Source organism: Mesorhizobium sp. CCNWLY176 (assembly GCF_037153935.1).
Lineage (GTDB): Bacteria > Pseudomonadota > Alphaproteobacteria > Rhizobiales > Rhizobiaceae > Mesorhizobium_M > Mesorhizobium_M zhangyense.
The window spans coordinates 1-42,646 of sequence record NZ_JBBBDZ010000027.1; the positions used below are offsets into that span (position 1 = coordinate 1).

Annotated in this window: 37 protein-coding genes; 18 read left to right on the plus strand and 19 right to left on the minus strand. The window is 60.0% G+C overall.

The window, feature by feature from the left end:
* The 5 genes from WBQ96_RS27330 to WBQ96_RS27350 form a co-directional block, all read left to right on the plus strand.
* Window positions 1-310: hypothetical protein (locus WBQ96_RS27330; protein WP_337035954.1), on the plus strand; the 310-nt coding region annotated here is incomplete at its 5' end.
* 286 nt (window positions 311-596) lie between these two features.
* Window positions 597-1,388: a cyclase family protein gene (locus tag WBQ96_RS27335; protein ID WP_165121114.1), complete on the plus strand. Its 792-nt coding sequence runs from the start codon at window positions 597-599 to the stop codon at window positions 1,386-1,388.
* A 36-nt stretch (window positions 1,389-1,424) separates the two neighbouring features.
* Complete coding sequence (locus WBQ96_RS27340) at window positions 1,425-1,907, plus strand: MarR family winged helix-turn-helix transcriptional regulator (protein ID WP_336556174.1); 483 nt, start codon at window positions 1,425-1,427, stop codon at window positions 1,905-1,907.
* 57 nt (window positions 1,908-1,964) lie between these two features.
* Entirely contained in the window at window positions 1,965-4,118 is a 2,154-nt protein-coding gene (locus tag WBQ96_RS27345) for an indolepyruvate ferredoxin oxidoreductase subunit alpha (protein WP_336556172.1), read from the plus strand.
* Between the two features lies 1 nt (window position 4,119).
* Window positions 4,120-5,670: an indolepyruvate oxidoreductase subunit beta family protein gene (locus tag WBQ96_RS27350; RefSeq protein WP_336556170.1), complete on the plus strand. Its 1,551-nt coding sequence runs from the start codon at window positions 4,120-4,122 to the stop codon at window positions 5,668-5,670.
* Window positions 5,671-6,096: 426 nt separating this feature from the next.
* On the opposite strand, the gene WBQ96_RS27355 is transcribed toward WBQ96_RS27350, so the two are convergent.
* From WBQ96_RS27355 to WBQ96_RS27410, 12 genes are all read right to left on the minus strand, one after another.
* Window positions 6,097-7,377, minus strand: coding sequence for a cysteine desulfurase-like protein (locus WBQ96_RS27355; protein ID WP_336556169.1), 1,281 nt, complete (start codon window positions 7,375-7,377; stop codon window positions 6,097-6,099).
* Window positions 7,378-7,423: 46 nt separating this feature from the next.
* Window positions 7,424-8,101 (minus strand): amino acid ABC transporter permease, encoded by a 678-nt coding sequence (locus WBQ96_RS27360; RefSeq protein ID WP_165121096.1) that lies wholly within the window; start codon window positions 8,099-8,101, stop codon window positions 7,424-7,426.
* 95 nt (window positions 8,102-8,196) lie between these two features.
* Window positions 8,197-8,988, minus strand: coding sequence for an ABC transporter substrate-binding protein (locus WBQ96_RS27365; RefSeq protein WP_165121095.1), 792 nt, complete (start codon window positions 8,986-8,988; stop codon window positions 8,197-8,199).
* A gap of 88 nt (window positions 8,989-9,076) precedes the next feature.
* On the minus strand, window positions 9,077-10,216 hold the full coding sequence (locus WBQ96_RS27370; RefSeq protein WP_336556166.1) for an aminotransferase class V-fold PLP-dependent enzyme: 1,140 nt from the start codon (window positions 10,214-10,216) through the stop codon (window positions 9,077-9,079).
* Window positions 10,217-10,386: 170 nt separating this feature from the next.
* On the minus strand, window positions 10,387-11,112 hold the full coding sequence (locus WBQ96_RS27375) for a GntR family transcriptional regulator (RefSeq protein ID WP_336556163.1): 726 nt from the start codon (window positions 11,110-11,112) through the stop codon (window positions 10,387-10,389).
* A 389-nt stretch (window positions 11,113-11,501) separates the two neighbouring features.
* The gene (locus WBQ96_RS27380) at window positions 11,502-12,905 is read right to left on the minus strand and encodes a M20 family metallopeptidase (RefSeq protein ID WP_376767762.1); all 1,404 of its coding nucleotides are present in this window, start codon (window positions 12,903-12,905) and stop codon (window positions 11,502-11,504) included.
* 31 nt (window positions 12,906-12,936) lie between these two features.
* A complete protein-coding gene (locus WBQ96_RS27385) occupies window positions 12,937-13,953 on the minus strand; it encodes an ABC transporter ATP-binding protein (protein ID WP_336556162.1) in 1,017 nt (338 codons plus the stop codon).
* A complete protein-coding gene (locus tag WBQ96_RS27390; RefSeq protein ID WP_336556160.1) occupies window positions 13,950-14,933 on the minus strand; it encodes an ABC transporter ATP-binding protein in 984 nt (327 codons plus the stop codon). The genes WBQ96_RS27385 and WBQ96_RS27390 overlap by 4 nt, the downstream gene beginning before the upstream one ends.
* On the minus strand, window positions 14,930-15,868 hold the full coding sequence (locus WBQ96_RS27395; protein WP_165121090.1) for an ABC transporter permease: 939 nt from the start codon (window positions 15,866-15,868) through the stop codon (window positions 14,930-14,932). Before WBQ96_RS27395 ends, WBQ96_RS27390 begins: the two co-directional genes overlap by 4 nt.
* Window positions 15,868-16,836, minus strand: coding sequence for an ABC transporter permease (locus WBQ96_RS27400; protein WP_165121089.1), 969 nt, complete (start codon window positions 16,834-16,836; stop codon window positions 15,868-15,870). The genes WBQ96_RS27395 and WBQ96_RS27400 overlap by 1 nt, the downstream gene beginning before the upstream one ends.
* A 9-nt stretch (window positions 16,837-16,845) precedes the next feature.
* Entirely contained in the window at window positions 16,846-18,000 is a 1,155-nt protein-coding gene (gene argE, locus WBQ96_RS27405; RefSeq protein WP_165121088.1) for an acetylornithine deacetylase, read from the minus strand.
* Window positions 17,997-19,679, minus strand: coding sequence for an ABC transporter substrate-binding protein (locus WBQ96_RS27410; protein WP_336556155.1), 1,683 nt, complete (start codon window positions 19,677-19,679; stop codon window positions 17,997-17,999). The genes argE and WBQ96_RS27410 overlap by 4 nt, the downstream gene beginning before the upstream one ends.
* 374 nt (window positions 19,680-20,053) lie before the next feature.
* On the opposite strand from WBQ96_RS27410, the gene WBQ96_RS27415 reads away from it, so the two are divergent.
* Entirely contained in the window at window positions 20,054-20,758 is a 705-nt protein-coding gene (locus tag WBQ96_RS27415) for a GntR family transcriptional regulator (protein WP_165121086.1), read from the plus strand.
* 557 nt (window positions 20,759-21,315) lie between these two features.
* Here WBQ96_RS27415 and WBQ96_RS27420 read toward each other — a convergent pair.
* A complete protein-coding gene (locus WBQ96_RS27420) occupies window positions 21,316-21,498 on the minus strand; it encodes a hypothetical protein (protein WP_336556153.1) in 183 nt (60 codons plus the stop codon).
* A 443-nt stretch (window positions 21,499-21,941) separates the two neighbouring features.
* Here WBQ96_RS27420 and WBQ96_RS27425 point away from each other — a divergent pair, with 443 nt between their 5' ends.
* Together WBQ96_RS27425 and WBQ96_RS27430 are read left to right on the plus strand one after the other, a co-directional pair.
* The gene (locus WBQ96_RS27425) at window positions 21,942-22,682 is read left to right on the plus strand and encodes a sulfite exporter TauE/SafE family protein (protein WP_336556151.1); all 741 of its coding nucleotides are present in this window, start codon (window positions 21,942-21,944) and stop codon (window positions 22,680-22,682) included.
* Window positions 22,679-22,849, plus strand: a complete 171-nt coding sequence (locus WBQ96_RS27430) for a cytochrome b (RefSeq protein WP_336556149.1) — start codon at window positions 22,679-22,681, stop codon at window positions 22,847-22,849. The genes WBQ96_RS27425 and WBQ96_RS27430 overlap by 4 nt, the downstream gene beginning before the upstream one ends.
* Window positions 22,850-24,182: 1,333 nt before the next feature.
* Here WBQ96_RS27430 and WBQ96_RS27435 read toward each other — a convergent pair.
* The 4 genes from WBQ96_RS27435 to WBQ96_RS27450 form a co-directional block, all read right to left on the minus strand.
* Complete coding sequence (locus tag WBQ96_RS27435) at window positions 24,183-24,815, minus strand: class I SAM-dependent methyltransferase (RefSeq protein ID WP_336556148.1); 633 nt, start codon at window positions 24,813-24,815, stop codon at window positions 24,183-24,185.
* Window positions 24,816-25,069: 254 nt separating this feature from the next.
* Window positions 25,070-25,669, minus strand: a complete 600-nt coding sequence (locus WBQ96_RS27440) for an NADPH-dependent F420 reductase (protein WP_336556146.1) — start codon at window positions 25,667-25,669, stop codon at window positions 25,070-25,072.
* A 92-nt stretch (window positions 25,670-25,761) separates the two neighbouring features.
* A complete protein-coding gene (locus tag WBQ96_RS27445) occupies window positions 25,762-26,514 on the minus strand; it encodes an SDR family NAD(P)-dependent oxidoreductase (protein ID WP_336556144.1) in 753 nt (250 codons plus the stop codon).
* 68 nt (window positions 26,515-26,582) lie between these two features.
* Entirely contained in the window at window positions 26,583-27,317 is a 735-nt protein-coding gene (locus tag WBQ96_RS27450) for an SDR family NAD(P)-dependent oxidoreductase (protein WP_336556143.1), read from the minus strand.
* 228 nt (window positions 27,318-27,545) lie between these two features.
* Here WBQ96_RS27450 and WBQ96_RS27455 point away from each other — a divergent pair, with 228 nt between their 5' ends.
* A complete protein-coding gene (locus WBQ96_RS27455) occupies window positions 27,546-28,469 on the plus strand; it encodes a LysR family transcriptional regulator (RefSeq protein WP_336556141.1) in 924 nt (307 codons plus the stop codon).
* Between the two features lie 815 nt (window positions 28,470-29,284).
* Here the strand turns inward: WBQ96_RS27455 and WBQ96_RS27460 are convergent.
* Together WBQ96_RS27460 and WBQ96_RS27465 are read right to left on the minus strand one after the other, a co-directional pair.
* Window positions 29,285-31,129 (minus strand): ABC transporter ATP-binding protein, encoded by a 1,845-nt coding sequence (locus tag WBQ96_RS27460; protein ID WP_336556138.1) that lies wholly within the window; start codon window positions 31,127-31,129, stop codon window positions 29,285-29,287.
* A gap of 18 nt (window positions 31,130-31,147) precedes the next feature.
* Window positions 31,148-32,035, minus strand: a complete 888-nt coding sequence (locus WBQ96_RS27465) for a LysR family transcriptional regulator (protein WP_165121409.1) — start codon at window positions 32,033-32,035, stop codon at window positions 31,148-31,150.
* Between the two features lie 258 nt (window positions 32,036-32,293).
* Here WBQ96_RS27465 and WBQ96_RS27470 point away from each other — a divergent pair, with 258 nt between their 5' ends.
* From WBQ96_RS27470 to WBQ96_RS27510, 9 genes are all read left to right on the plus strand, one after another.
* Entirely contained in the window at window positions 32,294-33,775 is a 1,482-nt protein-coding gene (locus tag WBQ96_RS27470) for an amidohydrolase family protein (RefSeq protein ID WP_165121408.1), read from the plus strand.
* The gene (locus WBQ96_RS27475) at window positions 33,766-35,832 is read left to right on the plus strand and encodes an alpha-amylase family protein (protein WP_336556135.1); all 2,067 of its coding nucleotides are present in this window, start codon (window positions 33,766-33,768) and stop codon (window positions 35,830-35,832) included. Before WBQ96_RS27470 ends, WBQ96_RS27475 begins: the two co-directional genes overlap by 10 nt.
* 87 nt (window positions 35,833-35,919) lie before the next feature.
* Entirely contained in the window at window positions 35,920-37,440 is a 1,521-nt protein-coding gene (locus WBQ96_RS27480) for an ABC transporter substrate-binding protein (RefSeq protein WP_165121406.1), read from the plus strand.
* Between the two features lie 74 nt (window positions 37,441-37,514).
* Window positions 37,515-38,435 (plus strand): ABC transporter permease, encoded by a 921-nt coding sequence (locus WBQ96_RS27485; protein ID WP_336556133.1) that lies wholly within the window; start codon window positions 37,515-37,517, stop codon window positions 38,433-38,435.
* A complete protein-coding gene (locus WBQ96_RS27490; RefSeq protein WP_336556131.1) occupies window positions 38,432-39,286 on the plus strand; it encodes an ABC transporter permease in 855 nt (284 codons plus the stop codon). The genes WBQ96_RS27485 and WBQ96_RS27490 overlap by 4 nt, the downstream gene beginning before the upstream one ends.
* The gene (locus WBQ96_RS27495; RefSeq protein WP_165121403.1) at window positions 39,286-40,002 is read left to right on the plus strand and encodes an MBL fold metallo-hydrolase; all 717 of its coding nucleotides are present in this window, start codon (window positions 39,286-39,288) and stop codon (window positions 40,000-40,002) included. The genes WBQ96_RS27490 and WBQ96_RS27495 overlap by 1 nt, the downstream gene beginning before the upstream one ends.
* A 1-nt stretch (window position 40,003) precedes the next feature.
* Window positions 40,004-41,329, plus strand: coding sequence for an amidohydrolase family protein (locus WBQ96_RS27500; protein ID WP_336556129.1), 1,326 nt, complete (start codon window positions 40,004-40,006; stop codon window positions 41,327-41,329).
* Complete coding sequence (locus WBQ96_RS27505; protein ID WP_165121401.1) at window positions 41,322-42,158, plus strand: MTAP family purine nucleoside phosphorylase; 837 nt, start codon at window positions 41,322-41,324, stop codon at window positions 42,156-42,158. Before WBQ96_RS27500 ends, WBQ96_RS27505 begins: the two co-directional genes overlap by 8 nt.
* Before the next feature lie 233 nt (window positions 42,159-42,391).
* On the plus strand, window positions 42,392-42,646 hold a 255-nt coding region (locus tag WBQ96_RS27510; RefSeq protein WP_442920913.1), incomplete at its 3' end, for a winged helix-turn-helix transcriptional regulator.

Sequence of the window (42,646 nt, forward strand, 5' to 3'; positions counted from 1 at the left end):
GATCGAACTGGCGGCCCTTGAACATTCAATCCTCCAAAATGTCAGAAGCTCTCCTTGCCACAGTGCCGGAATTCAAAACGTTGCAGCAGAACCCCCGGACTTCCTTGTAGGGAAACGTCGGGCTGAACCTTTTTGCACGATTACCGTCCGCCGAGGCAGCGCAAGGACTCCCGGGCGCGATGCGAGCACACCGAACCTCGGCTGCCCCTTATGCCCCGGAAACAACAATCCCAACGTTAATTCATTTGCATATTTCTTGGAGAATCCGGAACCGACAAACAAGCTCAACTCCATCGCGCCAAGATCATGACGGAAAGCGGCTCGGTGAACTCCAGTGTCTTCACTGCGCCGCCGGGCAGATCTTTTCACTCAGATCGGGCTGTGTTCCAGCTTTTCGAAGCAAGATTGGTGGGGCATGCAGAGCGTGTGGCCCGTTCCGATAATGATCGCATCAAACTCGCGCGCCGCCTTGCGCAAGCTCCCATTAAACATTTTCTTTAGGCCTAAGATAATTGCATTTGCATATGTTTTCGTCTAATACAATATTAATGGCCGAAACGAGCCATATGGATGGAACAGGAAATGGGAGAATGACGATGGGTACGAGTGCCGTTCTCGGCGAGTTGGCCGAGCTGCTTCTTTCAGGCAATGTCGAGGTGGTGGACCTGGCCGCAGTGCTCGGCCCCGAAACGCCTTTGTTGAAGCTACCGCCCGAACTGGCGGTCGACACGCCTAAGATCGAAATCCACGAAATCTCCGCCTATGACAAGAACGGCCCCTGGTGGGCCTGGAACTGGCTGAAGGTCGGCGAACATTCGGGCACGCATTTCGATGCGCCCAAGCACTGGATCACCGGCAAGGATTTTGCCGACGGTGCGACCGACACCATTCCCGCCAAAAATTTCGTCGCACCCGTCAATGTCATCGACTGTTCGAAGGAAGTGGCCGAAAACCACGACTTCCTGCTGACGGCCGAACTTGTGAAAGCCTGGGAGGCCAAGCACGGCGCGATCCGCCCCGGCGAATGGGTTGTAATGCGCACCGACTGGTACAAGCGCAACGGCTCCGAAGCCGATTTTCTCAACGCCAACGAGACCGGCCCGCACACGCCCGGACCGACAGCCGAAGCGATCGAATACATCATCTCGACCGGCGCGATCGGCTGGGGCAGCGAGACGATCGGCACGGATGCAGGCCAGGCCGGTGGGATGGAACCGCCATTCCCGGCGCACAGCCTGATGCACAAGGCCAATCGCTACGGCCTCGCCAGCCTGTGCAATCTCGACCGCCTGCCGCCCAAGGGCGCGATCCTGATCGCCGCTCCCCTGAAGATCAAGAGCGGCACCGGCAGCCCGACGCGCGTTCTCGCCCTTGTCCCCAAGGCCTGAGCGAGGGGCCGCTGCATGGCAGGCGGAGATCGGCTGATGGACCAGAAAGCTGCGGAAAAGAAACCGCGCATATCGACACTGGGCCAGATCGGCCTGCAGCAATTCGCGCCCTATCTGATGAACCGCATCATGGGCCGCTACAACGCCACCTTGCGCGACGATTTGCGCAAGCAGCAGTTGACGGTGGCGCAGGTGCGGGCACTGGCTGTGCTGTCGGTCACCGACGGCGTTACCGTCAACGACCTCGCGGTTTACACTGTGATCGAGCAGTCGACGATGAGCCGGACGCTCGACGCGCTGGAGGCGCAGGGGCTGGTGCGGCGCGAAGCGCCCGAAAACGACAGCCGTGTGCGAAAAGTGTTCCTGACCGATGATGGCCGCGGCGAGTTCAACCGCGCTTGGCCGGCGATGCACGACGCTTTCGAAGCAATGTTCGACGGCATCGACGATGCCGAATACGCGGCTCTGATCGCCACGCTTCAGAAGATGCTGGGCAACATCCGCCTGCACGACATCTGACCTGACCAACCCATGCGTCCGTGATTGCGGGCGCATTTCAAGTGAAGGAGGCTTCCGATGGCTGAACGGTCCTTTGTCAAGGAAGTCGAAAAACTGCGCCTCGGCGCCGGAGAAGAGTTTTCCGGCGAAGGCATCCTCGCCATCACCAAGGCGCTGCTGCAGTGCGGCGTCGGCTATGTCGGCGGCTATCAGGGCGCGCCGATCAGCCATCTGATGGACGTGCTGGCCGATGCGCAGGAAATCCTTGGCGAGCTTGGCGTGCATTTCGAGGCGAGTGCTTCGGAAGCGACCGCGACCGCCATGCTGGCGGCCTCCGTGCATTATCCGATCCGGGGTGCTGCGACCTTCAAATCCACGGTCGGCACCAATGTCGCGGCAGATGCGCTGGCCAACCTCGCCTCGGGTGGCGTGACCGGCGGCGCGCTGATCATCGTCGGCGAGGATTACGGCGAAGGCTCCTCCATCATGCAGGAGCGCAGCCATGCCTTTGCAATGAAGAGCCAGGTCTGGCTGCTCGATCCGCGCCCTAATCTGCCCTCGATCGTCAAGGCGGTGGAGGACGGCTTCGAACTGTCGGAAGTGTCGAACACGCCGGTCATGCTTCTGGTGCGCATTCGCTCATGCCATGTCCACGGCCAGTTCGTCACCAAGGACAACAAGCGCCCGGCCATGACGGTGGCCGAGGCGCTGGACGCGCCACGCCGCGACACAAACCGCATCGTGCTGCCCCCGGCATCCTTCAACCACGAGAAGGAAAAGATCGCGAAACGTTGGCCGGCTGCCGTCGATTTTATCCGGTCGCGCAAGATTAACGAGTTCTTTGGGCCGGACGAGGCGAAGGTCGGCATCGTCTTGCAGGGTGGCATGTACAATGCCGTCATCCGCGCGCTGCAGCGCATGGGACTTGCCGACAATTACGGCGAGACGGAAGTGCCGCTCTATGTTCTGAACGCCGTCTACCCGCTGGTCGACGACGAATTCCTGCGCTTCTGCGAGGGCAAGGAAAGCGTCCTCGTCATTGAGGAGGGTCAACCCAATTATATCGAGCAGGCCTTTGGCAACATGCTGCACAAGGCCGGGCGTGGCACCAGGATCGTCGGCAAGGAATTCTTGCCAATGGCCGGTGAATACACCGGCCAGGTGATGTTCGATGGCATCAGCGCGTTCCTGCGCGATGGCGCGCCGCACATGCTGCCGGTGCAGATCCGTGCGCCGAACAAGGTTGACAACGCCGACGAGATTTCCGATCTGGCGGCGATCGTGCCGGGCCGTCCGCCGGGCTTCTGCACCGGTTGCCCGGAACGGCCGATCTTTGCGGCGACCAAGCTCATCGAGCAGGAGCTGGGGCAGCACCACATCGCGTCGGACATCGGCTGCCACCTGTTCTCGATCATGCCGCCCTTCGAACTTGGCGCGACGACGATGGGTTATGGTTTAGGCCCGGCCTCGGCCTCGGCCTTCAATTCGCCCGATGCCAAGCGGCGCTCGATCTCCTTCGTCGGCGACGGCGGTTTCTGGCACAATGGCCTGACCTCCTCGATCGGCAATGCCGTGTTCAACAAGAATGACGGCGTCATTGTCATCGTCGACAATTTCTATTCGGCAGCGACAGGCGGGCAGGACATTCTGTCGTCGCGCGCCAGCAACCGGTCGAAATCGACGAAACATCCAATCACCGAAGCGGTGAAGGGCATGGGCGTGAAATGGGTGCGCCATATCGAGCGTACCTACGATGTCAACAAGATGCGCGACACGCTGCGCGAGGCGCTGACGACGGAGGAGACCGGGCCAAAGGTCATCGTCGCCTCGTCGGAATGCATGCTCAACCGGCAACGCCGCGAAAAGCCGCTGGTCGCCAAGGCGATCAAGGACGGCGAGCGCATAGTGAAGCCGAAATTCGGCGTCGACGAGGACATCTGCACCGGCGACCATGCCTGCATGCGGCTTTCCGGCTGTCCTTCGCTGTCGGTGAAGTCGCTGGACGATCCGCTGCGCGACGATCCCGTCGCCCATATCGACCAGAGTTGCGTCGGCTGCGGAAATTGCGGCGAGGTCGCGGATGCGGCCGTGCTGTGCCCGTCCTTCTACCGCGCTGATGTCGTCCACAATCCCGGCAGATGGGACCGCTTCATGGAGACGATGCGGCGCAGGCTCATCGGATTCATGCAGAACCGTCGCGAAAGCCGGCGCCTGACATTTGCGGACATTTGAGATGACAGCTCTTTCCTCGATCAAAGCAGCAGCACCGGAGGACGACGGCATCATAAAGCTCGCCGTGCTCGCCGTCGGCGGACAGGGCGGCGGTGTGCTGGCCGACTGGATTACCGACGTTGCCGAGCGCAATGGCTATCTCGCCCAGTCGACCTCGGTTGCCGGCGTCGCGCAGCGCACCGGTGCCACGATCTACTACGTCGAAATGTGCCACGATGCGGGCCGCCGGCCGGTCTTTGCACTGTCCCCGGCGCAGGGCGACGTCGACATATTGATTGCTGCCGAACTCATGGAGGCCGGCCGCGCCATCATGCGTGGCTTCGTCACGCCGGACCGCACGACGCTGATTGCTTCCTCGCATCGCATCGCGGCGGTGTCGGAAAAGATCGAACCGGGCGACGGCCGCGCCTCGTCGGAAAAAGTGCGGGCGACCGCAGGGAACGCGTCGAAACGCTTCATCGCCTTCGACATGGAGAAAGTGGCCGCCGATGCCGGCTCGATGATCTCGGCCAGCCTGTTCGGCGCGCTGGCCGGCTCGGGTGCGCTGCCTTTTCCACGCGAAAGCTACGAGGAAACGATCAGCACTTCTGGCCGCGGCGTGAAGGCCAGCCTCGCGGCATTCGCCGGCGGCTATGAGGGCGCGCGAGGCCATGCGAGAGACGTTGGTGCGAAGGCCGAGCCCAGCGGCGCGACACCGGTTTCGCGCAGCGTCAGAGGTCCCGACCGTCTGATGAGGGACTGGCAGGCTTTGCGCGCACGCGTCGAAGCCTATCCCGAAACCGTCCGCGACATGGCCGGGCGCGGCCTGCAAAAGGTGGTCGACTATCAGGATATCGCCTATGGCCGCGAATATCTCGACCGGCTCGACAAGGCAGTGGCCCTGGACAGCGCCGCGCACGAATACGCGCTGGCGGTCGCGGGGGCGAAGCACCTCGCCAACGCCATGTGCTATGATGACATGATCCGCGTCTCCGATCTGAAGACGCGCTCGACGCGCGATGCCCGCGTGCGCCGCGAGGTCGAGGTCAAGAACGGCACCATCCTGCAGGTGACCGAATATTTTCATCCACGCATCGAGGAATTCTGCGGCACCATGCCGGCCAGGCTCGGCCACTACATTGAAAGCCGGCCGAAGCTTGCGGGTTTCCTCGATCGCCGCATCAATCGTGGCCGGCGCATCCGCACCGACAGTTTTACGGGCTTTGCCGCGCTCTGGTTCATCGGCGGCCTGCGCCGCTGGCGCCGCGGCCTGCTGCGCCACAAGGTCGAGATGGAGCATCTGGAGCGCTGGTACAGGCTGGCGCTCGATCATGTTTCCGCCGACTATGCGCTTGCCGTCGAAATCCTCAACTGTCGCCGTCTGATCAAGGGCTACAGTGATACGCATGTTCGCGCCCAGTCGAAATTCGACCGCGTGCTTTCCGGGCTTGATCTGGTGAAGGGACGCGACGATGCCTCCGACTGGATCAGGCGTCTGCGCGAAGCAGCGCTCAAGGACGAGAAAGGCACAATGCTTGATGGCGCGTTGAAAACGGTCGCGTCGTTGCGCTAGACAAGATCATAGCTCAAAATCAATATGCTAGAGCGAGATAGCGATTCAACAAGAAATCATCTCGCTGTGGCAGGCTTGTTGACCGTCCCACGTCAGAGACTTGGCTAAAGGCGCGCCACGCGCCGGTCGAAGTATCCGCCTGCACGAGAAGGCAGAGCCGGCCTCAACGGTCGACGTTGGGCTCCATGCACGCCTTCATCGAAGGCCGATGCATGCCGTCCGTGGTAGCAGCCATGATGCCGGCTATGGCACGGACGGCTTCCTCGATCGCGCCGGCTGAGGTCAGTTTATCCTTGAGGCCAGCGAGAACCCGATCACGATCACGATTTTAGCCTCAACGAGTAGAGAGCCGTATTTCGCATTATTGTGACATCCCCTCCCCGCTGAATAGCGCGGGAGGCTTCTCGCTGCCCTGGGTCGTTTCGATCATCCCTCGGCGGCGATGATCTCACGCAAAACTTCGCCGAAGCGCCGCACCTCGTCCAGCGTGTTGTAATGCACCAGCGAAGCGCGGATGGCGCCGCTGTCCATGGACAGGTTCAGGCGCTTCATCAGGCGCGGCGCATACATGTGGCCGTCGCGGATGCCGATCTGGCGTTCCGACATCTGCTCGACGACCATCTGCGGCGACAGGTTGGGAATGTTGAAGCAGAAGGTCGGCACGCGCTCGTTGATGCGGGCTTCGTCTGAAACACCGTAGATGATGGCGCCGCAATCCTTCAACTCCTTCAGCATGGCGCGAGCCAGGTCGAGTTCATAGACGCGGATCGCCGCCATTCCGGAGACGATGTTTTCGCGGCGCGAGCGGTTGTTGGCAGGCGCCAGATTGCGGCCGACGAGTTCCAGATACTGCACCGCGGCGTCCATGCCGGCGACGTTCTCGTAAATGAAGGTGCCTGCCTCAACTTTGTGCGGCGGCTCGTTGGGGATGAAATCTTCCTTGAAGGTGGGCAGCCGCTTCAGTGTCTCGAAACGGCCCCACAGGAAGCCCATATGCGGCGAAAAATTCTTGTAGCCGGAGCAGACAAGATAGTCGCAATCCCAGGCCTGCACGTCGATCAGGCTGTGTGGGCCGTAATGCACGCAGTCGAGGAACACCTCGGCGCCTACTGCATGGGCAATCTTCGCCACCGAGGCGACATCGACGATGGAGCCGATCGAATGCGCCGTCACCGTGCAGGCGACGAGGCGCGTGTTCTCCGACACCAACGGCTTCAGATCGTCGGTGTGCAGATTGCCGTCCTCGCGCATGCGCCACCATTTGAAGGTGGCGCCGAGGGGTTCCAGCGCCAGCCAGGTGGCGATGTTGGCGTCGTGGTCCATGTCGGTGATGATGATCTCGTTGCGTTCCGAGAGCATCTGGCCGACGCCGAGGCTGACCAGGCGGATGAAGGACGTGGCGTTCATGCCGAAGCAGATCTCGGCCGGATCGTAGGCGTTGACCAGCAGTGCCACGCTTTCACGCGCGTCGGCGACGGTCTTGTCGACGGTGACGCTACGGCCATAGCGGCCGCCGCGCTGGACATTGTGGCTGACCAGATGGTTGGTGACGGCGTCGAGCACGCTTTGCGGGATCTGCGCGCCAGCGGCATTATCCAGGAAGATGAAGTCGCCGGCCTGCTGCAGCGCCGGGAACATCGCGCGGATGCTTTCGACTGGAAATTTTTCGGCGGCGCCTTCCACCTTCGGGGTCAGATGCTGGTTCACGGTCGTCTCCTTCGTTTCATCTAGTTCGTGTGGGTTTTATGGCGCGTCAGTGCGCGCCGAGTTGTCTCTTGCTGCGCTCTTCGAGGTAAGCGACCAGCCGCACCAGCGGCCAAAGGATGGCAAGGTAGATGATGGCAGCGCCGATCAGCGGCGTCGGATTGGCCATCAGGGCCTGCGCGTCGGTCGCCTGTTTCAGCAAATCCGGCATGGCCACGACGGAGGCCAGCGCGGTGTCCTTGAACACCGACACGCAATTGCTGGTCAGCGGCGGAATGACGACGCGGATCGCCTGCGGCAGGATCACCTTGCGCAGTGCGGTCCAGAACGGCAGGCCGAGCGCCTCCGCCGCCTCGAACTGGCCTTTCGGGATATTCTCGATGCCGGCGCGACAGACTTCAGCCGTAAACGCGGCGAGTACCATGGACAGCGCCAGCGCCGCCGAAGTGAAAGACGACAATCTGATGCCGACGAATGGTAGCGCATAATAGATCAGGATCAGCACGACCAGAATCGGCAGCGCGCGGAAAATGTCGATATAGGCGGTGGCGAGACGCCGAAGCGGCTTCGGCGCGTAGAGGCGCATCAGGCAGATCGCCAGTCCGGCCAACATGCCGAAGGCAATGGCCGCACAGCCGAGCATGATGGTGTTGCCAAGCCCGCGCAGCAGGATCGGAAACGACCGCACAAGCACTTGCCAGTTGAAGAACGTATCGATCAGTTCCATGGGCGAGGCCTTGTTGGAGCCGGTCTGTGGCCACTATGGGAAGGTGTGGAGGCGAGGTGCCGGACCGCGATGGACAGGCCCGGCACCGCTTGTGTTTATTGAGCTTGCGGGATTTCACTCGGCTTGACCGTCGACGTCCCGGCTTCCGGATTGACGCCGAACCACTTCTTGTGGATTACGGCAAGCGTACCGTCCGTCTTCATCTCGGTGATGGCGCTGTTGACCTTTTCCAGCATCGGATGGCCCTTTTTCGTCATCATGGCGAAGCGTTCGCCGGTCGGAATGCGGACGAGGACTTTCAGCGCCGGCATCTTCTGGATGGCGAACTGGAAGCCGGCCAACTCGCCGGCGCCGCCATCGATGCGGCCGTTCTGGACTTCGAGCAACAGATCCTGCTGGGCGTTGTAGCTCTTCACTTCGGCAACGCCGAGCTTTTCAGCATTTTCCTTCATGTAGGCGTCGCCGGTCGAGCCGGCGATCACGCCAATGGTCTTGCCCTTGAGGTCGTCGAGCGAGGTGAGCGTGGAGTCGGCCTTGCCGACGATGGTGCCGTCGCTGTCGTAATAGGGTTGCGTGAAGGCCTGGTTCTGCAGGCGTTCATTGGTGATCGAGATCGACGATACGGCGAAGTCGATGCGGCCCGAAGCGGTCGCCGCAAACAACGCCTGGAAGCCGAGATCCTGGAACTCGACATCCGCGCCGATGCGCTTGGCGACATCGGCGGCAACATCGATTTCGAAGCCCTCGAAACTGCCGGAATCGGTCTTGTATTCCCATGGCGGGTTCGCCGGATAGGCCCCCACCACGATCTTGTCGGCAAAGGCAGGCGCGGCGAAGCCGACACTTGCGGCGATCATGATGCTAATCAGTCCCAGACGTTTCAACATGCTCTCTCCCTTTGGTTCAGTTTTCGTTGCGGGCCTTTTTGTCTTCATCCCCTCGCTCCCACGGCTGAAGGCGAGGCGATACCTGCCGTCACGAAGCGCGGCGCTCCTCCCGGCCGATAAGGTTTTGCAGCTTGGCGATCAGCGCATCGATGGACGCGTCGTCGGTGACCGGACCCGGCGACAGCCTGAGCGTGGAACCGCGCGCGTCGCAGTAGAGTTGCTCGGCGCGCAGCCTCGCCACCACCGCGACAGGGTCAATGCCGGCCGGCAAGATTAGCATGACGCTGCCACCGCGTTGCGTGGCGTCGAGCGGCGAGCGGACAGCCCACCTGTTTTCCAGCGCGTGGCCGATGATTTTCTCGCTCATGGCGACATTGCGGGCGGCAACGGTGTCGATGCCGGTTTGCATGACCCAGTCGAGTCCAGGCTGGGAAGCGACGCTGGCCAGAATGGCCGGCGTGCCATGATCAAAACGGCGCGCATCGGAAGCAAAGGCGAAGCGGTCGAGGCCCCACGAAAACGGATTTTCCTGGCTGAACCAGCCGCGCAGTTCCGGCTGGCAAGCTTTCAGTAGGTCGGGCGCGACTTGCAGAATGCCGGCACCCGATGCACCGCACAGCCATTTCAGAGAACTCGAGACGACAAAATCAACGGGTGTTGCGGAAACGGAAAAGGGCGCCACCCCGACGCCTTGGGTGATATCGACTCCGACCAGCGAGCCCATCTTTCGGCCATGGGCGGCAAGCCGCGCCACATCGCAGCGATGCGAAGCGGTGGAGGTGACGAAGGTCAGCAATGCGAGGCCTACATCGTCCTGCCAGTGGGCCAGGAAATCCTCGTCGCGGACCCAGCTTTCGCCGGGGCGAAGCGGCACGGTGTCGAGGGTGTAGCCGAAGCGGTCAGCGAGACCGGCAAGCAGGAAATGCAAGCTCGGAAAGCAATCGCCGGCCACCAGCAGGCGCTTTCCGGCCAGCCGCTCGCGCGGCAAGCCGCCGATCAGGCTGTAAAGCGCCGCCGTCACATTTTCGGCTGCGGTAAGAGAATTCTTCGGCGCGTCGATCAACCGGCTCCAGGCGTCGATGAAGCGTTGACGCGCAGCGAGTGCCGCCGGCCACTGGCCATCGTCTTCAGCCGACCATATCGCGGAAAATTCGGACAGTGCCGAAGCCATGCGCTTGGCCTTGCCCGGAAATGTTCCGATCGAATGATAGAGAAAATAACCTGACATTCCATGTTCCCGGTTTTGTGATCATATGATCACAAAACTCCGCAGGGATCAACTGGGATGGGTAAGAATAGGCAGGAGTTTTGCAGGAAAGCGGTTGCCATAGCGCAACCTTCGGAATGGCCTGGAAAAGCTTTTGCGCTTAGAGCTCGCCGTTTGCCTGCGAGGGCGTGTCAGCTCTTGCCGAATGTGGCAAAATTGACCTGCCTGGCCTCGGGAACATCCGGGCAGAGCGTGCGCAGCGTCTCCTGCGTGGTCTTTATGTCGGCAACCACTTCGTCGCGTGCGCGTGCGAAATCGCGATCCTTCAGCGCCGCGATGATGACGGTGTGCCGCCCCGACGGCTCCATCGTGCCGGCACGCATGGAAGGTGCGACATGGTTGGAAAGCAGGCGCATATAGGGTCCGAAACGCAGCCACAGCGTCTCGATCAACTGGAACAGCACCTCGGAGCCGGAGGCGCGGTAAATGATGAAATGGAACTGCTGGTTCTTGGAAATCAGCTCATAGATACTGTCGTTGCGCCCGATCGCCTGCTGCTCGGCAGTGATCTGCTGCAGGGCGGCAATGTCAGTGGCACTCAGCCGCGGCGCGCCGAGTTCCGCTGCCAGCCCTTCGACGGCGACACGAGCCCGACACAGATCGTCGAGCCGCGCGCGGGTGACTTTAGGCACGCAGGCTGACCCATTCTGCGAAATCTCCAGCGCGTTTTCGGCGGCAAGCCGGCGCAGAGCCTCGCGCACCGGCATGTTCGAGGTTCCGAAGGCCTCGGCCAGCGACGCGATGGTGAGCGTCTGCGCGGGATCGAAACTGCCTATCATCAAGGCGTGGCGAAGCTGGTGATAAACGCCGTCCTGGACGGTGGTGCGGCCTGAAACCGGTTCAAATCCCAAACTCAAAATCGGCCTCGCTTCCCTCGCCGCTCCGAATATGAGAAATCGAAGCATATTGCTCCGCCAACCGAGACGGTGTGATCACCTGATCACAAATCGGAACAATCGCCAAGCCATTGTTTGAGCGGTTGTTTTTGTCGATGGAGGCGCTTCAGCACCCTCGCCTGCGACGACACCTTCTCCCACAACGGGGGCGGTTGGGCAATGGTTTTGGCGTTGCGTAGGAATGGCTTTGCCGATGTCACTTTAACCGCTGTCCGAGCGTGCGGAGGGGTTCTGCCTTGCCAATTGATTTCAGGCCGATGCGTTGCCAGCTCAGCGGGCGATACGTCATTAAAGCAAGTCGCCAGGATACTCCGCCCGTCATGGCGCAGTCGACAGAGGAAATTGCCTCCTCACGAACGCCCCTCCTCTCCAAGATCGAAGTAAAGGCCCGCCATCATGACAAGTCCTTCGCGCACGATCGCGACAGGCAGATGCTCGTTGGCGGCGTGCTGCAGGCAGCCCGGATAGGAATGCGGGATCCAGATCGTCGGCAGGCCGAGAAGATCGGAGAAGATGTTGTTCGGTAGCGATCCGCCCAGATTGGGAAGGATCGCCGGTTTTTGTCCGAGCGTCGTTTCGATTGAGGCGGCAACACGGCGAACCCACGGATGATCGGGATCAAGCCGGCTTGCTAAAAAAATCGCGTCGGTCGGATCGTTGACCACGACGCGATCAAAGCCGGCCTCTTTCAGGGCATTCCTCACGGCTGGCACGATAGTCTTGACATCGACACCGACCGGAAAGCGCAGCTGGACGCGAGCGCGCGAGCGCGGCGGAATCGCGTAGAGCGGCTGGGCCAGGTTGCCGCACTCCATCTCCATGACTTCGAATGAGCTCCAGGCGAATACCTTTTCTTCGGAGGTCAGGCCGGGTTCGCCCCACCACTCGTCGATCTGCGGGTCGCCCTGTGTGGGTGTGATCTTTATGTCCTTGAGGGCCGTCCGGACATTGGCGGGGATGGTGCCCGGCGTCATTTCCGGCACTCTTATCTCACCCATGCGGCCAACGAGCGCCGCGATGGCGTGGCAAAGCTCGATACCCGGATTGGACAGCAAACCGCCCCAGTTTCCGGAATGCTGGAAGCTTTCGCGCGCCTGGATTTCCAGATTGAACGAAATGCCCCCGCGTGCGCCGAGAAAGATTGTCGGTCTGTCGAGCGCCAGTCTTGGCCCGTCGGAGGCGATGAAGACGTCGGCCGCGAGCTCACGCTTATGCGTTGCGCAAAACATCTCAAGCCCGAGTGAGCCAGACTCTTCCCCCATCTCGATCAGATATTTGAGATTGAAACCGAGCGAGCCGCGCTCGGTAATTGCGGCTTCGATCGCGGCCATGTTGATGGAGTGCTGGCCCTTGTTGTCGGCCGTCCCACGGCCGTACCAGTTGCCGTTCCTCTCCGTCATCGCGAAAGGCAGAAGACCTTCGGCCCATTGATCTTCCAGGCCGGCAACCACATCGCCATGGCCGTACTGGAGCACGGTCGTCAACCCGGCGCCCTCAATCCGTTCGGCCAGGAGAAATGGTCCCGGCGCCAGGTCGTTCTCGAAAATTCGGGTGACAAAGCCCATCCGCTCGAAATGCGGCTGCAAATTCTCGGTGATATAGCGGCCAAGATCAGCCTTGTGCTCAGGCAGACGGCTGGCCGAGGGAATGGCCACGCGGCTGGCAAGTATCGCCTTGAAAGAACCGTCGTCGAGATAGCCGACGGCCCGGTTTATCACGGCGTTACGCGCGCGGACTGCGGATGCATCCATCATTCATACCGATATGCTTTGAAGTTAAAGGCTGTCATGCGTGCTGTGCCGCCGCCTTCTTATCAGCGATAGATGGCATCTGGGTCAGATCCGGTTCGAAATGGCAGCGAAACATCCCGCCCTTTTCGGTACGTCGTTTCGGTGGCGCTTCGGCCCGGCAAAGATTTTTGACGAACGGGCAGCGGCTGCTGAAACGGCAACCTTGAGGCGGTGATGCCGGGCTTGGCAGCTCGCCCATGATCGGGTGCAACGATCTGTCGTCCACGTCCATGTTTGGCGCAGCATCGATCAGCATGCGCGTATAGGGATGGCGTGGGTTGACGAAGAGTTCCTCGGAAGCAGCCTCTTCGACCAGTTCGCCGAGATACATCACGCCGATACGATCGGCCATGATCCGCACCACCGGCAGATTATGCGTGATGAACAGGCTGGTCAGATTGAGGTTCTTTTGCAGATCGCGCAGTAGATTGAGGATCTGCGCCTGAACCGAAACGTCGAGCGCGCTGGTGGGCTCGTCGAGTATCAGGAACTCAGGCTCGCCCGCGAGCGCTCTTGCGATGCAGATGCGCTGGCGCTGGCCGCCGGAAAACTCCTGCGGATATTTTTCGCCATCGGCGCTTGAGAGACCGACGAGGTTGAGCAGTTCATCGACGCGGGCGCGGATCGCCGCACGGCCTTTGCGCAGTTTGTGAACGACGATCGGTTCAGCGATTGCATCGGCGATTTTCCAGCGCCCATTGAGCGAGCTGAATGGGTCCTGGAAGATCATCTGCAAGCGGGGCGGATGGCCAGGCAGCGCAACGGAGCGAAAGTTGATGCTGCCGCTGGTCGGCTTGATCAACCCTGAAACCAGTCTGGCCAGCGTCGACTTCCCGCATCCGCTTTCACCGACCAGACCGACGGTCTCGCCATGGCGAATGACAAGGCTGACATTGGAAACGGCGCGGGTGTCGGACGAAGGCCCGCCTCTCAGTCTTTCCAGCATACCCTGCTGGCCGTGATAAACCTTGCTGACCTCGTCGAGAACGAGGATGTCCGGGGCCTTCTTCATTGAACAAGGCTCCTTTCCAAGGGATGAAAGCACGCAAATGCCGACAAATCCTGTTGCGTCAAAGGTGGGACGATCGTGCGGCAGTCATCTTGCGCTTTCGGGCAGCGCGGATTGAAGCCGCAGCCATTTGGAAGCGCACCGAGACCCGGCATGGCGCCCGCGATGGGATTGAGCTGGATTTCGCCGGCGGCTGTGAGCGCCGGCGTCGCGCGGATCAAGCCTTCAGTGTAGGGATGGCGCGGTCTGGTGAAGAGCTCCTTGACCGGGCTGATCTCTGCGACACGGCCCGCGTAAAAGACAGCCACCGTGTCGGCCATCTTCGCAATGACGCCAAGATCGTGCGTGATCAAGAGCATGCTGGTTCCGCTTTCCCGGTGCAGATCACGCAGCAGTTGCAGGATATGCGCCTGAACCGATACGTCGAGTGCGGTGGTCGGCTCATCGGCGATCAGCAGAACCGGATCCGCGCAGAGTGCGAGCGCGATCACGACGCGCTGACGCATGCCGCCCGAAAGCTGATGCGGATAGCGATCAAGGGTCAGGTCCGGGTTGGGAAGACCGACACGGTCGAGCCAGTCGACGGCCTTGCGCCTGGCCTGATCCCGGCCAAGGCGCAAATGCGTGCGGATCGTATCGATCAATTGCCTGCCGATGGTGATCACCGGGTTGAGTGATGTCATCGGGTCCTGGAAGACGAAGCCGATACGACCGCCGCGTACGGAACGCAGGGCACGGGGGCTGAGAGTATCCAGCCGCTCTCCCGCGAGCGTAATGATGCCGCTGGTGCGCCGCAGCGGCGGCACCAGAAGATTGATAATCGCAGCACCGGTGATCGACTTTCCAGCTCCGGATTCACCGACGATGCCGAGCACTTCACCAGGCTTGATCGAAAACGATACATTGTCGAGCGCCATGATCTGCCGATCCTGACGGCTCAACGTGACGGTAAGGTCCTTGACCTCGAGAAGCGGCATGCTCATGAGCGCAGCCTCAGGCGTGGATTGTAGATGTCCCTCAAATGATCCCCCAGAACGTTCACCGCGACGACGAAGAAGACGAGGATCAGGCATGGCCAGATCGATATCCACCATTCACCGGATTGCAGGAAATTGTTGCCGTTGCGGATGAGCGTGCCGAGCGAGGGCGATGTAATCGGGATGCCGATGCCGAGGAAGCTCAGGGTCGCTTCGGTGATGATGGCGATGCCGAGATTGATGGTGGCGATCACCAGCACCGGCGCCATGACGTTGGGTAGGATATGCAGGAAGATGATGCCTATATTGCTGCGCCCGGTGATCCTGGCCGCGGAGACATAATCCTGGTCCCGCTCGATCATCACTGACGAACGGATCGTGCGGGCATATTGAACCCAGAAGGCGATACCGATCGAGACGACGACGATCGTAATGGCCGTTCCGGCGCTGCGCTCGTTGCCAAGAACGGCACGCGACGCGCCATCGATGATCATGGCAAGCAGCAGGGCCGGATAAGCAAGCTGGACGTCGGCAAATCGCATGATCAGCGCATCGATCCGGCCGCCGACGAAACCGGCGACGAGGCCAAGCGTGCCGCCAACGACCAGTCCGATCAAGACCGACAGCATGCCGACGATGATCGAGGTTCGCAGGCCGTAGGCCATTGCGGTCAGCAAGTTGCGTCCTTGATCGTCCGCGCCCAGCGGGAAATCCGGGTTGGCGTCGGCCATCCAGAACGGAGGCGTGAACGCGTCGAGCACCGACATGCCGCTCAGCTCGAACGGATTGACCGCAAACATCGGCACGATCACGGCGTAAAGCGCGAGCGCAAGAATTACCAATGCCGAGAATGTCGGACCCGGTGCATTGCGCATTGCCCTGAAGAACGAACTGCGAAATGTGCGCGGCGCGGCTGCGGACGGAAGCGTCACATTGCTCATCACTTCCTCCTTAGAACGCGCGGATCGATCAGCGGATAGCTGAGTTCGACCGCAAGGTTGATGATCATGAAGACGGCGCCGACAAAGATCAGGTAGATCGCGATCACCGGGATATCGGCGGCCTGGATCGATTGCAGGAACAGCGAGCCGAGCCCCGGCCAGGCGAAGACATTTTCGGTGACGACGGAAAACGCGATGATGTTACCGAGTTGCAGTCCCAACATGGTGATCACGGGCAGAAGCGTATTCTTCACCGCGTAGTGGAACCAGATCGTGGTTTCCGGAACGCCGCGGGCACGGGCGAAGCGGATATGCTCGCTTTGTCCGACCTCCATCAGCTGGGTGCGCAGCATGCGTATGATGAAAGTGATCTGGAAGGTTGAGAGCGTGATCGCCGGCAGGATTATCGCCTGCCATCCGGATACCGTCAGCAGGCCGGTCGACCAGAAACCGAGACTGACCGTCTCGCCACGGCCGAATGACGGCAGGATGGCCAGCTGCACGGAAAAGACTGCGATCAGCGCGATGCCGACAACGAAATTCGGCAGCGTGATACCGGTGATCGAAAACAGCATGATACCGCGAGAAATTGGAGACTTCGGATTGACGCCGCAGAAGATACCTGCCGGGATGCCGACAAAAATCGTGAAGATCAGGCTGACGAAGGCCAATTCCACAGTTGCCGGAAGTCTCTCCACAATCAGCTTCGCGACCGGTTCCTGAGTCCGGTACGAGGTGCCCAGATCGCCCTGAAGGAAATTGGTCAGGAAGCTTGCGAAGCGGCTCAACATGGGCTGCTCGAGACCGAGCTGCTTGATCAGGGCAGCGCGCTCGGCAACCGTCGCATCGGCGCTCAGAAGCGCGGACAATGGATCGCCAAGGTTTGCCACCAGCAGGAAGGCGATGAAGCTGATGATCAAAAGAACGATGATCGTCTGCCCGATGCGGGAGGCAGTGTATGTCAACATTGGTTTATCTCAGCAGCAGCGATTGCCGAGGCTGTGAAGAAACGCGACGCAGCGCTCCAGCTCGGCGATCTCGACGGATTCGTCGGGCTGATGGGCATCGGCTATATCGCCGGGACCGATCACGACGGAAGGTACTCCGGCATTCTGGAAAATGCCCGCTTCGGTTCCATACGATACATAGCGAGGCGCGGTGCGGCCCAGACACTTGAGCAACTCCGCATCAAGCGCGTCGTCGCCATTGGGTTTCAGGCCCGGAATGCGGGCCTGAACCTCGAAGACGATGCCCGTTTCCGGATCGACCGCCTTCATTGCCGGCTCAAGCACGTCTTTGGCAAATCGCTCCATTCGAGCCAGCACGTCCAGATCGCTTTCGCCTGGAATGATGCGCATTTCCCAAAAGAAATCGCAGGCCTCGGCGACGATGTTGCCGTGCAGGCCACCCTTGATCTGGTTGACCTGGATCGTCGAATAGGGCGGGTCGAGGCCTTCAAATTGGGGACCGGATCGCATTTCGGCGCGAATCCTGTTGATCTCGGCAATCAGATCACCTGCGACCATCACCGCATTGACGTAGCGATCGGGTTGCGACGAGTGGCCGGGCTTGCCCTTGATGCGAACCCAACCGATCAGGCCACCCTTGTGCGCGGATATCATGTCCATGCTGGTTGCCTCGCCGATGACGGCGAGACTGGGCTTCATATGGCTTTGTCCTATCCAGTCAGCCATTGCTCCAACACCGGTACAGCCGACTTCCTCGTCATAAGAGAAGGCGAGGTGAACCGGGGCCTTGAGCGGCCTTGATGAAAGCTCCGGCAAGGCAGTGAGGCAACAAGCCAGAAAGCCTTTCATGTCGGTGGCGCCACGCCCGATCAGCCGGCCGTTGTTGTTTCGCAGCGTCCAGGGATCGCCTGTCCAGGATTGGCCCTGTGTCGGGACAACGTCGGTGTGACCGCTGAACACGACGCCGCCTTTGACTTCGGGGCCGACCGTGACCAGCAGATTCGCCTTATCGCCTTCCGCGTTCGGAAATCGCTTGAAGCGGGCTCCGAAAGGAGCGGCCTCGCGCTCGACATAGTCAAGGAGATCGAGGTTCGAAACTGCGCTGATCGTCGGAAAGGCAATCAGGTCCGCAAGGTGCCGCGTGACGTCATTCGCAATGGTCATTGCTTTACCGTGAAGTAGCGCAACGGGTAGCCGAGATCAGCGGGTTGCACGACAGTGATGCTGTCCTTCACGCCCCACAGTTGCTTCAACTGGTGGATTGGAATGAAGCCGACATCTTCCTTGATGATCTTCATCGCCTGCTCGATCATCGCGGTACGCTTTTCCTGATCCGTTTCCTTGCCGCTTTCGGCAATCAGCTTGTCGACTTCCGGATTCGAATAACCGCCGATGTTGAAGGAGCCCAGACCATTGGCTGGATCGCGGGTCGCCACGATCGAGGTCAGGAAGATGTGCGCGTCATATGTGAAAGGTGAATAGCCCAGCAGCGCCAAGCTCGTGTTGTATTCCGGCGGGTTGACCTGCTTTGCCCACTGACCCGTTGTCTGCGCACGCGGCTCGACCTTGATGCCGATCTTGCCCAGCGAGGCTGCGATCGCAAGGCAGGTGGCCTCGTCATTCATGAAGCGGTCGTTGGTACAGTCGAGCGTGACCGAAAAGCCTTTTTCATAGCCGGCTTCAGCCATCAAAGCCTTGGCTCTATCGACATCTGCTGCAACCGGCTCGCCTATGGCCGCATCGAAACCCGTCACCTCGCGGCCGATGGGCAGACCGACCGGGGTCGAGAAATTGCGCATGATACGTTTTTGAATGGCGCTGGTGTCGATCGAAAGCTGCATTGCCTGGCGCACACGCAGATCCTTGAACGGGTTCTTGTCCTTCTCGCTGCCGAAGATCAGATTGTCGCGAGCCACATCCGGCTGCAGATAGATGGTGCGTAGATCGGAACCCGCCTCGACATGTAGGCCGTCGGCATCATCGACGCGCTGTGCATCCTGCGGCGGCACGCCATCAATCATGTCGACTTCGCCGGACAGCAACGCCGAAACGCGGGTCGAGGGATTGGGTATGACGAAGAAGGTTGCGGTTTCGACGTTGCCGACCTTCTTGTCCCACCAGCCGGTATTCGTTTCGAAGACGGTCTTCACACCCGGGTCGCGGTTCTTGATGATGTAAGGGCCGGTGCCGTTGGCGTTGCGGTTGGCAAAGGTCTCGGTGTTGTTGTTGGCGCTGCCGGGCTGAACGGCGCCATTGGCTTCAGCCCACTCCTTGTCCATCATGAACCAGTTGACGATCTGGTTCGGCAAGACCGGGTTGGGGGCGGACGTTTTCAGCAGGACCTTGTGATCATCGACTTTTTCAGCCGAGACGATCGATGCAATGTTCGACTTGATGCCACCGGCCTTGCCGCGGGTCAGCGAGAAGATCACGTCATCGGCAGTGAAGTCGTCTCCATTCTGGAACTTCACACCCTCGCGCAAGGTGAATTCCCACGTCGTGTCGTCCCGCTGCTTCCAGGAGGTCGCAAGAGCCGGCTCCAGCTCAAGCTTGTCGTTGCGGCGAACCAGCGGCTCATAGACATTGCTCAGAACGGCAAATATCAGCGTATTCGAAACTGCATGAGGATCGAGCGTGTAGGCATCGAGCGGGCCGGCAAATTTAAAGTCCGCAGCGTTTGCGTAGACACCCGGAATGGCGGTCGCAACGAAGCCGGCAACAGCCAGCTTGCGCAAAAGCCTCGCTGTGATCGAGGCCGAAGCCTGCAGTTCTCCAAGAGAATATCCAGATAGTATCTTCAGCCAAGAATAGTTGGACGCAACCGTGACGCCTTGTCGTGTCATTAGACCTTCTCCGAGCTTCGTGTTCCCATTTTTGTGGCCGCCTAGTGTCCAGGCTTAATGGCAGCATAGGCAAAAAAATCTGCATGACAATATCTTTTGATCAAATGAGCACTTTTCTGATGACCATCTGCTATTTTTGTGTAAGCTACTGATTTTTAATGCGTGTTTCTGCGAGGATTGATATGGGCATCGATATGATGGGGCGGTCTTTCCAGTCCGGACTGCCCAGCACTTCGGTCCATGGTCCATTCTTGAGGGCATGCAGATGGCTGCGTCCTGAGAAAGGATTTCGGCGGCTGCCGGAACATACAATCCGTACGGACGCTGCCTCTTCTTCACTGCGATGCTAGGCTGGATGAAGGGGGAATATGCTCATGAATGAGGCCGGGTTTTTCAAAGTGTCCTCGCGCGTCACCGTGCAAGACGGCGTCTATGAACAATTACGGCACGCACTGATGTGGGGGAAATTCGAGCCTTCACAAGTGATGACGATCTCTTCGCTCGCAGCTGAGTTCAAAACAAGCCACATGCCGGTTCGCGAGGCGCTTCGTCGACTGGTTGCCGAGAATGGCCTGGAGATCGCTCGCAACGGCTCGGCGCAAGTGCCCGCAGTATCGCGTGGGCGCCTCGATGATCTTTCCCGTGCGCGCTCGTCCCTCGAAGGACTTGCGACCGAACTGGCAACGCCTCTGATGACGGCAACCGACATCGATCGCAGTCTCGGGCTTGCCAAGGAGCATGAGGCGCTTGGCAGGGCAGGCAAGGTCTACGACATGCTCCGCAAGAATCAGGAATTCCACTTTTCGATCTATGAAAAATCCGCCTCGGAAATCCTGCCTCAGATGATTGAGGTATTATGGCTGCGCTTCGGCCCTTACATGCGGATTTTGTCGGACCTGATCAAGCAACAGCTGGATGACGGCGTGATCCCCTCATATTCAACCTATCACTACGACATGATCGAAGCGTTTCGCGCTGGCAAAGCACAAAGCGCCGGCAGACTGATGGTGCGGGACATCGAGGTGACACAGAAGCTGCTGCAGGACATATGCGCCGATTGGAACATCGGCGTGAGATGACGCCAACTTTGAATGCCTGATTTCCGAGCCCGCTGCGTGGACGACTTCGCATGGCGTCATCGCAACTCACCAGACGGAAATTTGAACGGCAGTTTACTCGCGACTTGTGATCAGAGAAAATCAAAGGGTTGGACCGACTAGAATCGATCCGGTGCGCTGGCGGAACCTCTTTGCCGGCTTATTTTTATATCGCCCGTCGCAAATATTGCCGTTTCCCTGCTCCGCTACCAGATACCGCTCGGCCAGCCGCACCCATTGCTTCAACGGTCAGGTTCTCATCATTGAACTCGTAGTTCGGATTGTGCAGCAGGGCTGAATTCGGTGGCACTTGCCAGCCAACAACCAAAAAGCCGCCCCGATGTCTAGATCGGGACGGCGATTGATTTATGCTGGAAGTGGTTGCGGGGGGCTCGCAACTACCGAAAGCGACATTCGCTCCAGATCGCCGTTTGAGACGACGTGTGCATTTGTCGAAATCGAACGCGCTTGAAGATCTCCGAGGATCAAACGCGCTTCGCCTGTCGCTGGTCCGCACGAACAGGCATCACCGCGTGAATTCACCGATCGGCGGATGTGAACTCCATCGTGTAAACAGTGCCAGCGATTGCGTCTTCGTCGCCATCATATTCGCTCGCGGGCATGACGGAGTGGCTGCCGTCGCCGGCGCGAAAGATGACTATCGCGGCCATAAGCGTGCCGGCGAGGCTGAAGGCGAAGGCTTGTGCGTCGTTGAGGGACATCGTTCCGGCTCCTGTTTGAGCGGGGACATCCCCCGCTGACAGGCGCCCGAAGTGTCAGGCTGACGGCCGCAATCACCGCGCAGGCGCGAGCTGGAGCGGCGGCACGCTATGCGTAGCCGACCCCTGGCGGGTTGATGGCGCCAGGCATTAGTCTGACCGAGATATGCGCATGAGAAGTGGCGGGTTGTAGATCGCGACAGAAGGCGCAATGTCGCTCCCGGCCTGGCCTTGAGATACCCGCAGTCGAGACGTTCTCAGCTTTCGGCTGCACCGGCTTCTAAGGTGCTGGTGGCGGACACACGTTCCATCTGTCGCCCCCCTCGCGAGCCTTCAGGAGCGAAATCGGCGGACGTTCGTCCAGCGATTGGGGCTGCGGTGGTACTACTGGAAACGTCTATTACTGCGCAAAAGCCGGGTCGCACGCACACTTGCACAGGCGTTCCATGCAATCGTCCACTTTTTTCTCCGGTCTGCAGGAGCATCTTCCCGGTCACTCCCTCGGTCAAATCGCTTTTGTCTGCATTGCAGCGCTCATCGGGGGAATGGCACGCGGTTTCTCCGGGTTCGGCGGAGCCTTGATTTTCGTACCTCTGGCCGGCGCGGCCATGGGGCCGAAGATCGCGTCAGCCCTGCTCCTTGTCATTGACGGGATCATGACGCTGGGCATGGTGCCGAATGGCTGGAAACGAAGCAATCGACGCGATGTCTTCACAATGCTCACAGGCGCATTGGTTGGCGTGCTAACAGGCACCGCCCTGCTGACACTGCTGCCTTCGGTGACGCTGCGCTGGATCATCTCGGTCGTGGTCATCGGGCTCCTCGCCTTCCTAATTTCAGGGTGGCGCTACCATGGCCGGCCAAAGACCCACCTCACCGTGGCCGTGGGCGCCGTGGCGGGCCTCTTTGGCGGAGCAGCGCAGATGTCGGGACCACCGGTCGTGGCCTATTGGCTAGGCGGCGCTATCCCTCCGCTCGCGGTGAGAGCCAATCTCGTCTTGTATTTCGCGCTCTCGACGGTGATCTCGACGACGTTTTATCTATCCAGAGGCGCACCGAAACATTCTTCATCCATGACAGGCATGGAGAAAGTGCTTGCCACGGCTGCACACCTCGCGCTGTATGCACTGCTGTTCACCATCCCAGTCCTCGGAATCGTGCTGACCTGGTTAGAGGTGACTCGGTGAGCTTCTTTGGCCTCTTAAGCGTTCCCGCGCCGTTTTCCCCGGATCGCGACACAGCGCGATCGATCAAGGCAATTCACGGTCTATGTGCCAATGGATTGCTGACCCTTGTAGGAATTCACGCCTTGGCAGCCCTTTGGCATCATTTCGTTCGCAAGGATGACATCTGAAGCGCATGCTTCCAAACTAAGTACTCGCCGGAATGCGAAATACACGCTGATTGTCCCTCGCAATCTCCCAACGACGGCACTGGGTCCGTCGTTCGGAAAGGTAGCTGGTGGCATACTGGGCCGCGCCTGCGAGGAAGTCACCACCCGCCCGTGACCGACAGCGGACTCATGACTGCAGCGTTCAAAACATCAGCACGAGCGGCTGTTGGACTGCGGCGACCCACAGCAAGATGCCGACCTCGCCTGTTCAGCCAGCCATTGGTCCCGCAGCTTGCAGCTTGCAGGCCGAGGCGAGAGGTCCACATGCACCTCGCCATTTACCACGGCCGGCATGGATGCCTGATGAAGCTGCAAGCGATCGCATGGGCGCTCAGGGCAGAATTTGGGGGCACACCCTCGGGGGCCTGAAGACAGTTGCACAGCTCACGCGGACGAACGAACGGGCCGTCAGGAACTGTTTCAAGGGGAAGAATGGCCCTAATGGCGAAAACCTGGTCGTGCTGATGCGCCATTCGGATCTCGTCCTGAAAACCGTTATGAGTCTCGCGGATCGCCAAGATCTCGTTGTCGCAGTTGGTCTTGCCGGTCTACGACTCAGCTTGTCGATGCGGTGGCGGCCATCGGCGGCCTGCCTCCGACAAGCGGCCAGGCTTCGCCTTGGCTCGGATCATCGGTTCGTGCGAGATTCCGACAGACTCGAGCGTTAACTAATCGCCGAGCGTGAGCGCTTGCCCGAGTCATGGAGCAGCACCCACAAACTACGAATTGCCGAGGGCAGTCGTGCCACACCGCGAAGCAAAATTTCCCAACATAAACGCTCAGGACCATAGATGATAAACGTTGGGGTCGGGGAAAACTCCGACCCAAAAAACCTAACCCGGGAAAAGAAGCAACAATATTTCTACTGCATTTTCAACAGCTTAATTTTGCATCTGGGTTGATCCACAACGAACCCGCTCGATACCCGTCGGGCATGCAGGATCACGCCGTGTCACGCTCAAATCAAATTCGCTTTGAAAATGCGTGACTTGAGCATCTCTGTCGCGGGCCAAACCGGCGCGCGACGGGTTGATAGAAAGCAAAATTAGCCCGTTGTCCTATGAGGTCGTTATTTGGGGAAAGAAATGCGCCCTTCCCTGCCCCACAAAGCAACACCGATTTCACGCCCTGCCTGTGATCGGGACGACTGAAATGGGGCCGACAGCGGACGATCCGGTTTCAACCAACTTCCGCGTAAGCTCTCGTTCCGAAACCGACCCACAATAGGTCGTCGCATTTGTCAAAGCCGTGTCCCGTTCGAGAGCCGACCTCATCGTTGGCGAGTGGCCCAGTGTCAGATCTTCAAAAATCGAAAGGCGAAGCGATCGGTCTCGCCCTTGATCAAGGGATCGAACACCTTGATCGAGTGCTGATCGTCCTTGTTCGCGAGGATAATGCTTTCCGCGTCTAGTACGAAGCCGGCTGCCTCTACCTCCTCGCGAAAGGATGCAGGCTCAATCCGATGCAGCGACTGGGCGTCGCTCTTGCCCGCCCCGACGGCGGCGGCGTGGTCGACGATGACGTAGAACCCACCGGGCTTCAGTCGCTTGTAGACGGCTCGATTGAAGTCGGATGCGGTCGCGCCTTTGGCCTGGATGAGAGCGGTGTGGAGATCATGGTAGAACAGGTGCAGCCACAGGACATCCGCTGGCTGCGTGACCTCCGCCATCGCCACGAGGTTCGCCGAGACTGCTTCGACGTTCTCTCGGCCGGGCTCCTTCGCAAGCGTCCCCATGCGGCCGACCGGATCGTTCTTGAAGTGCGCGACTTCCGCCGGCACGAAGCTGTAGACCCGCCCCTCTGTTCCGACGATGTCGGAGAAGAGGCGCGTCCAGTCTCCGTCACCTGGGTACACGTCGATCACGGTGGAGCCCGCATCGACTCGTGCGAACCGGATCAATTCGGAAAGCTTGGATTGGTCGTACATCGGAATCTCCTTTAGGTTGGGCATTCGACTCTCGCCTACGGCGTGCGAGGGGCAATCCAAGGCTGATCCACCGTCTACCCCGAACCAATGGCTGCAGAGGGCCAGCTCTACGGCAGGCCGATCGCGGCGAAGGAGCCCTTCACGGTCTGGATGTTCTTCTCAATGCTCATGGGAATTTCTCCATTTCGCACGGATCGGATCGCGCTCGATCCGATCCGTGAATCCTGGCCCTGCCGGTGGGCACGTCGTGGTCATCAGTCGAACTTGACCAGATCCTTGAAGATCAGATGACCCCAGCTATTTCCGCGCGCCTGGACTAGCAGTCCGCCTTCCGACAGCCCGCCAAGTTTGATCGGCGCGAAACCGAGATTTTCCGCGAGTGCGGCAATCTCCGCCGCAGCGTCGTCATAGTCGCTCGCCAGGAACACGACTCTCCTGCCACCATGTACGGCGGGATCTTGGTCAAGGATGTCAGCGATCAAATGATTGAAGCCCTTGACCAGTCTTGCACCAGTGAAGGCCTGTGCGACGAACTTGGACGAAGGCTGTCCTCCCAGTTCCTCAGGGGGCACGCCGTAGGCATTGGTCACATCGATGATCGTCTTGCCCTGCCAGGTGGGGAGCGCCTTCGCGACATCCGGGTGCGCCTCGAAACGGACAGCCAAAAAGATGATGTCCGCCTTGATGGCTTCCGCCAGTTTTTTGGGGATGATCGTGGGTCCGATCGCGGCCGCATCGGCTGCAAAGCTTTCCGGGTCGCGTGTGGTTGCAACGGAAACTTCGATGCCGTTTCGGGCAAACGCCATAGCAAGAGCCTGCCCTATATTGCCGAAGCCAATAATCGCATAGCTCATAATGTTTCTCCTATCTTGTGTTGGAACTGAAGTTTGAGAAGCGGGGTCACTACTGGCGGGGCTAAAGGGCCAGCCACGGGACCGCGTCGGGGTCAGACCTGCGCCATGCCTCCATCAACGGCGAGATCCACACCGGTGATGTAAGAACTATCGTCGGAGGCGAGGAACGTGACGGCAGCCGCGATTTCCTCTGGCTTGCCCCTGCGACCCATTGGGATCTGTGAAGCAAACTGGGCGACCGCTTGCTCGGCTTGCTCAGGGGTAAGGCCCGTTGTTGTCTCCAAGGCAGGGGTCTCGATTGCTCCGGGGCTCATCGTGTTCACTCGGATTTTGCGGTCTTTCAGCTCCAGAGTCCAAGCGCGCGAGAAGTTGCGCACTGCCGCCTTACTCGCGGCGTATGCGCTAAACCCTGGCAATCCCAATACGTTCGAAACCGAAGAATTCAGAATAATCGAACCGCCGTCTTTGAAGAGGGTAAGGGCCTTCTGCACCGTGAAGAACAGCCCCTTCACGTTCACGTCGAAGGTCTGGTCAAAGTGGGCCTCAGTAGCTACTGCGAGCGGTGCGATTGTCCCCGCGCCAGCGTTCGCGAAGAGAACGTCGATGTGACCATGTTTCTCTTTCACGATGGCATAGAGCCGGTCCAGATCTTCCAAGCGTGACACGTCGCCCACGACCGTCGTAATGTTACTCTTGATGAAGACTGCGGCCTCCTTCAGCTCTTTCTCCCGTCGCCCAGTGATTACGACGTGTGCACCTTCTTCCACAAAGCGCTTGGCCGTCGCCAAACCAATCCCGCTGCTTCCGCCTGTGATGACTGCAACCTTACCTTCGAGTTTTTTCATGATCTTTCACCTTTGGTCGTGTGTCTTGTTTTGTCGTAAAGTTTGAGAAGCGTGGTCCCACATCGGGATCAGAGCTGCGCAAGGCCGCCGTCTACGGCGACCTCGCTGGCGGTCATGAAGCTGCTGTCCGACGACGCGAGAAAGGCGGCCACGGCCCCGATCTCCGCCGGGTCGGCCATGCGCTGGAGCGGGGTCATCGCGCCGTAGGCCTTCTGGCCCTCTTCGCCCAGCGCCTCCTTCGCGAGTTCAGTCGCCGTCGCCCCGGGCGACAGCACGTTGACCCGGATGCCTGTGCCCTTCAGATCCTCGGCCCATGTTCGTGCGAGATTGCGCACGGCCGCCTTGCTTGCGCTGTAGGCAGTGAAACCCGGTGCGCCCGTGGTGCCAGCGCTCGATCCGGTCAGGATGATCGAACCACCCGGGCCCATCAGCGGCAGTGCCTTCTGGACCGTGAAGATCGTACCCTTCACATTGGTGTCGAAGGTTTCGTCAATGTGCCCGGCGGTGATCTCGCCGAGCGCAAGCGGACTTCCCGCTCCGGCATTGGCGAAAACGATGTCGAGGGTTCCGCGCTCGGCCTTCACCGCCGCGTAAAGGCGGTCGAGGTCGGCTTCATCCGCGACCGAGCCCTTCACCGCGCGGGCATTGGGCCCAAGGTCGGCTACAGCGGCGTCGAGCGCTTCCTGCCGGCGGCCGAAGATGTAGACGAAGGCGCCCTCTGCGATGAAGCGCTTTGCGGCGGCGAGGCCGATGCCGGTGGCGCCGCCCGTAATGATGGCGGTCTTTCCATTCAATCTGGTCATGTCGTGCATCCTTCTTTTCACCGTCTCGGGTCTTTGGCTGTACGGGGAAGTCCCGTGAGAACCCCAAAATGGGTTCGCCAAAGTCAGGCAGTGAGTGCGGAATCACGCACATCGGTGGTGCGAAAACGATCCAGCCAGACGATTGAACGCCGCGACGGCCGCGCGAATTACGGCTGAGTGTGTTAGAATGGGCCTTGCAAACTGCACTGCGCTGCGCAGAAATGCACCATGATCGACTGGGATGACGTTCGCTACTTTCTTGCCGCCGCGCGTGGAGGCTCAGTGCGGGCTGCCGCCAAGCTCCTCGGTGTGAACCACGCGACCGTGCTGCGACGCATCGCTCAGCTCGAGGAACGTCTCGGGGCGCAGATGTTCGAAAAGCTCCCTTCGGGCTACCGCCTGACGGCCGCGGGCGAGGAGGTCCTTGAACTCGCGATCCAAATGGAAGCGTCGTCGCACCAGCTGGAGACGCGCGTCTTCGGGCGCGACCAGAGCGTACGCGGGCTTCTGCGGGTCACATTGACACCGATCCTTGCGACACACCTGCTCATGCCGGACTTCGCCGATTTTGCGCGTCTGCATCCCGACATTGAGTTGGACATCCTGTCGTCCGGCGAGTTGGCAAACCTGACCAACCGGGACGCGGATGTGGCGATCCGCGTCGTCTACGACCGCCAGACCCTGCCGCTCAATCTTCACGGCCTGAAGGGGCCGGAGCTGTTCGGCGGGGTCTACACCTCCCGTGATCGACTAGCCGCATGGCGTGCGGGGGCGCCTGATCCCTTCCGGTGGATCGTCATAAGCATGCATGGCATTCCGGAGTGGGCCAGCGAGGGTGAGGTTCGCGCCACAGGGGTTCCGTTCAGGACCACGGACGCTGCGGCGCAGATCGTTGCTTTACGGCAAGGACTCGGGATCGCGACGCTGCCGTGCTTCGTCGGAGATGCCGACCCCCTACTGGTGAGAGTGCCGGCTACCGACCTGCACATGTACGGAACGCTCTGGCTTCTCACACAGGGGGAGACACGCAACACGAAGCGTGTGCGGCTCTTCACCGAGTTCGTGTCCCGCAGGCTCGCCGCGCACACTCCGCTTCTCGCGGGGCTTTCCGTATCGCGCGAGGCGACGGTGCAGCCGTCGCCGGCGAGATGACCGAATGGCGGCTTTTAGGAGCAAAAAATTTTGGCACGAATGACCGAATGTGGGCGCATAGCTGATATTCAAAGCCCCATACGTGACGTAGAGTCAAAACCAACTGTCGACCGTCGACGACGAGGCCTCTACGCCTTTCTACACATGGGCTATCTCCCGTTCTCTACGCAATGTAATTCAAGTGGCAATCGACGATTGCCCGCTATGGAGGGCAATCAGCGGTTTTGGTGGGCCGAAACGGATTCGAATTGCTGTAAGTCTGTAGGCCCTTTGCGAGCGTGCAATCCGGAGAAATCTGGAACTATCGCGTATTATACGGCTGTCTGGAGCAAATGTCGGTATCGGTGGTTGCCAGCCCCCACAACCAAGTCCAGCATAAATCAATCGCCGTCCCGATCTAACCATCAGGGCGGCGTTTTGCGTTCAAACCTCTCGTGCCGCCGGCCGCCCCGGCGTGAGATTGGCGCGCATACAAGGACGGTAACGATCAAGCAGCCGAAACGGAGGCGCTGAACCAAAGGCGATGTCTTTCATGCAGCGAATGGTCGCTTTGCGCCCAATGGCGGTCATGGTGGTGAACTTTACGTCCGCCTGGAAGCAGACATTGCCCGTACGTCCGCGCATGAAGAAGTTGTGCCAGAAGGCTAGGTGGCGTTCCGTCGTCTCCGGGTGTGCTCTGTTGCTGTCACTCAGTGAGTTCGAAACGCAATCTGAACGACTGGTATTCCTGAGAGGGTCGATAGCCGCGGCGCGGCCAGGATTGGGTTCGAACTGGGGCGGGCCGTCAAGACACGGAGCAGTATGAAGCTTTTACCTCAAACCTGAACCAGATGTGCCGGCGAGACTTCACGGTACTTTCGTGGTGTCGGCATGTAGTCGACCGAGCGCACCGGTGAGCGCAATTCGGATGCCGGCAGTTCGCGGCGAATGTGACGCCTTGATGGGTCGGGAACAGGCACCGCGGCGATCAGCTTCTCGGTATACGGATGTTGCGGATTTTCGAACACCGAAGACCGTGGTCCGATCTCGACGATTTCGCCAAGATACATGACAGCCACACGGTGGCTGACACGCTCCACCACCGCCATGTCATGCGAGATGAACAGAAATGACAGATGAAGGCTTTCCTGAAGATCGAGCAGCAGGTTGATCACCTGCGCCTTGATCGAGACATCGAGCGCCGAGACGGACTCATCGGCAACGATCAGTTTCGGGTCGAGAGCCAATGCGCGTGCTATGCAGATGCGCTGGCGCTGGCCGCCGGAAAACTCGTGTGGAAAGCGCTCGGCCATATCCTCGGTCAAGCCGACCCGGCGCAGCAGGTCCGCGACCTTTTCCCTGGCTTCCCGCTTCGTGCCGAGCCTATGCGCGAGATAGGGTTCGGCGATAGCGTCGCCTATGCGCATGCGCGGATTGAGGCTGGCGAACGGGTCCTGGAAGATCATCTGCACGCTGCGTCTCATGTCGCGGAGTTCATGCCGGTCAAGCGAGATTATGTCTTTTCCATCGACAATGATCGAGCCGGACGACGGTTGCAGCAGCCGCATGATGGAGCGTCCGGTCGTGGATTTGCCGCAACCCGATTCGCCGACCAGCGACAGGGTTTCGCCTGGCTGGATAGTGAAGGATACATTTTCTACCGCATGGACCCGGCCGGAAAGCGTTCCGAACGGCCCGGCATGGACATCGAAACGCGAAGAGAGATTGCGCACCTCCAGAACCGGGCGCTTTTCAGCCGAAACGGTATTCGCCGGCTGCGGGACAGGTCTTGCTTCACCGGTTGCCATATCGACGATCGGGAAACGCAACGGCCGCATATGGCCCGCCATCGCGCCAAGTTTTGGCACGGAGGAAAGCAGCGCCCGGGCGTAGGGATGAGCAGCATCCTTGAAGATTTTCGCCGTCGTGCCGGACTCGATATTTTCACCGCGATACATCACCACGGTCCTGTCGGCCATCTCGGCTACCACGCCCATGTCGTGCGTGATGAAGAGAACGGACATGTCCTCCTCGTCCTGCAGCGTCTTCATCAGGTCCAGGACCTGCCCCTGGATGGTGACGTCGAGTGCTGTCGTCGGCTCGTCGGCGATGAGAAGCCTGGGGCGGCTCGCAAGCGCCATCGCGATCATCACGCGCTGGCGCATTCCCCCGGAGAATTGATGGGGATACTCATTGTAGCGCGAAGCGGCGGACGCAATCTGTACCTTGTCCATCAGCCGAAGCGCCTCTGTTTTGGCATCGGCATGAGACAGCGAACGGTTGTGGCACAGAAGCGACTCCGCGATCTGGTTTCCGACCGAGAAGATCGGGTTGAGGCTGGTCATCGGCTCCTGGAAAATCATCGCCACGTCGCGCCCACGCACATCGCGCATCTGCCGATCCGTGAGCTTCACAAGGTCTGTTCCCCCGAGAACGATCGAGCCCTCGATGCGGCTCGCGTGTTTGGGCAGGAGCTGCATGATGGAAAGGGAGGTCACGCTTTTTCCCGAGCCTGACTCGCCGACGATCGCCAGTGTCTCCCTCGGGGCAATTTCGAACGATACATTTTTGACCACCGGGCGCCATTCGCCGTCGATCCTGAAGGATGTCGTCAGATTGGAAACCGACAGGACAGGAGAGGCGGTATCCAGAACAGATCTGGCGGCTGCGGCTACGGTCATTTGGTCATCCTTCGACGATCAGAATCGGTTGCTTCGGGTTATCTGCAGAAGAAAATCCACGACCGCGCGCACCTTGACCGGCGTGCGGCGATGGGCGGGAAAAACGATGGATATCGGGTCCGCTTCGATCTCGTAGTCGTCGAGCAGCGTCACCAATGCCCCGCTTTCAAGATCGTCGCGGAATATCCACCAGGTCGCTTGCGAAATACCGATGCCGGCAACGGCCGCTTCGCGCAGGATGTCGCCGCTGTCGGTAACGAGGCTGCCCGAGACGCGGACGACCTGATCGTCGCTGCCTTCACCCTTGAAGTGCCAGTTCGCGCCGAACCCACCGACGATGCAGTTGTGTGCGAGAAGATCGGCAGGCGTTTCAGGACGCCCATGCTGTTCGAGATAGGCGGGAGACGCCACCGTCTTTTGCGTGCCGCGCACGAGGATGCGGTTGATGAGACGCGAATCCGCCAGCCGGCCGGAGTGAACGACGAGGTCGTAACCGCCCTCGATCGGATTGGCCGTCTGATGCTTCAGGCACAGCTCGAGAACCACGTCTGGATAGCGCTTGTAGAAACCCGCCAGCGCCGGGATGACGGTTCGCCGGCCAAAGGACGGCGGCAGTGCGATGCGCACCAGCCCGCTCGGGGCGATGCTGCGCTCGCGCACCGCAGCTTCTGCGTCGTCCATGTCCTGGAGGATTTGCCGGCAGCGCTCGTAGAACTCCGAACCATATTCAGTCAGGTGCATGCGCCGCGTGGTGCGATGCATCAGCTGCGCGCCCAGATCCTCTTCCAGCCGTGTGACGCTTTTCGTCACGGCGGAGGTCGAGAAGCTCAGCGTGCGAGCTGCGGCGGTGAAACTGCCAAGCTCCGCAACGCGGACGAATGCCAATATGTCCTGAAATTTATTCAACGCTGGATAGTGTTCCCAATTATTATTTGAGCAGTCTGATAGCCAACCGAACAAAGATCAGGGTTTTGCCGGCTATCAGCCACTTTTCAGCTACCATACAGCAATTGTCGTGCCGTCCAGCCCCCTTGTGAGGCATAGGGCGCGCCGATTGGGAAAATGATTTTTTCCAAAATGCCATATTCATCTTCCTCTCCCTTTACGAAAAGAAAAAGAAAAGGAGCCGGAACCGGCCCGGGAACATGAAGGAATGGAAACGGCGTGACAGCCATCTGGTTCAACAATGCGCTTTGCCTGATCGAAGCCGAAGACGGATGGGCAGCGCAGCGGCACTCCATCGAAATCAGGAACGGCGTGATCGACGGTTTGCACGAGCCTAATGCTTCGATCGCGAACGACTGCGAGATCATCGACGCCTCGGGCCTCATCGCAGCGCCGGGTTTCGTCAATTGCCATAGCCATTCCCCCGATAATCTGATTCGCGGAACGGCAGGCGACCTTCCGCTTGAACTTTGGTCGCTTTCATCGTCTGCGGGACGTGAAAGCCGCACGCCGCGCGAGATCTACGTTTCAGCCCTGCTCGGCGCCGTCGAGATGATGCGGACGGGCACGACAAGCGTCCTCGACCATGTGCGTATCTCGCCCGATATCGAAGCCGATGCACTTGCCGCTGTCGCGCAGGCTTGGCGCGACAGCGGCATGCGCGCGACCATCGCGCCGGTTGTCTCCGATCGCGCGGTCTTGGAAACCATGCCTCTGGAGGCAGAGGATATTCGCGACATCGATCTTTCCGCTTACGGCCGTCGCCGTCCTATGCCCTGGCGCAGACAGATGCAGGTTGCGGAAGCCTTCTTTCGCCGTTGGCACGGAAGCGCGGACGGTCGCATCCGGGCTGCGATCGGCCCTTCGGGACCGCAGCGCTGCTCGGACGAACTGCTGACGGCAGCGGCCGATTTCAGTGCACGCAACGACACACTCCTGCACACACATGTGCTGGAAACCAGCATCCAGCGCGAGACGGGATTTCGGCTTTACGGCCGTGGCATGATCGACCACCTCGATGAGCTTGGTGTTCTTACACCGCGCACGAATCTCGTTCATTCGATCTGGCTCGAAGATGGAGACGCAGAGACGATTGCCCATTCCGGCGCCAGCGTTATTCATAACCCGGTGTCCAACGCGCGGCTCGGAAGCGGCTTTTGTCCTTTGCCGAAATTGCTGCGCGCCGGTGTCCGTGTTGGTCTCGGGACGGACAGCGCATGCTGCAATGACGGTAATAATCTTCTCGAGACGGTCAAATGGGCCGCCATCCTGCACAATTCGCATTCGCAAAACGAGCGTGATTGGACAAGCCCACAGCGGGCCCTTTCGTTGGCGACCTCTGGCGGCGCGGACGTGCTTGGGTTGGGTAGGATGGCCGGTAAGATCGCGGTCGGCCATGTGGCGGACATGACGTTGTTCCGCATCGCTTCGCCTGCTTTCGCGCCACTCAACGATCCTGTCCGTCAGCTTGTGCTGGCCGAAACTGGGTCAGCCATCGCACTCGTCGTGATTGCCGGACGGATCGTGGTTAGGGATGGCCATGCCGTTGACGTCGATGAAGCCAGCCTTTGGGAAGAAGCCCAAGAATTGTCGGAGCGGCGCCAGCGCGACAACCAAAGCGCCTATGCGGCGACGAATGCGCTGGAAATGCCGATACGGCGCATGCGGGCGCGCCTCACTGGGGGCTGCTCATGCCACTAGAATGGACGCGCCAGCCGATCCGGTTCTTTCAGCATCTGTTGCGCGAGGCCGATGCTTCCGGGCTCGACGTCGGGCAATTGATCGCGGAAATCAAAAGCGTCGGTGCGGGAGCCTGTATTGCCATGGGTGGCGGGTTCTCTGCCTGGTATCCAACCAAGCTCTCCTCGCAGACCATCAACCCGCATCTGACCTTCGATTTTCTTGGTGCGTTTCTGGACGCCACCAAGGAAGAAGGCATTCGCACGCTGGTGCGGATGGATATCTCCAAGGGCCGGGAAGGCATGGAGAGGAAGTATCCGGACTGGTTCGTGCGCCGGGAGGATGGAAGCGTCAGCACCGTCTGGGCCATGCCACAGATTTGCGCGACCGGTCCATTCTGGCAGCAGGAGACATTCGCGATCCTGGACGAAATCCTGACCGGCTATCCGACGCTCGACGGTTTCTTCTTCAACTATCTGCACGTGCCGCGATGCCACTGCGCGCGCTGTGCTTCGGCAGTTCTCGAGGCGATAGGCGAGGCGGTTCCGACGGAAGGCGTGCGCTCCGCGGCCTACGAGACGTGGCGGCAGGATTTCCTGGCGGACTATATGGGCCATGTTCGCGATTTCATTCGCGAACGGAATCCGGAAGCGGCACTGGTGCCCTACCATCATGTCCATGACGGCTGGAACATTCGCCGCATGGCGGAAGTCAGCGACATCATAGGATCGCAGGTTTCCAATCCGGTCATCCCCAATCCCGTCGACCCTCAACCGGCCTGGAACCATTGGGCGGCGGAAGAGGCGCTGACAGCGCGCGCGCTGAAGCCGGGAAGCGCGCCGATCCTCATCCAGACCACCTCCGAAGTCTTTGCCAGCCGCCAGACGGCGATGCCCGACGCCCGCCTTATCCAGAATCTGGTTCAAGCGGCAGCGCATGGCGCGAATACCGCCCCGGCCGTGAACGGCCTGCTCCAGCAGGACGATCCTCGTTTCGTTCCGGCATTGGAGCAGTTCGGAGGCTATCAGGCAAAACAGGCGACGTGGTATGAGGGCCTTCACTCCACCGCACGCATGGCGATCGTCAAATCCGAAGCCAGCAGGCTCTGGGGGCCTGACGCGGGCCGGCCTGCCGGTGCGCCGGATGGCTGCGGGCATGTCGCGGAATTTCGCGGGCTCTTCGAAATCGCTGCCGATCTTCGCTACCCCTGTGACATCGTCGTGGCTGGCGATCTTTCGGTTGCCGACCTTCAGCGATACGATGCCATCCTGCTGCCGGCAGTTCATTGCCTCTCGGATTCCGATGTCCGCGCGATCGATACCTATGTGCGCAGTGGCGGCAGGCTGATCGCCAGCGCGGATCTGGCCAGATGCGATGAGAACGGACGCGAACGTGGCTCGCCGCCGCTTTCCTGCCTGCCGCGTCTTCCCGGAGAAATTCGCAACGTGAATGGCGCTTATTTTGCGCTGTCCGGCCAGGCATTGCGGAGCGCATTCGGCGGCATCCCGCATATCGCTGCGGCGGGAGATTTTTGGATTCCGTTTCCGGAGCGAGGAAATGCCAACGATGATCTCAGGCTGATCGGCCCTTTCTCCAACAATGCGCCGGAATTCACGCTTGTCGAGGGTCCCGGCGCGGAGCCCGGATTGATTGAGGAACAGTACGGTCAGGGCAGGGTCGTGTGGCTACCATGGCGCATCGGCTCGCTTTATCACCGGTTCTCCATGCCTGAGTATCGGCAACTAGTTGGCGTGCTGCTCGAAACGGTGATCGGCTCTCCGCCGCTGCGCACGACGGCATCCTCGGCTGTCGATCTCATTCTTTACGGGCGTCCCGACGGCATGGTTCTGCATGCGCTGAACGGCGCGGCGACCCGAACGAAAGGGTTGATGGAAACCACTCCATTGGCTGGCTTCGAGATCGTCGTGGAAACCGACGCAGAAAGCGCCACGGACCTTCAAACCGGCAAAACACTACAGGTTTCGAAAACGGAAAGACATCTGACCGTGCAGCTTGACCGCCTGGATAGTTTTGCTGCCATCGCCCTTTCAAGAGGCGAGAGCGGGAGGAAGACGTGACATCGGACGGATCAGCAACTACGGCGACACAGACCGCGTCGCCGCAACATAAAAAGTCCTCCCAGAGGGCACAAAAAGGGTGAACTTATGAAACATATGCTTGGAAGAAGCTTCCTGATTGCCGCCCTGGCCACGACGGTCGCGTGCAATCTGCCTTTATTTGCTGCGGCCGGAGAAGCGGGCACGCTTGTCGTCGCCCAGCCTGCCGATGCCTACTCAATGGATCCGGCGAAGCACTCGGCCTTCCCGACAGCGAACATCTTGTTCCAGATATATGACGGGCTCATAACCATGGACGAGAAGGGCGAACTCGTCGCGGGGCTGGCAACGTCATGGAGCAATCCGGACCCTCTGACCTGGCGCTTCAAGCTGCGCGAAGGCGTCAAGTTTCACAACGGGGAGCCCTTCAATGCCGAAGCGGTGAAATTCACCTTCGACCGCGCGCTCGACCCGAATTTCAAGGCTCCCTATTATTCCCGCATCTCGGCCATAAAGTCGGTCGAGATCGTCGACGAATACACCGTCGATCTCAAGACCGAGAAACCGTTCCCGACGATGCTGCTGTCACTTTACGAGGCATCGTTTCCTGCCCTGATCGTTCCGCCGAAATACACGCAGGAAAAGAACGGTGAGGCGCTGGGGTCGGCGCCGGTCGGAACCGGGCCTTACAAATTCGTCAAATGGCTGAAGGACGAAGAAGTCGTTCTTGAAGCCAATCCGGATTACTGGGGCGGCACGCCGAAGATCGACCGCGTCGTTTTCCGGCCGATCAAGGAAACCCGCACGCGCATTGCGGAATTGAAGAGTGGCGGCGCCGACATCGCGGTCGATATCCCGCCTGAAGACGTATCCTCGCTCCAGGCGGACGGCACCAAGATCGAAACGGTGGCCAGCGATTTCCTCTATTTCCTCGCCTTCGATACGACGCGCGACACGCCCTTGAAGGACAAACGCGTGCGCCAGGCAATCAACTACGCCGTCAATGTCGATGCCATTCAGGAGGCGCTGCTCAATGGCATGGGCAATCGCATCGCGCTCACCCTTCCTTCGAATGGATTTGCCTACAATCCAGACTGGAAACCCTATCCCTATGATCCCGCAAAGGCAAAAGAACTGCTTGCGGAAGCGGGATATCCGGATGGCTTTTCGATTCCCCTGATGACCCGGAAAGGCCGTTTCCTGAAGGACAGCGAGATCGTCGAAGCGACGGCCGGCTTCCTCCGCAAGGTCGGCATCAAGGCGGAAATCCAGTATCTGGAGCCGGGCGTCTGGGGCCAGATATCCGAGAAGAAGGGCCGCGAAGGCATCACTTTCCCCGGATGGAGCGGGCGCGATCCCAATCTTGTCTGGCTGCCTCTGCTGAAGACAGGGCAGTACCAGAGCTATTTCAGCAATGCCGAGCTCGACAAGCTTCTGGACGAGGGTGCCGCGACGATCGACCCGGCGGAGCGCAAGGCGATCTATGAAAAGGCAGCCGCCATCATCAAGGACGAAGCGCCGCATTTGCCGATGATACAGCCGCCGCTGATCTACGGCCTCAATGCCAAGCTGAACTGGAAGCCGCGCACCGACAGCATGATCGATCTGCGCAAGGCAAGCTTCGACTGATCTTCGATCATCCGTGGCCGGAATTCTCCGGCCACGGAACTTGAAACGACTTCGCCCATGGAGCGGCCAGGCCTTTGTCCTCATTCCTCATATCGCGAGTACTCTATGCGATGGCTGTCGTTTTCGGCGTGTCGCTTGCTGTGTTCTTCCTGATCCGGATCGGCGGTGATCCGTCCGCACTTTTCCTGCCGCCGGAAGCCTCCATGGAAGAGATCGCGCGCTTCCGCCATCTCATGGGCTTCGACCGGCCGCTCGTCGTGCAGTATTTCGATTTCGTCTCCCGAGCCGTGCAGGGCGATTTCGGTATGTCGCTGCGTTATGAGCAGCCGGCCATGCAGCTCGTCCTGGAGCGTGTGCCGGCCACCCTCCAACTGAGCGGCATGGCGCTCGCCCTGGCTCTCGCCATTTCCATTCCGCTCGCCATCCTGGCCGTTGCCTGGCGCGGATCGATCGTCGACCGGGTCAGCCTTCTCATCTCGCTGATCGGCCAGAGCTTTCCGGCTTTCTGGTTGGCGATCATGCTGATCCTGCTGTTTTCCGAGACGCTTCACATGCTGCCGGCCTCAGGCAAGGGCGGCTGGCAAAACCTCATCATGCCGGCTATCGTGCTTGCCACCTATTCGACCGCAATCATCACGCGGCTGCTGCGTTCCTCTATGATCGAGGTCCTGCAGTCCGACTATATCCGCACCGCGCGCGGCAAGGGCGTCAGCGAGGGGCGCATCATCTTCAAGCACGCGCTTCGCAATGCCGCGATCCCGACCTTGACGGTTATCGGGCTGCAGGTGGGCGCGCTGCTTGGCGGCGCCGTCATCACCGAAGAAGTCTTTGCCTATCCCGGCATCGGCAGGCTCGCCATCCAGGCCATTGCCAATCGCGATTTCACGGTGGTTCAGGCATTCGTGCTCGTCATGGCCGTCACCATCGTTACGGTCAATCTCCTCGTCGACCTGTCCTACGGGCTGCTCGACCCGCGTTTGAGGAAGGGCCGATGAACCCGTTTATCAAACGCTATCTCGACAGCCGCCTTGCCGTCTTCGGACTTGCGCTGGTGCTGATCGTTGTGTTCGCCTCCCTGTTCGGTCACTGGCTCATGCCTTTCGATCCCGATGCACAGGACATTCTCCAGCGCCTGAAGCCACCGTTCTGGCGGGGAGAGGAGGGGATGCATCTTCTCGGAACCGATGCACTCGGCCGCGATATCTTCAGCCGCCTGATCGCGGGTGCTCGCGTTTCGCTGCTCGTCGGTGTCGCTTCGGTCGTCATCTCGGGCGCCATCGGCGTCACGCTCGGCCTGGTTGCCGGATATGAGGACCGCTATGCTGGCCGCATTCTCATGGCCATCACCGATATTCAGCTTGCCATTCCGTTTCTGGTGCTGGCACTCGCGATGGCCGCTGTCGTCGGTCCGAGCCTCTGGAACATCATTGCCATCCTCGGCCTGACCAACTGGGTGCAATACGCACGCGTCGTTCGCGCCGAATGTCTCGTGCTGCGCGAACGCGAATTCATTCAGGCAGCGCAGACGATGGGCATTTCGGTGCCGATGATCCTCATCCGTCATTTGCTGCCGAACGTCATGTCGTCGGTGATCGTGATTTCGAGCCTGCTCGTCGCCAAGATGATCCTATTCGAATCTTCCCTGAGCTTCCTCGGCCTCGGCGTTCCGCCGGAAACGCCGACCTGGGGCACGATGATCGCCGAAGGGCGCAATTATATCGGCAACGCCTGGTGGGTGGCGACCGTGCCCGGCTTCGCGATCTTCTTCACCGTGGTCGGCATCAACCTTGTCGGCGACCGGCTGCGCGATCTGCTCGACCCGCGCCTGAGACAGGCGGAATCCTGATGACGGCGCCCAGCTATGACGTACTCATCCCCGGCTTTCCCGGGCGTACGCCGCGTGGTTTCCTTGGTTGGAGCACCACGGTGCTGCTCCATACGAGAGACGGCTACGCGTTGTTCGATACAGGCGGCGCGGGCGATCGCCCCGGCATTCTGAACGCGCTCGAACGCCGCGGCCTGACGCCGGCCGATATTCGCACGGTGGTACTTTCACATCTCCACTTCGACCACGTCGCCAACGTGGAATGTTTCCCCAAGGCCGAACTGGTCCTGCATGAAACCGAGCTTGCCTATTTCGACGAACACAAGGCAGACGATCGCGCCATTCCGCTGTTCCAGGTCGAGGGCCTCCTGCGCAGCCCGCAGCTTTCGCTCGTTTCGGGCGAACTCGATGTGCTGCCCGGCATTCGCATGATCCGAACGCCCGGCCACACCGGCGGGCATGCCTCTCTCGTCCTGTCTGTCGACGGGAAATGTGTCGTCCTTGCGCAGGACGCCGTGAAGCATCGCGGCGAAATCGAGACGCTGAACTCGGCCGGTGCCTTCGACAACATATCCGCGCGCGAAAGCATCCGGCGCATTGCGGCCATGGCCGATATTGTCGTTCCCGGCCACGACGCCAGCCTGACGATCGCGAATGGCAAGGTGGCGAGCGCTGGTGCGCTTTCGGAGGTCATCAGCCTTTCGCTGGAAGACCGGTCCTTCGTGATGGAGGTCTGATTTGCCAACGCTCCTTCACAATGCATTCGTCTGTACCGGGCTGGCCGGCGGCTTCATCGAGAACGGTGCTGTCCTGATCGAGGGCACGAAGATTGCGTGGGTCGGCTCCCTTTCCACGCTGCCACCTCAAGCTGCGACCACCAAGCGGAAGGACCTCGGCGGACGGGTTGTCATTCCGGGCCTCATCAACACGCATGCGCATGGCGGCCTCTCCATGCATCGCGGTTGCTGCGACGATGGCGATCTCTTCCAATGGGCTTCCGCGCTTGCGCCGCATACCGCGTCGCTGACGATCGAGGACAACCGGGCCGGGTGCACGCTGGCTGTCATGGAGATGGTGCGCAACGGCATCACCACCGCCTGCGACTGCACACGCTATGGAGCGGGAGGCTTTGCATCCGTCGCCAGCGAAATCGGCATGCGATCGCTCAGTGGAGCGCTGGCTAATTCTCCAGAATTGCGGCCTAACGGCCGCCCCAACTGGCCACTCGCGCTTGATGAAACGAAGGAGGCCATCCAGGTCTACCAAGGCAACGGCTTGTGCCGGTTCTATCTCGGCGGCCATTCCCCTTATAGCTGCACGCCGCAGCTTCTGACCGAGGTGAAGCGCGAAGCCGACGCGCTCGGCTTGCATTTCGTCCTCCATGTCGCGGAGAACCGCCGCGAAAACGAGATGATCCTTGCGCAGTATGGAAAATCGCCGCTGGCCTGGCTCGCCGAACTCGGTGTTCTGGACCGCCGATCGATCCTTGCCCACTGCGTTTGGCTCGACGAAAAAGACGTCGATATTCTCGCCGATACGGGCGCCGGCGTTGCGCATAATCCGGCTAGCAACGCCAAGCTTGCCAGCGGCATTGCCCCGGTTCCCGCTTTGAGACGAGGTGGCATCCCGGTTGGGCTCGGCACGGACAGTACGCTGTCCAACAACTGCCTCGACCTCTTTCAGGAAATGAAGCTTTCAGTACTGCTCCAGCGTGCCGCGTCGCTCGACGGCATGATCATGGGGGCGTCCGATGCCTTCACCATGGCCACTATCGAAGGCGCGCGCGTGCTTGGATGGGAGGCCGAAATCGGCAGCCTGGAAGCGGGCAAGGAGGCGGATCTCGTTGTGCTTTCGCTTGACCACCCCCTTGGTCTTACGGCGGAGCGGGTGCTTTCCGACATCGTCTATCACGCCGGCCCGCAGCATGTGCACAGCGTCATGATCGCAGGACGGACCATCTTCGAAGGCGGGTGTTTCTCGATGATCGATGAAGCCGAAATCCGAAGCGCAATCCACAAACACTATCAAACATCTGAAATGAATAAGGAAACGTCCGATGCGTGAAGCGCCTGTTGGCCTGATTACCAGTGCGGCCTCTGAAGAACTGCTCAAGGACCGTCGAGCCGAGACCGTATCGACACCATGGGGCAACGCACCTGTCCTGACGGGCACTATAGGTGGCCGCGAGGTCGTCGTGATTCTGCGCTATGGCGAAAAGCTCACGCTTCCCAGCCACAAGATCAACTACCACGCCAACATCTGGGCCTTGCGTGAACTCGGCGTGGAATCCATCGTCTCGCAGAACGCCATCGGCTCGGTCAATCCCGCAATCCGGCCGGGAGACATAGTCATTTCCGACGATTTTCTCGACAAGACGAAGTCCCGCGCGCAATCACTGTTCGATGAAAGCGAATGCTGGGTACGTGTCGATTTCACGGATCCTTTCTGTCCGCGCCTGCGCACTGAACTGATCGCAGCTGCAAACAAGTTCAGCAACCGGGTCATCGAGCGCGGCACATTCGTCTGCACCGAAGGGCCGCGTTTCGAAACGCCGGCCGAAATCCGCGCCTATCAGCGCGAAGGCGGCGATATCGTCGGTACGCCGCTCATTCCGGAAGTCATCTTCGCGCGGGAGGCCGAAATGTGTTTCGCGTCTATCGCGCCGGTCATCAATTTCGGCGCCGGAATGGCGCCGGCAGTCGTTCATTTCGGTCCCGGCAGCATGAACGAGATCTACTACAAGCAAGGCCTGCACGATCTCATCGAAAAGACCTTGATTGAGGCAATCTCGGCGCTGTCGACCGAACGCAGCTGCAATTGCCGCAACGCGCTCGTCGGCGGATTCCATGGTGAGCCGCCGGCATGGATGAAAGCCAAGAGCTGCATGGTGTGAAAATAGGGACTGAACGCATTGCGTATTTTTTGACGAGGCTGTCGGGCCAGCGGGCATTGGTGATGAGCGACTGCTATTCAGATGTTGACATCCATAATTTGCCGGAGCACGTGCGCGGTTTTCAAAAAAAGGGCTGAAGCATCCTTGCTTTGTGGTGGGAGGACCTTCAGCGACTTTCGTCAAAAGCCTTCCAGTACGATCTTGCCTTTGGAACGCCCGCTTTCGATCAAGGAATGGGCTTGCTTCAGATTCGCTGGATCGATGGGGCGCAGTACTTGGTTCAGAGTTGTTCGCACCTCGGGCTGATCGACGGGAAATGGAAATCGATCGTCCTGTTTCACCTTCTCTCCGGCACGCTGCGTTTCAATGAAATCCGCCGTCACATTGCCAATGTTACTCCCCGCATGTTGACTGACCTGCCACTGAACTTTCATCCAGCGGCGATTAGAGCCTCGGCCGTTTTTGATCCGATACCATTCTTTGGACCG

Bases quoted from the DNA above. Each gene is read 5' to 3' on its own strand.
- WBQ96_RS27335 (WP_165121114.1), top strand. From the start codon at position 597: ATGGGTACGAGTGCCGTTCTCGGCGAGTTGGCCGAGCTGCTTCTTTCA.
- WBQ96_RS27340 (WP_336556174.1), top strand. From the start codon at position 1,425: ATGGACCAGAAAGCTGCGGAAAAGAAACCGCGCATATCGACACTGGGC.
- WBQ96_RS27345 (WP_336556172.1), top strand. From the start codon at position 1,965: ATGGCTGAACGGTCCTTTGTCAAGGAAGTCGAAAAACTGCGCCTCGGC.
- WBQ96_RS27350 (WP_336556170.1), top strand. From the start codon at position 4,120: ATGACAGCTCTTTCCTCGATCAAAGCAGCAGCACCGGAGGACGACGGC.
- WBQ96_RS27360 (WP_165121096.1), bottom strand. From the start codon at position 8,101: ATGGAACTGATCGATACGTTCTTCAACTGGCAAGTGCTTGTGCGGTCG.
- WBQ96_RS27365 (WP_165121095.1), bottom strand. From the start codon at position 8,988: ATGTTGAAACGTCTGGGACTGATTAGCATCATGATCGCCGCAAGTGTC.
- WBQ96_RS27370 (WP_336556166.1), bottom strand. From the start codon at position 10,216: ATGTCAGGTTATTTTCTCTATCATTCGATCGGAACATTTCCGGGCAAG.
- WBQ96_RS27380 (WP_376767762.1), bottom strand. From the start codon at position 12,905: ATGATGGATGCATCCGCAGTCCGCGCGCGTAACGCCGTGATAAACCGG.
- WBQ96_RS27385 (WP_336556162.1), bottom strand. From the start codon at position 13,953: ATGAAGAAGGCCCCGGACATCCTCGTTCTCGACGAGGTCAGCAAGGTT.
- WBQ96_RS27390 (WP_336556160.1), bottom strand. From the start codon at position 14,933: ATGAGCATGCCGCTTCTCGAGGTCAAGGACCTTACCGTCACGTTGAGC.
- WBQ96_RS27395 (WP_165121090.1), bottom strand. From the start codon at position 15,868: ATGAGCAATGTGACGCTTCCGTCCGCAGCCGCGCCGCGCACATTTCGC.
- WBQ96_RS27400 (WP_165121089.1), bottom strand. From the start codon at position 16,836: ATGTTGACATACACTGCCTCCCGCATCGGGCAGACGATCATCGTTCTT.
- argE (WP_165121088.1), bottom strand. From the start codon at position 18,000: ATGACCATTGCGAATGACGTCACGCGGCACCTTGCGGACCTGATTGCC.
- WBQ96_RS27410 (WP_336556155.1), bottom strand. From the start codon at position 19,679: ATGACACGACAAGGCGTCACGGTTGCGTCCAACTATTCTTGGCTGAAG.
- WBQ96_RS27415 (WP_165121086.1), top strand. From the start codon at position 20,054: ATGAATGAGGCCGGGTTTTTCAAAGTGTCCTCGCGCGTCACCGTGCAA.
- WBQ96_RS27420 (WP_336556153.1), bottom strand. From the start codon at position 21,498: ATGTCCCTCAACGACGCACAAGCCTTCGCCTTCAGCCTCGCCGGCACG.
- WBQ96_RS27425 (WP_336556151.1), top strand. From the start codon at position 21,942: ATGCAATCGTCCACTTTTTTCTCCGGTCTGCAGGAGCATCTTCCCGGT.
- WBQ96_RS27435 (WP_336556148.1), bottom strand. From the start codon at position 24,815: ATGTACGACCAATCCAAGCTTTCCGAATTGATCCGGTTCGCACGAGTC.
- WBQ96_RS27440 (WP_336556146.1), bottom strand. From the start codon at position 25,669: ATGAGCTATGCGATTATTGGCTTCGGCAATATAGGGCAGGCTCTTGCT.
- WBQ96_RS27445 (WP_336556144.1), bottom strand. From the start codon at position 26,514: ATGAAAAAACTCGAAGGTAAGGTTGCAGTCATCACAGGCGGAAGCAGC.
- WBQ96_RS27450 (WP_336556143.1), bottom strand. From the start codon at position 27,317: ATGACCAGATTGAATGGAAAGACCGCCATCATTACGGGCGGCGCCACC.
- WBQ96_RS27455 (WP_336556141.1), top strand. From the start codon at position 27,546: ATGATCGACTGGGATGACGTTCGCTACTTTCTTGCCGCCGCGCGTGGA.
- WBQ96_RS27460 (WP_336556138.1), bottom strand. From the start codon at position 31,129: ATGACCGTAGCCGCAGCCGCCAGATCTGTTCTGGATACCGCCTCTCCT.
- WBQ96_RS27475 (WP_336556135.1), top strand. From the start codon at position 33,766: ATGCCACTAGAATGGACGCGCCAGCCGATCCGGTTCTTTCAGCATCTG.
- WBQ96_RS27480 (WP_165121406.1), top strand. From the start codon at position 35,920: ATGAAACATATGCTTGGAAGAAGCTTCCTGATTGCCGCCCTGGCCACG.
- WBQ96_RS27490 (WP_336556131.1), top strand. From the start codon at position 38,432: ATGAACCCGTTTATCAAACGCTATCTCGACAGCCGCCTTGCCGTCTTC.
- WBQ96_RS27495 (WP_165121403.1), top strand. From the start codon at position 39,286: ATGACGGCGCCCAGCTATGACGTACTCATCCCCGGCTTTCCCGGGCGT.
- WBQ96_RS27505 (WP_165121401.1), top strand. From the start codon at position 41,322: ATGCGTGAAGCGCCTGTTGGCCTGATTACCAGTGCGGCCTCTGAAGAA.